Genomic DNA, 57671 nt, shown 5'->3' on the forward strand with positions numbered 1-57671 from the left:
GAAGTAAAAAATGCCTTACTGATCTCTGCAAAAGCAATTGCGTTTCAGCCGGATTCTACCTTAGGAAAGCAATTTAAAATTAGAAAATTGTCCTTGGGCAATCATAAACGCGATCACAATGGCGGCAAGGGCAAATATGCAAGTAATACCCAATCGAATACTAAAACCCCGGATAGTACAGATCGTAAAAAAGCGATTATATGGAAACGGGTAGGCGATTCGATCATTCCAAAACACATAAGAATCGGACTAGATGATGATATCAATGTGCAGGTACTAAAAGGAATAACAGCACAAGATGAAATTATTACCGGTGTTAATGCATTAAAACAAGCTAAAGGAGCCAAAGCAGCAGATGCAAGTCCGTTTATGCCAAAACGTGGCGGAGGCGGAGGAGGAAAAAGGTAAAACAATGATGCACAACATAATAAAACCGTTTGAGAACAGAAAATAAATTGTAATGGGAAAAAAGATTCTTGAAATACAAGACCTCAAAAGAGAATTTACTATGGGATCTGAAACCGTTAGAGCACTAAAAGGCATTTCTTTTGATGTTATCGAAGGCGAATTTCTAACCATAATGGGAAGCAGTGGTTCCGGAAAAACGACCTTACTTAATATTCTGGGCTGTCTGGACAAACCATCTGATGGGAATTATTTACTGGATGGCGTAAATGTCAAATCACTATCCAAGAATGAATTGGCAGCCTTGCGAAATACGAAGATTGGTTTTATTTTTCAATCGTATAACCTTTTGGCACGTACATCTGCAATCGAAAACGTAGAACTTCCTTTATTGTACAATTCCAAAATTTCGACAAAAGAAAGACGAGAAAGAGCCATTCATGCGTTAGAAGCCGTAAAACTAGCCGATCGTCTCGATCATTTTCCCAATCAGCTTTCAGGCGGGCAACAACAGCGTGTTGCCATTGCAAGAGCTTTGGTAAACGATCCCGTGATGATTCTTGCCGATGAAGCAACAGGAAATCTCGACACCAGGACTTCGTACGAAATCATGGCTTTGATACAGGAACTAAATACACAGGGAAAAACAATAATTTTTGTAACCCACGAACCCGATATCGCTGCATTTAGCAACAGGACCGTTACCCTTAGAGACGGCAGGATTATGAAAGATTTTAATAACCAAAACATAAAATCGGCGAAGCAAATGCTGGCAGATTTTCATGTAGATGAAGATTATAAATATGAAAATAGCTAATCTTTTTCTAATCGCCTTAAAGGCTTTACGGCGCAATAAATTACGGGCATTATTGACCATGCTGGGTATTATTATTGGCGTAGCTTCTGTAATTGCAATGGTTGCAATAGGACAGGGGTCTAAAAAAAGTATTCAGGATCAATTGTCAAGTATGGGATCAAATATGATTACCATTCGTCCCAACAGCAATGTTACCGCTGGTGCACGTCTGGATATTTCGAGTGTACAAACGCTCACACTTACAGATGTCGAAGCCCTGAAAAAAGAATCAAAATACCTAAATGCTATTTCTCCGGCAGTATCCAGCAAAGGGCAGGCGATCAATGGTGCGCTAAACTGGCCCACAAGCATGCAGGGCGTAAGCGTCGATTACCTGAAAATTAGAGATTGGCCGCTAAAAGAAGGAATCGCTTTTCGGGAATCAGATGTGCATACCGCAAATAAAGTGTGTTTAATTGGTCAGACTGTCGTCGATAATATATTTCCGTATGGTGTAAACCCGATAGGGCAAATTATCAGGTTTAATAAGATTCCTTTCAGGATTATTGGAGTTTTAGAATCAAAAGGCGAAAATGCGTTTGGGCAAGATCAGGATGATATTATTATTGCGCCCTACAGCACCGTACAAAAAAGGATAACCAACTCCATTTACCTTCAAAATATTTATGCCTCAACAGTAGACGAAAGCAAAACACAACTTGCAACAGATGAAATTGAGCAAATTATGCGCTCGGCACACCGATTGAAAGTCAAAGACGAAGACGATTTCTCGGTCAGAACACAAGCCGAGTTAATCAATACCTTTAGTTCTACCAGTCAGTTATTGACCGTATTGCTGACCGCAATTTCGGGAATTTCGTTATTGATTGGCGGAATCGGAATCATGAATATTATGTACGTTTCGGTTACAGAGCGCACCAAAGAAATAGGATTGCGTATGTCTATTGGGGCAAACGGAAGAGATATTTTATTGCAATTTTTGGTCGAAGCGATATTAATAAGCCTTACAGGCGGACTAATTGGAATTGTTTTGGGGATAGTTGCTTCAGAGCTGATTCAGTTCTTTTTGCATTGGCCTACTTTAATCTCTGAATCTTCGGTTATACTTTCTTTTTTGGTTTGTGCGATTACCGGAATTTTCTTTGGTTATTATCCCGCCTTAAAAGCATCCAAATTAGACCCGATCGAAGCGTTACATTTTGAGTAATATTGAAAATTGTTTATATTTAAACCTGTCTTATAAGCTCATGAAACTTAAAAAGTATTTAACAACCAGAAACATAAGTCTTTCTGGTTTAAACCAAGATTAAATAAGCAAATATTTGACTCCTCTGGCGTATGTGATATTATTTTAGTGAAACGCCCCTTTATCCGGTTCTAAAACCTATGTTTCTAGGTGTTAAAATAATCGTTATCAGTGGTTTAAAGTTTTTGAGTTGTTAACAAAAAAAGAAAGAGTAAGAATATTTTTAACCCTATAAAATCATAATTTTGAGTACAACAGAATTTTTTACCCGACTTGTAATTGCTTTATTGGCAGGTTTAATTATAGGTTTCGAGAGACAATGGCATCATAAAGAAACAGGTCTAAAAACCAATATGCTTGTTGCAACGGGAGCAGCCACATTTGTATTGTTATCGATAAAAGTCGCTGCAAATTCTCCCAATATAGATGTTACACGTATTACGGCTCAGGTAGTTATGGGCGTTGGTTTTTTGGGTGCAGGAGTTATTTTTAGAGAAGGCCCCAATGTACACGGCTTAAATTCTGCCGCTACGATATGGTGCAGCGCTGCTATTGGTTGTATTGCTGCCTCAGGTTATTTTATCGAAGCCCTGATTTGTACTTTTTTGGTCACGATCGTAAATACAGTGCTTGAACCCGTAGAAAAATGGATGAGAAATAGAAAATAAAAATCCGTTATAAGCATTATTTTTAGGAGTCTAAACAAGCATTTTTGGCCCAAATAAATACATTTCGGTTGCAGAACTATTTTTTAAGATAATTAAAAAAAACGACCTTTTTTGGACTGATTTCAGGCTAAAGTGTTAATAATCCTGTTATTTTTTGTTGGATCCGGGACGATCAATTTTATTTTTTGTACCTTAAAATTCTAACAAATAAAAACGGAATGATGACAAAATTACGAATTTCATTAATCAATATTCACGGACTCTTAAAAGGTTCCGGTTTAGAGATTGGTAGAGATGCTGATAATGGCGGACAGACTAAATATGTATATGAGCTTGCAGAGTTTTTATCACAACACGAAGATGTAGAACATGTTCATGTGTTTACAAGGTTAATTGATGATCCAAATCTGTCTCCTGAATATGCAGTTCCTATCGAAATCATTAATGAAAAGCTAGACATTAGGCGAATCCCTTTTCTGGGGAAAAAATACAAGCCCAAAGAACAATTATGGGAAGGTTTAGACACCTTTGTAAACGGAATTGTTCAACACATTAAACTTCATGATATATTTCCCAACTGGATCCATTCGCATTACGGAGATGCAGGATATGTTGCCAGTGAATTATCTACCATTTTAAACATTCCTTTTGCACATACCGGACATTCACTGGGTTTTCATAAAAAAGAAAAATTACTGCAAAGTGGTCTAAGCGAAGAAGAAATAGAAAAGAAATTTAAGTTTAAACAAAGAATCGCGGCAGAGGAAAAAACATTAGAATTATCAGAATTTATTGTAACCTCTACAGAGCAGGAAATTGAAACTTATAAACCCTATAAAAATTTTGAATTAGGAAAATACCACGCCATTTCTCCCGGAATTGATACCAGCAAATTTGTTCCTTATTACCATCGCGAACAGGATTCTGATAAACAAATGGAGGAGGAGCAAAGAAAATATTGGGTGGCAGAAACGATTTCAAAGTTTTTAATAAATCCTCACAAGCCTTTTATTCTGGCGCTTTCGCGACCAGATCGCCATAAAAATCTTCATACATTGATTGAGGTTTACGGCAAGGACAAAGAACTGCAAAGTATTGCCAATCTGGTTATTTTTGCCGGAATCAGAAAAGATATTTCAAAAATGCCCGAGTCTGAAAAAGAGGTTCTGACAGATCTCTTGCTCCTGATGGACAAATATGATTTGTATGGAAAAATGGCAATCCCCAAAAAACACGATGTCGAAAACGAAGTCTCGATTATCTATCGTTATGCCGCAGAAAAAAGAGGCGTTTTTGTGAATCTTGCCTTGCATGAAAACTTTGGATTAACCGTTATTGAATCAGCAAGTTCAGGTTTGCCCGTTGTTGTCACTAAAAATGGCGGACCGTCAGAAATTATTCCAACCTGCCAGAACGGAGAATTAGTAAATCCGTTAGACGAAGACGAGATCAAAAAAGCACTACGTAACATTTTGACCAATGAAAATCAATGGAAATATTACTCGAATAATGGCGCAATTAATATTCAAAAACACTACAGCTGGTTAAGTCATGTCAATCAATATGTCGATTTGATTAACGAAAACTTATCAGCATCATCCGGTTCCGGCATTAAAAAGCAACAATATCCCAATATTAATATTGACCGGTTAAAAAGAAAAGTAGGGCATTTGTTTGTCTCGGATATCGATGGTACACTTATAGAACCTAAACTGAATAATCCGGGGCTAAAAGAGTTAAAAGAACATTTGGTTAATCGTACGGATAAGATGGCTTTTGCGCTTGCTACAGGAAGAAATTTAGCACTCGTAAAAAAAGTAATCGAAGAAGAGCAATTTCCTTTACCGGATTTTATTATTTGCGCTGTAGGAACAGAGATTTATTATACCAACGGAACAGCGTATATTTTAGACAAAGGCTGGGCTAGATTTTTGGCAGGTCGCTGGAAAAGAGACGATATCGTAAAGCGTCTTAAAGAGATTAAGTGGCTGCGAATGCAGGAAGAAGAAGCTCAAAATCCTTATAAAATCTCGTACTATTATGATAAAGAAAAATACGATTACGACCAATTAATTGCTGTTTTGGGTGTAGGATGGTACAAAGTAAATATTATTCCGAGTCATGGCGAGTTTATTGATTTTATACCCAAAAGAGCCTCAAAAGGAAATGCCATTAAATTTTTGTGCCGTAAATGGTCTATTCCGTTATCCAATGTTATTGCGGCAGGCGATTCAGGAAACGATATTGATATGTTCAGAGGATCTGTAAAAGGAATTATTGTAGGTAACAGAAGCGTAGAATTGGCCAATTATGAAACTACAAAAAACATTTATGTGGCAAAAAGCCCTGCATCGTCAGGGATTTTAGAAGGATTAAAACATTATAAAATAATTAAATAACCCGTTGGCTGTAATTATTTTAGCACAGAGAAATATAGAATTTGCATGCTGCAAAAAAAGGAGTTTCACCTCATTAGAAAGGATACCCCATAAGAGTGTTAAATATATTTTATGAATTACAGCCAGCACGTTAAATAAAATGAAGTAATATGTATTCAGGTTCAGGATTTAGTAGTTGGGAAATAGGCGATGTTGATGTTTTTATAGATGAAAACGGAGTGCATCATTTATTTCATTTAATAATTCCAAATCACGATTATATTGCACACGCAATATCAAAAGACGGGCTTTCCTGGAAACGGGTAAAAAATGCCGTGTGGGTTGGAGATCCCGGAGAATGGGATGATGATATGTTGTGGACCATGCACGTGAGTAAAAATGCTGACGGAGCAGGTTACGAAATGTATTATACAGGACTTAAACGTCAGGATAAAGGGATTATGCAAAAAGTAGGACGAGCAGTTTCGCAAGATTTAATTCATTGGACAAAAGAAAATCTATATGGTTTACCCTTAAAAAGTGATGCCCCTTATTATGAAAGTTTCGATAACAATCCGCGTGAATGGCTTAGTTTTCGAGATCCTTATAAATACCGGTTTGAGAACGAAGACTATTTGCTTATTTGCGCCCGTAGTGCAGTAGGACCAACCTATAGGCGAGGCTGTATTGGTGTAGCAAAAAGAAGCGAAAAAGGCTTTGTACTGCAAAAACCGTTGCATATTGCCTATGTTTATGATGATATCGAATGTCCTTGTGTTGTCGAAATAAAAGGAATGCACTATTTGTTAGGCTCGATCAGAGAAGATATAAAAGTTAGATATTGGTTTTCGCCCGATTTTAAGGGAGAATATCATGCTTTTCATAATAATGTATTGCTGCCGCAGGGTAATTATGCCGCCAGAATTGTAAAAGAAGGGGAGTATTACCTGATTTACAATTTTTATTTTGTTGGAGGAAACGTCAATACACATCGGGTAATTCCGCCACCAAAACAATTGGATGTAGATACAAATGGCAGACTTTTATTAAAAACGTACCACCATTGGAGAACACTTTATCAAAGAACAATTGTTCAAAAAAACTTAGCACTTCCCATTCCTATTTTAGGAAATCCAGCCGCAAATTTTGAGTTAGAAAACGAAAACAAATGGCGGTTTGGCTGTCGAAGCGGCTACGAAGTTTTTTGTTTCGAGAAACCCTCCAGTAATTTTGTCTGGGAAGGAACACTGGCTGTTGAAGGAATGGGGAAAACAGGTTTTGTAATCGAATGCGACGAGGAGGGAACCGCTTATTATATCTCGATTGATTTTGTAAACGGTTACGTTCAGTTCAGAGCCTGGGGATTTAATGAAAAAGACGTGAAGAATAACTTTGTTTTCGAAAATATTCAAACCAATCAGTTTGAGATCGTCGAGAATAAGCAAATTTATTTTAAGATCATCCGATACGGAAATTACTATGAACTTTCGATCAATGACATTGTCAAATTGACTTTATTGGATTTCAAATACAGCGAAGGCAAGATTGGTGTATATGTTTGCTCAGCGATTGTATCTCTGAGCGATTCAAAAATTCACGTAATCCCGGAACCAGAGAACGAATATGCCACATCTGACCCCAACAAATCATTTGAAGAATACAATAAAATCACGCAAATTAATAAAGAGTAAAAGATGCAAAACGCCCTAAATGCCATCAGGAAATAATCGTCTTTAAGGCAGACTTGCAATAATTAAAAGAAGTAACCAAAAAAAAATCCTCTCGCCAGCAATCAAATCTGCCGGACGAGAGGATTTTTATAATCGATTCTCCAATCTATAATTCAAGATCTCTCCTCTATTCTCTTTCCTCTATTCTCTATTCTCTAAAATCTAAAATCTAAAATCTAAAATCTAAAATCTCTACTCCTTATACAAAATAATAGTAGCTTTATATCCCGTACCCACATTCCATTGACTGGCCTGAATAACGGCGCCTTTGTCATCATGAACTTCAAATTCGGCAGTGTTAGGAGATGCAGAGCCCTCGTTTAAAGCTTCAAAATCAATTTTGTTTATTCCGGGAACCAATGTTATTTTAAATCCCTGAAAATCGCCATTTAAACTTACTTCAGGTTCAATTACTTTATCGTTCAGATAAACCCTGATTTTATCGCCATCTACAAAAGCAGCATCACGATACCGAACTGTAGAAACAGACGTATTGGTCACAAAACCTCCCAAATACTCATTTCTTCTGTAAAAAATACCTTCAACATTTGCTTCCGGTTTATACAAACTATTGTTTTTATAGAGATCTTCCGGATTAATTTTTAAAACTGTTGGCTCTTTTGGAAGCGGCGGTTCTTCTTTTGGCGGAGTTTCTGTGGGTGGCAAAACTTCTTTGGTCTCTGCGTTTTTGGCCGGAATGGGTTTGTATTTTCCCTTTAATTCTTTTTGCGAGTATCCTTGTATCGAAATACTAATTATAATAACTAAAAATAATATCCTGTTCATAAATCTTATAATATTAATAAATAAATAGAAAGTAACCCTTAAAACAAAAGGCATTAATCTCTCCTTATTAAAACAGGTAATAAAAGCATTTATTGCCTTTATACCAATTTTTTTATCGAAAAACGGGAGAGTAGCCAGTTCAGAATAAACACAATTCTTTCGGTTTTCTTTACACAAAAAAGCAGTAATTGATGGGGTAATTTTTTTGAGATAATTGTGCGAAGAAGTTTAAAGTTACTAAAAAAGAAGTTCATATCCTTGTTTTGTGTAGGATGGAGGCAAAGTAAAGCCCTTCGTTAAGAAAATATCTACTAAAAAACAGGTAAAAAAAAGATTTTTAGAATAACTTTTATTAGAAGTTTAAAACGCTATTCTTTTGATTTAGGTACTGTTTTATAGGTTATTAACCATATTTTTTTCTATTCAATACACACCACACAAGTGATATTCAGTGCTTATTTTTTTTAAATATTCAGAAAATAAATTTAAACTCTACTAATTACATAGAATTTATATGTATATTTGCAGCAGCAGAATATTTCTGCATGACTTATCCAGAAAGACTGAGGGATTAGGCCCTGTGATGTCTTAGCAACCTGTTGCCAAATAAGGTGCTAAATCCTTCCGCTGTAGCGGACAGATAAGAAAGATTTCCTTGGTAAATCTGAATAAGGTCAAATTGTTAAAACCTTTTTTGAAATTAAAATGAAAACTGAACTATTATTTTTACACGCCTGTTCTGCGCAATTAAATTTGCCTTTTAGAGAAAATGAAACTTTAGTTTTCCGAATGCGAATACCTTAAAATTTTCCAATCAATTTTTATTGTTTCTACAGTGTTTATGTATGGCCATTATGTAATAGGCCTGCGGATACTCATGTTCAATTTTCTAAAAACACCTTTCGGAATCAATTTAAATTACCGTCTGGACATAAATATTATAAATCAATTTTGAACACGAATTCCACTAATTTGCACAAATTTTAATAAGTTAACCTTGTTTGTGAAATTAATTTCACAAACGAATTAGTGCAATTCGTGTTACTTTTTTACTTGTGTCCACACGGTAGGAGACTATCGGGACTATGTGTTAAAATTAATAAGTTTCAAGAGCAAATAAATCAACTTTAAATTATATACAAATGAAAAAAATACTATTATTTCTGGCACTGTCTTTAAGCGCGGCAGGAGTTCAGGCACAAGATGCAAATGTGCAATTAAAAGGAACCGTTACGGATACGGTAGCTAAATATGTGTACTTGCAAAAGTTTCATAACAAGATGTTTACCACAATAGATTCGGTAAAAGTAACAAACGGCAATTTTGCTTTTAAAACAAAAGTCAAACTTCCGGAATTGTACGGATTAAGTGTTAATACGGCAAATACGCCCTTGTATATTTTTCTTGAAAATACACCAATTACAGTAAAATTGAGCCCGGTTAAATATTACAGCACATCGGTAGTAGAAGGATCTGCATCGCAGGATTTGTTTGATGCTTATCGCAAAAGTCAAGATTTGGAGATTAGTAAATTTATAACAGAACATCCTAAATCCCTGGTGTCTGCCTATGTATTGTATCGAAACTGGTCGTATCGCTTAACTCCGGATCAGATCACACAAAACATTGCACTTTTGGACAAAAGTTTGCACAGCAGCACGTATGTAAAAGAACTTCAGGATCTGGTAAAGGTGCTGAATGGATTGCAGGTTGGTAAAAAAGCACCGGATTTTACCGCCAAAGATCCTGAAGGAAAATTGGTGCGTTTTTCAGAAAATCTAAAAGGCTATACTTTAGTTGATTTCTGGGCTTCATGGTGTGGACCTTGCCGAAAAGAAAATCCAAATATCGTAGCCGCTTACAAAGAATATCACGACAAAGGATTTAACGTGTTTGGTGTTTCATTAGACAAAAAGAAAGAAAACTGGGTAAAAGGAATTAAAGACGACAACCTGAACTGGTTGCAAGTTTCAGAATTAATCTTCTGGAATAGCGAAATCGCCAAATTATATGGTGTAAGAGCAATTCCTGCCAATTATCTGGTAGATTCTAAAGGTATTATCGTAGCGAGAAATCTTCGTGGCGAAGAATTGCAGGCTACACTTAAGTCACTTTTGAATACTAGTAATTAATACAAGACACGGTAAGTTACTAAAGGCTAGGATTTAACCTAAACGCAACATGATTGCAAAACATTGAAATACTATCATTGAACCACTACCATTGAAGTTTGCAGCTTGAGTTATGGTATATATATGTTAACGCAACTTTGTGTCAATTTGTAACTTTAGCTTAGTAAATCCTTTGTTTGTCCTCTAAAATCAGTCAATGTATTGGTTTTTATTAAAATGGTTATGTAAGCTTACTGCGGTGGTAATCAAAGTTTAAAAAAGATGTTAATTTAAAAATGATATGGAAATGAATGTAATGGATAAAAAAACGAAACCAAGTTTGTTAGAACACTATTTTTCTAAATTTAGAGGTAATACAATTGGCATAAATCATACATTCGAATCGGCTTATGGCAAACAAAAGTTACTTTATGCAGATTGGGTTGCCAGCGGCAGGTTGTATGTACCAATTGAAGATATCATGCTCAATAAAATAGGACCAATGATTGCCAATACACATTCGTTTTCGAGCGAAACAGGCAAGGCTTCGACCTACGCGTATAATCATGCCAGAGACGTTATAAAAAAGCATGTTAACGCCCATGAATCGGATGTTTTAGTGACCACCGGAACCGGCATGACAGCTGCTTTGTCAAAATTGCAGCGTATTATTGGTTTACGTCAGGGTACAGTTGTAAACAGTAACGACAAACCGGTCGTTTTTATAACACACATGGAGCATCATTCGAATCAGGTTTCGTGGTACGAAACCAATGCAGATGTGGTAGTTTTACCTCCTGATGAAAATAATTTGGTAGATCCGGAGAAACTTTCTCAGGCACTTAAAAAATATGCAGACAGAACCTTAAAGATTGGTTCTTTTACCGGAGGTTCTAATGTTACGGGTATTATCACGCCTTATCATGAATTGGCTAAAATCCTGCATCAGAACAACGGATTTTGTTTTGTCGATTTTGCAGCTTCGGCACCTTACATTCAAATCGATATGCATCCTGAAGATCCGGAACAGCAATTGGACGCTATTTTCTTCTCGCCACATAAATTTCTGGGAGGTCCCGGAACCTCCGGTGTTTTGGTTTTTAATGAGAAATTATACAAATCAAATTTTCCTGATAATCCTGGTGGCGGAAACGTAAAAAGTACCAATCCGTGGGGAGAATATCATTATAGCGACAATATCGAAGTACGGGAAGATGGCGGAACTCCCGGTTTTTTGCAAGTGATAAGAACTGCTTTGGCACTAAAACTAAAAGACCAGATGGGAGTAGAAAACATCAAAAGCAGAGAAAAAGAATTGTTGGAGCTTTGTTATGCTGAGTTTCAAAAGATACCGGGTTTGTCTCTTTTGGGAGATCTAAAAACAGATCGAATTGGTTGTGTTTCTTTTATAATCGAAGATCTTCATTATAATTTAATTGTAAGATTGTTAAACGATCGTTTTGGGATTCAGGTTCGTGGTGGCTGGTCGTGTGCCAGTACCTATGCGCACTATTTATTTGATATTAATGAAAAAAAATCCAAAGAAATAACCCATGAACTACTGCAGAAAAATCAGACCAATAAACCGGGCTGGGTACGTTTGTCACTGCATCCGATAACAACAAATGCCGAAGTTTTATTTATTAGTGATGCCCTGCAACAAGTAGTTTTAAACCATAAAGAATGGCAAAAAGATTACCAGCATAATATTGCCACAAATGAGTTTGAAAGTGTTGTAAAAGAGGAAACTATAGAAACTGATGTAAAGGAATGGTTTTGGTTAGAATGATATGGTTTTTCTGTTGGACATGATTAAAGGCTGCGATTTTTACCAAAGCTCCATAAGGGCGATATATCTTTATGTGTTCAAAATAAATCTTTTAGTAAGTACTTCAAAACTGTATTAGACGATACATTTACATCAAAAAATAATCAGAATGAATAATAATATAACAGGCTTTCATCATTTTGCGATTAAAGCACAGGATTTTGAAAAAACAGTCGCATTTTACAGCACCCTTAATTTTGAGGTGGTACACGATTGGAGTCTTCCCGAGTTCAATTTAGAAAAATGTATAATGCTAAAAAACAAAGGATTTGATTGTTATATCGAAATATGCGATAACAATGCTGATTTTCCTACTCAGGGACGCAAAAGAAAACTAGGAGATCCGTATGTCGAAAATGCGCTTTTGCACATTTGTTTTACTGTTGTTGATGCTAAAAAAGCGTATGAAGAAGCAATCGAAAATGGTGCAAAACCATTATCTGCAAAAGAAACGCTGGAACTTAGAAGTTCTGGAAAAAGTGTAACGGTGAGTAATAGTCTGGTCTATAGCCCCAACGGAGAAGTAATTGAGTTTCTGGAATCGGTCAGTTTTTAGATTCCGGACTCTTTTAAAATGATAAAAAATAAGTAGAAGGGAAATTTCTTAAAGATGAAATTTTCCTGATATTGTAACCTCGTCCCTGATCAGGCCGAGGTTTTTTTGTAATAACTTTGATCGCCACCGTACGATTATAGCTTTTCTGCACCATTAACAACAAAACCAAACACCTTCATTAAAGGGATAAAGAAAAAAATTAACAGTTATTGTGCGGATATTTTAGAAATTTCATCGCAAAAATAGGGTTTGCGAGGTTGTTTTGTTAATAAGCGGCAAATCAGAATTTTAGGATAGGTTTAAGGGTTTGACTATTGTCTTTTCCAAATTTCTACCGTTATTTTGTAATCTGTTTTTATGTGACAAAAAAACAGCAAAAGAAAGGAATCAAAATAACAAAAACAAAAAAAAATGAAGGCAACAATTACAGCTATAGGTGGCTTTGTACCAAGTTCTATACTTAGTAATGAGATGATTTCAAAAATTGTTGATACTACTGGAGAGTGGATAGAAAAAAGAACAGGTATAAAAGAACGAAGAATAGCCAAGGATGAAAATCAGGCGACCTCTGACCTTGCTTGTGCTGCAATCGAAAATTTATTAGAAACTTATGATATAGATCGTTTAGAAATTGATGGTTTGGTACTGGCAACTGCCACACCGGATCATCTGTTAACGCCTACAGCTAGTAAAGTATGTCAATTAAGCGGATTTACCAATGCATTTGGATTTGACCTGAATGCAGCTTGCAGTGGCTTTTTGTATGCTCTCGAAATGGCAACTACGATGATCGAAAGCGGACGATATGAAAAAATTATTGTGGTTGGAGCAGATAAAATGAGCTCGATAGTAGATTATGAAGACCGTAATACTTGTATTCTTTTTGGCGATGGTGCAGGAGCAGTGCTTTTAGAGAAAACAACATTAGATTATGGTGTGATGAAAAGTATTTTGCGAACAGATGGTAGTGGTACATCTGCTTTGATGGTACCTGCCGGAGGTTCTAAAATTCCTGCAAGCATGCAGAGTATTGTACACAAACAACATTTTATAAATCAGGAAGGAGCATTTGTGTTCAAACGAGCAGTCGAATCGATGACAAATGTTTCTAAAGAGGCTCTTGCCGGAAATAACCTGAATGTCGAAGATATTGACTGGGTGGTGCCACATCAGGCTAATCTTAGAATTATTAATGCCGTAAGCGAAAGCCTGAATATTCCAACTGAAAAGGTAAAAGTAAATATCGAACGATACGGTAATACCACATCTGCAACGATCCCGTTATGTCTTTGGGATTTTGCAGCTGATTTTAAAGAAGGTCAAAATATATTGATTACGACTTTTGGAGCTGGTTTTTCATGGGGTGCTACTTGTGTAAAATGGGGCGTGATGAGAAAACACAGAGATTCTCATTCCAGAAAAAAAGATAAAGAACTTGAGCACGATTTGATGTATTAATACAGGAATTAATCGAAGCTCTGGTTATTGATTATTTCGCTTAATTTATAAAGCAAAATTTAAAAATAACCTAAAATTCAAAAAGTCCCATTCGCAGCTGCGAATGGGACTTTTTTGCTTTAAAATCCTAATGAATACTTACAAAATTAAGCCTTAGATTTCTTAAGGGCTTTGTTTTAGCCTGCTCGGGTATTTTTTTAATAAATATGCAATATGTTTTAAATCAGGTATTTATACGCTGATGTATTTCGTTTAGTTTAACGATTTTTGTGTGTTTAAAATAAAATCTTACAAAATAACACTACTTTGTAAGTAAATAAAACGCTTTGTTGCTATTCAGTCTACTCTTACAATAATTCTGCCTATTTTCTAATCCTTTAAAACCCTAAAATTATGAAAACAAGAAGTCCCCCAATTTTTTACAAAGATTTTGAATATGAAAAAATGATTAACCCCTTAAATCAAATCTTATGAAAAATTTATACAAAATTGCCCTCTTTTGTGTCTGCGGAATTGGTTATTCGCAAACGCAAAATGATATTGAAATTATTAAATCGAATACCAATCTTTCAGAGCTCGAATCTTTGAGTGTCAGGTTCAAATCAGAATCGGATAAAAACAAAGAAAGAGCCGTTAGTCTGGCGAGAACCAATGGCTGGAGTATCACTTATATTAATAAAGATGGTACACAAAGCGAATTGATAGATGTTACTGCCGACGGGAAATTTCCGGTTTATTTTACTCCTGAAAATGTTAACGCTGCAAAATCTACACGAGCCAATTATTTGAATTCCGGTGGTGGTTTAGGACTTAATCTAAACGGACAATCGATGACGGCTTATGTCTGGGACGGGGGCGCTACGCTACCTACTCATAATGAGTTTGGCGGCAGGGTTTCTATTCTTGACGGAGTTACTGCTATTAATCCGTCGAGTAACAATAGCCAGCATGCCAATCATGTTACGGGTACTATTGTGGCAGCAGGATCTGTGGCAGCAGCAAAAGGGATGGCCAATCAGGCAAATGCTAAAACAAATGACTGGAATAGTGATCTCGCCGAAGCAACAACAGCTGCTGCAAACGGAATGTTACTCTCGAATCATTCGTATGGCTGGGCTACCAGAAATAGTGCAGGAGCAGTTTTAATAGCACCATGGCAATTTGGAGCCTATCAGACTATTGCAAGAGATTGGGATAATGTGATGTTCAATGCGCCGTATTATCTGATGGTCAAAGCTGCCGGAAATGACGGAGGTGATAATACCGCCAATACAAGTCCGTTAGGGGGTTTTACTGCTTATGATAAGCTAACAGGATTTGGTACCTGCAAAAACAATCTTGTTATTGCCAACGCCAATGATGCCGTTATTAGTGCTACAGGAGCATTGACAAGTGTTACAATTAATGGATCCAGTAGTCAGGGACCTACAGATGATTTAAGAATCAAGCCCGATCTTACCGGAAACGGAACTTCTGTATATTCGACAGCGACACTTACTTCGCCTACGATTACACCGCTAATAAATACCAGTTATGGTAATGCAACCGGAACTTCTATGGCATCGCCAAACGTGACCGGAACATTGCTTTTGTTGCAACAGCATTATAAAAATCTAACCGGAAATTTTATGCGTGCAGCAACCTTAAAAGGATTGGCTTTGCACACTGCAGACGATGCGGGAGCTGTAGGTCCTGATGCTATATTTGGATGGGGTTTGCTAAATGCAAAATTTGCGGCAGAGACTATTACAAAAAACGGAACATCGGCAATTATTCAGGAAAGTACCCTGGCTAACGGAGGAACTTACACACTATCTGTAACATCAGATGGTGTAAATCCGCTGATAGCTTCAATTTCCTGGACAGATCCTGCCGGAGTAGCTTATTCTGGAAGTACAGCTAATATTGGCACTGCAAAATTGATCAACGATTTAGACATTCGTGTAACCAACTCGGCAGGAACGAATTTTCCGTACAGATTATTAACAGCAACTACAAATGGTTTAGGCGATAACACCAAGGATCCTTTTGAACGCATTAGTATTGTTGGGGCTGCGGGCAATTATACCGTAACAGTAACCCACAAAGGGACTTTGGTAAACAGCAGTCAGAAATTTTCGGTTATTGTAACAGGAATTGCTGTACCGGATTTGTACATAAAAGACAGACCTTATGATATTGGATTACAGCCAAATCCGGATTCAGGACCTATGTGGATTAGTGAGGACATCTGGGTAAGACAAAATATTGATGGTGGTGTGGTACACGAAAATCCGGAATATAAAGTGAGTTCACCAAACGGAGTTTACATAAAAGTATACAACAAAGGAACTGTTGCAAGTACTGCAGGAAAAGTAAAACTTTATTTTGCAAAAGCTTCTTCAGGCTTGACATGGCCTACAAATTTTGTCAATTTTGTTGTGGGTACGGTAGTTCACGGCGATGAAATAGGAGAGGTAAATATTCCGTCTATCGCAGCCGGTGGTAATGCTACTGTAGTTATCCCTTGGTACCCGCCAAATCCTGCTGATTTTACGTATGATCAACATCATTTTTGTTTAGCCGCAAGAATAGAATCTCAGGGAGATCCTATGTTTAATGAGCAAACAAATGTAAGCATCGCTGCAAATGCAAAAAACAATAATAACATTGCCTGGAAAAATCTAAGTGTTTACAACTTAAATACAACAGATTTTGTAGCTCCTACAGCAGTATTTATTAGAGGTATTAAATCTAAAACTGTAAATATAAGATTTGCAGATAAAGGATTTAACGAAGAATTTAAAAATAATTTCTTTGATCTGGGAGGTACTATCGAAGCAACACTGGATCCAAAATTATTTGAAAGAGCAGAAGCAAACGGAAGTTTGAAAGGAGTAAGAATTCTGGATAAAAATAAAATTCTTATTGCTTCAAGAGAAGCATACATAGCAAATTTACCAATTGAGATTAATGAAACTTTTGGAATCACGTTTGACTTTAGGGTAGCAAAAGATTTCCCGGCAGATCAACAAATTGCATTAGACCTTGTTCAGGAAGATGCGAGAAGTCGCGAACTGGAAGGCGGTGAACGTTTTGCACTTGTAAAAGCAGGGAAACCTAATACGAAAGGAAATGAAATTGCCCTTACAGAAGCAGCAGAATCTCGCTTGGTTACCATTTATCCTAATCCTACAGATGGAATTCTTAAAATAAGTATAAACAATGAGGAGCAGGGAACTTTAAAAATAACCAGTATTTATAACAAAGTTGTTTTTGAAGGAAAAACGAATAAAGAACGAGAGTTTAATGTAAACATTGCAAAACAACTTCCGGGTATTTATATCGTTCAGTTTACTGCTGATAACGGAACAGTAACAACAAAAAAAATTATTAAAAACTAATTTTTTTCGTTAAGTATGAAAAATTCCATTCGCCGTTTGGCGAATGGAATTTTGTTTTTTTAAATATAGCGTAATTTCTCTTCTTCGATATCCAGATAATGCATTTGTCGTCTGATAACAGATTCGTCTAATGTTTTATCGTCTCTGTTTTTATTGATTAGCCATTGCCTTTGCTGATTTAATAAATCAAGATAAATTTCTTTTAGATCTTTACTTATTGAGTCATCATCGATTTCATTACTCAGCTGTTCCCATTTTTGAATCAATTGTTGCAATGAGGTGTTATTTTCGATATGATCGTTGTAATTTGTCTTGAGATACTCTAAAGCATATTCGGCCAATTCTTTTCGTAAAAGATTGTAGGCTTCATCACGCGGTAAAGGACTATCGTAGACATCCGTAAGTTTAATTTTTCGGATAAAGTAGGGCAGTGTTAATCCCTGAATTACCAATGTTAAAAGGATAACAATAAAAGTAATAAACAAAATCAGGTTTCGTTGCGGGAACCCATTACCATTGTTCAGGTATACGGGTATCGATAATGCAGCTGCCAGGGATACAACACCTCTCATTCCGGTCCATCCCAATATAAAAGGAGTTTTGTAACCCGGATTTCTTCTGTCGGCAACCGTGATAAAATTACGGGCGATGAGTGTAACAATTACAGCACCATACGAAGACAATATTCGGCTCACTATCAAAACAAAAGTAATCAGGACACCGTACCCAATTGCGGTTGTGATACTAACGGCTTCAAGTCCTTTTGTTATTTCGGGTAAATCTAAACCAATTAGCATAAAAACGAATCCGTTTAGGATAAAACAAAAGCTTTCCCATACATTTATGCCTTGCAAACGAGATTTACTACTTAAAAAACGGTGTCGGTTATTAGACAAAAGCAATCCGCCGCTTACTACTGCCAATACTCCGGAACTATGAACTTCTTCGGCAGCGAGATAAATAATATAAGGCGTAATAAGGGATAAAACAATATCGACATTGGCATCTGTAGGCAAATATTTATGTGCTTTCATAAAAAGCCAACCAATAAATAACCCAATTGCCACACCGCCAAAAATCATCCAGCTAAAGCTTACTGCGGCTTTATAAAATATAAATTGCTCAGTTGCTACGGCAATCATTGCAAATCTGAAAATGATTAGGGAAGAGGCGTCGTTTAGTAAACTTTCGCCTTCTAAAATTGACGAAATAGTTTTGGGCACTTTAACAAATTTCAAGATCGCACCGGCACTTACCGCATCCGGAGGTGATACGATTCCGCCCAAAACAAAACCTAAAGCCAATGAAAAACCCGGGATAAAATAATTGGCGACTAAGGCTACAGAAAGTGCGGATACAAAAACGACTACAAAAGCAAAACTCGTAATAATACGTCGCCAGCGCCACATTTCTTTCCAGGAAACTGTCCATGCCGCTTCATACAATAATGGCGGCAGGAATATAAAGAAGATAAGTTCAGGTTCGATTTTTATTGCGGGTACACCGGGAATAAAACTAATAGCCAATCCTGCCAGTACGAGTAATATAGGGTAAGCTACTTTTATTTTATTAGCCAACATAATGAGCAATAAAATAACAATTAATATACCCAGATAAAAAGGAAAATTATCAAGCATTCTTTATAATTTATAAAATTTTAGTTTAGACTTCGATATTCAATTGGCGTATAACCGGTATTCTTTTTGAACATTCGATTAAAATGCTGCGGGTATTTAAAACCCAGTTCAAACGCAATCTGACTTACAGATTTATCCGTATCAAAAATGCGTTCTTTGGCTAAGTTAATTAATTTTAGCTGAATGTGTTCCTGAGCAGATTTTCCGGTTTCTTTTTTGATTAAATCTCCAAAATAATTAGCCGAAAGATGCAAAAGCCCCGCAAAATAACTTACAGAAGGCAAACCCATATCCTGAGCCGTTTGAGACAGGAAATATTCATTTAATATGTTTTCGAATTTTGATAAGATATCAGTGTTGATATTCTCCCGCGTGATAAACTGCCTGTCGTAAAAGCGAACACAATAGTTTAATAAAAGCTCTATATTATTGGTGATAATGCTTTTGCTGTGTTTATCAATAGACTGGCTTAATTCATATTCTAATTTGCCGTACAAATCTTTTATAATTTGTTGTTCTTTTAAAGACAAATGCAGCGCCTCGTGCGAATCATAAGAAAAGAAAGAATACTGATTGATGTTTTTTGCCAGCGTAGTGCCTTTTATGAGGTCAGGATGAAATAAAAGGACCAATCCTGTAGGCAGATAATCATCCGGATTATTTATCTCAATGACTTGTCCCGGAGCAAGAAACACCATCGTACCATCATCATAGTCATAGTTATTGCGTCCGTACTTTAATTCGCCGCAATTTCCTGCTTTCAAAAATATAGCATAAAAACTAAAATGCATGCGGGTATGATTGGGTAGTGCTTTGCTGGTCGAATTATCAAATACACTTATAAGAGGATGTTGCGTTTCAACACCTTTTAATTGATTGTATTGCACAATTTTTTCAAGTTTTATAATAGGATCCATTTTGGTATTCTTTAAATTTATAGTACAAATATAGTGTACAGATTATTAGTACGTTAACCGTAGTATTCAAATCAGTAAAAATGGTAAGAATAGCAGTAATATGTATAAAAGAAAGCTTTTAATATTAAAGGAACTTTGTAGGGTCAAAATGATAGACAAATTAGTCAAAAAAATAATAATAATATAAAGAATTTAAATTATGGAAAAAAGAATATTGGGAACACAAGGATTAGAAGTATCGGCTCTTGGATTGGGCTGCATGGGGTTAAGTTTTGCTTATGGTACTGCAATAGACAAACAATACGCAATAAAAATAATCAGAGAAGCTTACGAACAAGGGATAACCTTTTTTGATACGGCAGAAGCTTACGGTATTGCCAATGAAGAGTTGGTAGGAGAGGCATTGAACCCGTTTAGGAAAGAAGTTGTTATTGCTACTAAATTTGGTTTTAAAGGCGGAAACGCGCTTAACGGACAAGATAGTCGCCCGGAAAATATCAGAGCCGTTGCCGAAGAGTCTTTAAGACGCTTAAAAACAGATGTTATTGATTTGTTTTACCAACACAGAGTAGATCAAAACGTGCCAATAGAAGATGTTGCAGGAACTGTAAAAGATCTTATACAAGAAGGAAAAGTAAAACACTTTGGACTTTCGGAAGCTGGCGTGTCATCGATACGAAAAGCCCATGCAGTACAGCCTGTAACAGCTTTGCAAAGCGAATATTCGATTTGGTGGAGAGAACCGGAATTGGAAATTTTGCCTGTACTCGAAGAATTAGGAATTGGTTTTGTACCATTTAGCCCTTTAGGAAGAGGTTTTTTGACAGGTGCAATCAATGCGAATACCAGTTTTGAAAGTACTGATTTTAGAAATTCGCTACCTCGTTTTAGCGAAGAGAACAGAAAAGCAAATCAAAAATTGATTGATCTTTTAGCCGGAATTGCTACTCAAAAAGGGGCAACGCCTGCTCAAATTGCATTGGGTTGGCTCTTAGCGCAAAAACCATGGATAGCCCCAATTCCGGGTACAACAAAATCAAACCGATTGACTGAAAACATTGGCGGAGCAGCTGTTAATCTTTCTGTAGACGATGTTAAAAAAATTGATGATGCTTTTGCTCAGACTACGATTCAAGGTGATCGATATCCTGCACATTTGCAAAAAGCAGTAGAGAAATAAAAAATAAGCTCCCAAAAGAACTTATTTAGTGTATTTTATATACAACAAACCCGTTGGGTGTAGTTACTTCATCTGTTCGCTTCGCTTGGGTAAAAAAAAAATTAACACATAGAAACATAGATTTTTTTTTAGCTAAAAAGAAGGCAAAAAGAAATACATTTCTATCACATAGCTTAGTTATGTGTATTTAAATAAGTAAAATGCCTTTTTTTGAAGGTACAAAAGCTATGTTTCGATGTGTTAAAATTTATTTCATCCAACATTTTATTATTTACTTTTCTTTAGAGCGTCGAGTAGTTCTACCAGATCTACAATTGCATAAGTCGACGAATAGTCTGATACGGCATACGGTAATATCAGGCTATTGTTATGTATAATAGCACCGCAGGAATAGACCACATTAGGAACGTAACCTTCCCGCTCGTCTTCTAATGGTGAAAGGAGCGGTTCTTTTAGTCTTCCAATTTCTTTAGACGGGTCATCGAGATCAAATAACGAAGCACCAATACAATAACGTCTCATGGTACCAACACCATGTGTTATAACGAGCCAGCCTTCGGTAGTCCATAAAGGAGATCCACAATTTCCTATTTGTGTAAACTCCCATGTATAACGGGGTTCTTGCAGGAGTATAGGAGAGTTCCATTGTGTTACTCTGTCAGAATACATAATATAATTGTTTACGCCATCGATCCGGGCGAGCATTGCATATTTGCCTTTTATTTTTCTGGGAAACAATGCCAGATTTTTATTTTGAGCACCAACACCATGGAGCGGCATTACTCTAAAGGTATAAAAATCTTCGGTCGAAATAAGTTTAGGCAATATAGCATGACCATTATAAGCTGTATAAGTTGCCATAACGCGTACAGAATCATCATCATCGACAAAACGCACAAAACGTGCATCCTCGATACCACGGCTTTCAGAATCGGATATTGGAAAAATAACCCGTTCTGTAATATCTGAATCATGCTTGAATTGTAAATCATAAAATGAATTCGCCAGCCAGATTATTTCTTCAAGTGCAGTTCTTCGTTCCTGACGAATCAAGGGATCACTTAAAGCTGTACTGACCATACTTTTTAAAACGGCGAACTCAAATTCATCCGGCAAGTCCTGCATAATCTGAGCAATGTATTTATCCTGAGTATGCATTTCGGATAACTTCAATAAAAATCGCTCTTTATTGAATAAACTTTTATGCTCAATCTCGGCTTTATCAATATTATGCCCAATTTTCATAACCTGAAGGTTGTTGTCTCTATCGAGAATTCCTCGTCTGAAAACAATAGAAGAAATATGACCTTCGCCTGTTGCCCGAAAAGAAATTATAACGCGTTTTTCGCCTGCTTCGAGACCGGACTGGTCAAAATCCTCGACAATAGAGGGGTTAAAAATTGCGGCAGATTCTATTGCATATTCCATAGTGCAATAAGAACCTATGAGCATTTTTCGATCAAGAGAGATCGCTTCATAATCAATTTGCATGGCTTCAATTAAACCTCTGATTTTTTCGCAATGTTTAAAAAATATTGCAGAAATATTTCGATGGCGTCTCGCAAATTCCCGTAACGTTTGTTCCAGGGTTTCTAATACCTGCTTTTCGTCAAGCATCATTATACGAGTCACCATTTGTTGGGTTCGTTCATCACCATTCATAAAATATCGGGCAACAACTCTTTTAGAATCAGGGGTAAATAATATATTCTTGCGTATGACGGATACTCGCATAATAAGTCTGTTTTTTTAAGTGTTATAAAAATTACTTCAGGCAGGTTACATTAAATTTGGCTTTGAAAAATGTAAGTATACCTGTTTGAGTTTACAAAATCTATCTTTATATAGGTTAAAATAATTAGGCCCAATAGGGTATTATTATTTTTAATTCTAAACAAGTTAGTGATTTTGCTAACGAAAAAAAACTTTTTTTTTAAACTTTTACGAATCCTTAACTTCTTAAGACCTGCATTATATTACAAATAGAAATTGAAAATAATGTTGTTCTTTTCTGTACTATTTATACAATAGGCCGGAGGATAAGGCAAGTTCCGGATTGCAAAAAAAAATAACCATTAGCTATTAATGATTATTTTTTGGTGTAGTAGTTTTTTTTATTTCAGTAGTAGTCTTTTCATTATTTCTGGACGATGTCGACTTTACTTCTACTTTTTTATCTGATGTCCTTGCGCTCGAAATATTGTTTTTGTGATTTGAAGTTGTCATAATATTTTTTTTAAATCCGTAATACAAACAAATTTAGTACATACAAAAACAAGACTCTTATAGAATTTATGTTGCACAATTGTATTATTATCAGATGGTTACAAAGGTAAACTATTTATGTATTCAAAGTTGTAGTTTATTAATAAGCCCATACAGCATGAAAAGGTTTTTTCGTCGCGAACTAGCCAATTGAAGGCCAATAACTAAGCCTTATCCTAACATTTTTAAAACTTTTAAGAGTATCCCTTCATTTTTTTCATTTTTAAATTACGGTTATACAAAACCATAAGCTCTCTAAAAATGAAAAAACTTTACCAAAACCTATTCTTCCTTATCGTTCTGATTTGGAGTTTAAACACGTATGCCCAACTTTATCCCGTTCAGTTAACCCCTATTTTTAATAGTCCGTACAGTTCAAAATTATCAGACTATGCTACCAGCATGGATACCAAATTTAGACTGCTAGTTAACCCAACTGATATTATGCTGTCGTACCGACAAGTACGCTTAAAATTAATCATACAAGGCAGCAGATTCAACATACAAAGTAATGATTTTATAGTAGGACAACGCCCTGTTTTTATCACTGGAGGTTCATTTGTAACCCTGACCAATGCCGATATTGGAGCCTTGTTTCGATTAGAAAACCTGCAAGGCATCACCGCAGCCCAATATGCCAATGGTTTACCTGAAGGAATGTACAATTTTTGTTTTGAGCTGTATGATTTTGTTACCAATCAAAAAATAGCTCAAAAAAGCTGTGCCGGATTGTATTTGATGCTCAATGATCCTCCGCTTTTAAACACCCCACAAAAAAACGAACAAATCGCCGCAAGCGATTTCCCGAACATTATGTTTACCTGGACCCCGCGCCAGATGAACGCTACCAATGTTTCGTACAAGTTCGAACTCAAACAGATTTTGGATCCCACACTCGACCCGCAGTTTGCGTTTCAGATGTCGCCGTTATTGTATGAGCAAACCTTGTTTAGTACCGCATTGATGTACAATTTAAGCATGCCAATACTAATCCCCGGAATGCGTTATGCCTGGAGAGTAAAAGCAATTTCGACCACAGGACTTTCAGAAAATGCAGTTTTCAAAAATAACGGCTATAGCAAAATCTATTCGTTTAAATACGCCACCAATTGTGCGCCACCCACATTTGTATTAAGCCAGTCACAAAGCCCAACCAGTGTCAAAATTACTTGGCAGGGATTGCCGGATCATAAAAAATACCATTTGCAGTACAAAAAGCAAGATGTTCGCAATGCACAATGGTTTTCTACCTATACCGTAAATACCCAAAGTCTAATCACCAACTTAGAACCCGGAGTAACCTACCAGTTTAGAGTAGGAGCAACCTGCGATCCTGTACGCGAAGAAGATCAATCGTACACCTATTCTACTATAAATACCTTTACCACCACAACAGACAACAAAGGAATAGCTGCCTATAATTGCGGTATCATACCTAAAATAGACCTAAAAAACCAAACACCACTTAGCAACCTAATACAAAGCGAAACCTTTACCGCAGGCGATTTCCCGGTAACGATTCTGGAATTGCAAGGAAAAGGTTCCTATTCCGGACGAGGATACATCATTGTGCCTTATCTGGCAGATACCAAAATTGCAGTAGAGTTTAAGAATATCACCATCAATACTGATTATCAATTGATAAGTGGTGTTGTCCAGACCAGTTATAATCCGGATTGGGGCAATGTTGTGGATGTAGATGATATTGTAAATGATTTTAAAGACTTAGTTAATGAGATCGCTGATTTGTTTGATAAAGCGAATGATCTGATAAAACAAAAAGAAGCAGGAACAATATCTCAATCTGATTTTGATAAAGAATGGGGAGAAAAAGTCATAACCAATTTGTTTGAGACCCAAGAAAAATATAAAGAATTAGTAAAAGGAGAGGGTTATTCTGAGGAAATTAAGAAAGAAATAGAAAACTTAAAAGTACCCTTAGATGATTTAGCATCAACGAATTATACAACTATAGGTGCTCAGACTCAAAAAGATCTTGATAAAGTTAAAACTTCTTATGATAAAGTCAATAAGCTTATAAGTGATAAATGCGAAAAAGACTTAACAAATGTTTTAGCTTTTCTGGCTATAGAAAAAGTTAATTATCTAAAATTATCTTTTAGTGAAGTATCTAATAATAAAGCAACAGCCCAAGGCAGTAAAGAATATCAAACCTCTGTTTATGATGAAGAAAATGGCACTTTGAAAATAACTCATTATAAAGATTGGAATAATGGTAGTAACCCAAAACAAAATTTGTTTTTGATAGAAACAAAAGATGCTGAGTTAAACAAACAAGACATAAAGTTTTTCTGGTTGAGTTATGCTCCTAATTCTGTTGATGGTCTTAAACCTGCAATTGACGCTACAATTTACATTAAAGATACTGAGCCAAAAGAAAGTGAACCTGGTTTTTGTACGAAAGACATAGCGATACCAAAAGGAGTTTCTACACAAGCCCAGTTTGCAGATGTCATGGAACAAATGGTGTTTTATAGTGCATTAGGAATGGGTTCCGTAGAAGCATTGGGAGGAATAAAAGCAACCGAATGTGTCACCGGATTTACCCTTGATGCAGGTTTTCAAATGGGGATTAATGCCATTGTAAAAAGGTACTTAAACGAAAGTTTTACAACCAAACAATTAATGCAGGAAGTTTCGATCCCTGGTGCTGCGACAAGTTGTGCAACAGCAGCATTAGTAAACCAATGCGGAACGGCTTGTGCCGGAGCCAGTGGTTTTGTAGTAGGTTTTGGTGATGATGTTTTGAACCAATTAAAAAGTGGAAAAAACCTGTCTGAAGTCGAAATAAGCCAAAGCACCTTAAACGGAATAAAACAAGGAATTTTAAATATCGTAGTTCAAAAAGTTGTTACTTTTGGGATTAGTAAGTTTTCTGCCTGGAGAGGTAAATATACCGCTAAACAGGTCGAAGAGGCGCTAGAGGATTTACAGGTAAATCCTGAGAAATATGGTTTAAGTGAATATGAATTAGCCAATTTAGTAAATAGAAGTACTAAAAAATTTGGAGAAATAGAATACGAAATACTCGTCTATAATGATAGAATAATTTGGAAATCTTTAAATAATAAAGAATTGGCTACTTGGGAAAATAGTGCAAGATTATATGGAGGTGAATTAGAATTTGATTTTAATACTGCAGGAGCGAAAGGTATTGGTCAAAAATGGACTGATGAAGCATTTGAAACTTTTGGAGATAGGGTTAAAAGTATAAAAGTAGAATGGAAAACAGACTCTCGTTACCCTAATGGAGAATCTTTAGGATATAAACAATTTAATGAAGCTTTCGATGAAACTGGAGATGAAATTCTAGCTATTAAAAGAACTCTTTTTTATCAGACTATGGAAAAAAGAGGGTATGGGATAATTCAAGATTATAGCCTATTAGGAAAAAGTGTTGTTGTAAAATTAAAAAAGAAATAGATGAAAATATTACGAATATTTAACACTTTAAATGAAATAGTTATTAGTGCAAATTTAGAGAATAATTTCAATATTTATTCTAAATTAAAGATCGACCCTAAATTAAAAGAAGTAATAAAACAGAGAATTTATTCAGAAAAAAAATTTGAAATAGATGTTGAAATATTACAAATTTTGATACCTGCATTAAATAAAAGAATTGAAGAATTATTAAAACACTCTGATTTTAATCCTTTTAAAGAAGAATTAAGAGAAAGATTTCCAGAACAATATGCAAATGAACCCTTTGTTTACGAAGGAATAACTTATTATTTGTATAATAAGGGAAGTGAGTTTTATATTGATAGCTTAATACATAGCACTTCATTTTTTAAAGAATTGTTAGAGCAACATGTGAAAATTAATAAACCTCTAAAATATTTTTACAAGGAAATTTAAAACAATTCTTTTAGTTTTTATAAATTCCCTCGCCACTCTTCGAAATTCCCGCTACTGGCTCGAGTATCTTGCTCGTGAACACACAGATGTTACATAAATTAAAGAATATAGATTCATTGAAATAAAAAGTAAACGGTATTTTGAAGCTTTATAAATTGATAATGACAGAGATAAAAATAGGTTTTCATTATTATTGGAAAGGGTACGAAGTCGGGAGACTTCGCCTTTACTTTGGGTTAGATAAAAAACTGTAACATACTATTTTATAAGCTTTGCCGCTGTTCGTTGGCTGGCTGTAAAAAATAAATAGTATACCTTTGTTATTCTTGCTGTTTCATCAATTAAAAAACTAAAATGTACGATATAATTTTCAAACATATTGAAGAAAAAGTCCAATTGACACAATCTGAAAAGGAGCTGATTAAGACTTTTTTTAAGCCTAAAAAACTAAAGAAAAAACAATTTTTGGTTGTTGAAGGACATGTTTGTAACTATTTATCATTTGTTTCAAAAGGACTTTTAAAAGCTTATAATATCGATGATAAAGGCAATGAGCATATCAATCAGTTTTCGCCTGAAGGCTGGTGGACATCAGATATGAGCAGTTTTTTTAGCGGCGGAATTTCTTTTTACAGTATTGACGCAATAGAAGATTCAGATGTTCTGGTAATTACCAGTGAGGATTTCGAAAATCTAACCTTAAAAGTCCCTGCAATGGACAGGTATTTCAGGAAACTTTTTCAGAATAGCCTGATTACAAAAGAGAGGAGATTGATAAGCTCGCATACGCATACTGCAGAAGAAAAATACAGGCATATTTTAGAAAACAATCCTGATTTGATCAAGCGAATACCACAAAATTTATGGGCTTCTTATCTTGGTCTTTCGCCTGAAACCCTAAGCAGGCTTAAAAAGAATATAATTTTTGGGCAGAAATAATTGATTTAGATCAATCGAATTTCTTGTTTCAGGTCATCTTTCTGAACTGTATTTTGGTAGTAATTTTGAAAAAAAATAAACATCTTATGGATTTTCAAAAATTATCGATACAAGAAAAAGCCAAAAATGTTGCCTTAGTAGTAGGAGCAACCGGTATTGCAGGAAGTAATCTTGCTGCAAAACTTTTGGAAAACGGATGGACTGTCTTTGGGCTTTCCCGAAACCCTAAAAGGGATAATAAAGGTTTGCAACCAATTGCTGCCAATTTACTTGATATAGAATCACTTACAAATGCGTTAATTGACGTTGTACCTACACATGTTTTTTTTACAACATGGATGCGTAAGGATACTGAAGAAGAAAATATTAAGGTAAATAGCGCTATGATTCGAAATTTATTGAACGTATTATCACCTAAAAAATCTGTAAAGCATGTTTCGCTGGTTACAGGTTTAAAGCATTATTTAGGACCTTTTGACGCTTATGCCACGGCAGGAACATTGCCGGAAACCCCATTACGAGAAGAGCAGCCACGATTAGAAATCAAGAATTTTTATTACGCGCAGGAAGACGAAGTTTATGAAGCTGCTGCCAGAGATGGCTTTACCTGGAATATACACAGACCTCATACTCTAATTGGTAAAACTATTGGTAATGCCATGAATATGGGAACGACATTGGCTGTTTATGCCAGTATTTGCAAACATGAAGGAATTCCGTTTATATGGCCGGGTTCTAAGGAACAATGGAATGGTATATCTGATGTTACGGATGCAAAAGTTCTGGCAGATCAAATTATCTGGGCAGCAACTACTCCAGAAGCATATAATCAGGCTTTTAATAGTACAAACGGAGATGTTTTTCGTTGGAAATGGCTTTGGCCAAAAATAGCACAATGGTTTGAAATTGAATGTAAAGAATATGATGAAACTATAAAACCACTTGAAATAGTTTTAGATAAAAAGAATTTGATCTGGAAAACAATAACAAAAGAACATCATTTGATCGAAGAAGATTTAAACCAGTTAGCATCTGCCTGGCATACTGATCTTGACTTAGGGCGTCCTCTAGAAGTTATGACTGATATGTCACGAAGCCGAAAACTTGGTTTTACAGTTTATAAAGACACCAGAGATTCGTTTTTTGAGTTGTTTACACAGTTAAGAAGTGATAAAATAATACCTTGATTAGCATATTAATTAAGCAATTAGTTATTTAAAAAATATGATAATTTTTTAAATGCAAAATGGGACAAAGAAAAATTCTTTGTCCCATTTTTATATTTATACAGGATATTTTAATTATCGCAGAAAGAACCTATTTGTTGCAAATGTCTCTCGGTTTGGTATTTATTAAAGTTATCCCATTGAGGCGGAGAACTTGTTTTTTGTCCGTACATGGCATCCAGACAAACATTATTGTCTTTGTACTTATCATGTAAAACAGCCAGAATCTTGAAGAAAAATTCATCTAACAAAACAATAGCTTCAAATTCTGATTTTAGGGTGTCGTAATTAGAATCTGATACGTTTAATAATTGCAATAAATCCAGGACTTCTTTCTTTTCAGCTTCACTAATTTCAGTTAAATACCCCATTTTTAAGGATTTAAAAACCAGATTGTTCCAGGCTGCGCTATCATGTCCCCACTGTACATCAGGCAGGTTTAAAGAATGCTCGCAAATTAAGATAATCGAAAAAAGAACATCGTTTAAGTATTCTGCCGGAAACTCATCAAAGCTTCTGAATTCAAAACCACTTTGGTACATTTTTTCCTGATTAAAATCAAGACCTACTTCAGACAGCATTTCATATTCCATGTCTGCTTCGATCTGATCGCGCCACCAGATATTTTCTTCTTTTTCAAATTTTAGCAGTTTTCTAAAATCATCTACTTTATAGGTTAAGATTTTGCCCTTTGGCATTGCTTTATTATAAGTTCCTACACCTATATAGCGAGACATAGCGTTTCGCATAGAGCCCAAAGTAAACTTTTTATCTAAACTGTATTTGTCGCTTATCACGCCCATAATATCCGGACTGCCCAGAGTTGCTATAAAAAACGGTTCAAACCATTGCAATAAATAGATGGCATTGGCATGTGTTTTTTCAAAATCGTTGTAGTCTACAATTCTGCTATCCTCTGTTAGAGATGGTAATGTAATATGAAAATGGTAGGTTCCGTTATTAAACAAAACAAGATTTTCCTGATTGGTCATAAACATGTTAAGACCATTGTTGTAATCCGGAAAGTTCAATTTTCCGTTTAACACAGATGATTCATTGATTTTGTCCAGGAATAATTTTTTGGTAGCTTTTAGTTCTTTGCAAGACTCGGCTATTGTTCTGTTTTCAAAATATTTAGTTACAAATTCGATAGAATCACCATCAAAATGTACAGAACCCATCGTTTTGTTTCTTTGGGTAATCATACTTTGAATATTGTAGGGTTGATCTTCAAGGAAAAGTTCCATGATAGATTTTCCGAGATAATCAGGATTTTCAAGGGGTTGCGCGCTTACCTCACCAGTTTCTGTATCGATTAATGGTTTTATTGGCGCGATTGTTTTGTGCTGATAATTGATATCCAGTTTTTCAAGCGAATGACTATTCATCATTCTGCTCACTTTATAGTTTTCGTTCAAACCAAAAGCTTTTTTCAAAATTGGAGCTAAGCTTTCCGGTTTATAACATTTTCTATAATCAATACTGTATTTTTCAAAACCAATTTTTTCTTGTATAAATTCACCAGAGACTATAAGGGATTCTTCAAATTGCATATAGGTTTCGTTTTCTAATCCTATTCCCCAATAATATTTTTTTGTCTGATTGTCTTTCATTTATACTTACTTTCTTTTTTTAAGGTTATTTTGAACTTTTAAAGCTTTTTTTATTCAGAAACTAATACTCTAATTGGTTAGAATTAGAGACAGGAAACCTATAACGGATTAAGCATAATAGTTTGCTTCCATTAAAAAAGTTTTATCTTACTTTTAAATTATAGGAATTTTTATTAGAAATTTTGCACTTGAATCGGCTCAGAGATTGATAAAAAAGTAAAATTTTATAAGAAGGTTATAAAATTGCCATTGTTAGTAATTACTTTTATATCAATAATTTAAGCGGATGAATAGCCTAATTGCAAATTTTGCTATCCTTGTTTTTTCTAAGTTGCAAAAGTAGTTTTTTATTATGTTATTTGCAAGTAGTTAATGCGCTGAAAATCAATATTTTTTTTACAGCTTTTTACAATAGGGTTACTTCTTTTATTTAATCGTGGTAATAAAACACGTAGGACGAATATAACGCGTCATTCCACCAGTCTTTTCGAACTTCTGAAAAATAATTATAATTTAATTTCCCTGCCTGAGATTGTAGCGGATATACTACTTTTCCGTTTTCGCGATATGCTTTATGCAAACTATTTTCAGGAACAACAGGAACGATATGTCCGGATAATCCTTTTTCTTTTCGTTTGGCACAAATGATTCCAATTCCACCATTTGTATTAACTGCGTTTTGAATTTCATCAGTCGTAAACATTCTTTTCCAGCCAAAACTAGCGCCCCATTCTAAAAACCAATCGTGTATGGCGCTAGAATAAATACGATCGACAGTTTGCTCAAAAACAGCTTCGACTTCTTGCCCTTTCAATATTTTTTTGAGAGCTTCATCTGTCCACCACACCGTTGGCAGGTACACTTTACTAAAATAGCAGTAGTCATAAGAGTACACATTGCAATAGGTATCTTCTACTGTTCTTTGATATCGAATGTTTGTTTCGACATCCAGTTTATCAATAAGCTGTGCAATGCTTTGTTTTTTAGTCTCAACATTTGTCAAATTTCTATACGGAATACTGGAATCCAGAAGCGGTTTTTCCTTCATTTCTATAGAATCTAACTGAGATTCAGGATCAGGTAATAAATCGGCTTTCTTTATTTGACTATTCGGTATTGGATTATCACTCAAAAGTAATGATGCCACTGATACGGTATATTCTTCCATCTTGACTGCTTAAAATTAATTGGCTAAACGCTTCAGGAATTGATTATTCATGCAGCGTAATTTGTCAGCCAAAAAGTAAATGTAAGGAATTTAAATTTTACAGAGCCTTCATGAAAAAGGAGAAATTTTAGAAAAATAAAGGTCAAGTCCGGTTAACCTTAAAAATTTTATAATGACTGACTTTTGCTTTAGTTGCTTAAATTATTCAAAATCAGGTGTATTTACTTATATATGACTGTGTTTTTTTGCATAAACTTGTTCTGTGTTAATGATGCAATTATCTGATTACTAGTTGTTTTGTGTTGATTGTAGTTGCTCTTAATAAAATAAGGGACTTGTATTTGATACGGGATTAAATATTGAAGAATTGGATATGATAACCATTCTAAGATGTTAAGATATGGCATTTTGAAAAAAATGGATTCGGCCAAAAAGACTAAATAAACCAATTAAAACCCAGAAATTATGAAATCAAAAATTACACTAACCCTTGCATTTCTTTTTATTATTTTAAAAGCTGAGGCTCAGACGCCCTCTATAAACGAAGCAAAAAGTGCAGTATTTACCAATAGCTTATCGTATCAAAAGGATTGGAAGAGCTTTATTGACGGACGTATTAAAATAATCGAAGAAGAGAAAAAGTCACTTGCAACGTCACTTCCTTCTAAAAAAACGGAAACTGAAAAACTAGATGTTTCACTAAAAATAATGGAAAAGGACCAGAAAATTGATTCCTTACGAAATAGCCTCGAAAATTTGCGCAGGGATGATGCATATCAAGTTTATGATGATTATTATTCAGAAGTAATAGAGCGAAAGAATGACAGTATCAATATGTACTTTACGGTCATAAAAAATCAAAAAGGTAAATTGAATCTTAAAGCTTTAGACTCCATTAATGGGCTGATTAATAAAAAGAAAGCAGAACGTGAGAAGGAGCTTCAGGAGAGAAATGAAAGACTGGCATCTCTGGACAAATTTGATTGGGTATTGCCAACATTGGCTCGATCTAACAGAAAAAAGTTTTTTCATGATATGTACAGTAATAATGTAGATAAGCCTATTTTACTAAACTCGTTTGCATTAAATAGCAATAGTGATGCTACTTCTGTTCAAAATGAAATTGTTACGGATAATATGTGGGCAGTAAGAGTAACTTTTGGAAGTGTTCTTTCGATATCTTCCGGAGCAAAGAATACCGCAGAGACACCTCAGGAGGTAGCAGCCAAGGACAAATACAAAGCAGAACAAGAGGCGCTAAGCAGGTTGGTAAACGGAGGTGGAAATTTTTATCTGGAATTACTACTCCCGCTTTTTTCAACAAACCAAAGTAATGGAGACCAGATTACCTCTTATAGCTATGCCAATGTAAAAGGAGCAATGGATTTGAAAGATCTTAGTAGTAACGTTGATACATCAACAGCCAATGGAAGTGTAGGAGTAAATTCTTATTTGGGAATTTCTTCAGATAATAAAAGGTTCAATTTCTTTCTTCAGGGCAATATGAATTATACTTTGGGCAACAATGGGTTTTATCAGAATCTGGGGTTAAGTCATGAGAAAGCTTTTTTGAACGGCAAGGTGATAACAGGCGTTACTATTTTAAATAAATTTCGTCTTTCGGCAATTATAACTGCATTTGGTAGTGATGAAAAAATTAGAAGTAATAAAGTAACTGTCGGCGTTCAAATATTACCCTGATTATAGGGATTAGCTGCTATCAGAATGATAAGATTTTATCATTTTGATAAGGATATGAATGTAAAATAATATCGTTTTATTGCTATAAAGCCTGTATTTGTAGGTAGTAGGGTTTTTGTTTTAATCGTGGTATGTGATTTGGATCTTGCATTTTGTATTTCTAAATCGATTAGGTACTTAGCATTATTAACAAAGAGGAAATATGTTCCATAAAATATGAAAACCCTACAACTTACTTCAGATTCTTCTGGCAAAGATTTTCCTTTGCCGTACTTATTACAAGACCAAACACCTTTAATACATAATGATCACGAACCGGAAGGGCTCCATAATTTTACGATTGAAGTCGCCAGCGAAGCACACCTTTTTTGGGTAAAGGAAATCTGCGAAGTGACTTTATCTTCTGCATTAGCCCGCGGTACAGGAATCTCGGGACGCTCTCCTGAATCTCTTGCGCTAAAAATGAAAAAGGGAGAAGCTGTTATTGCTTTTGCGCCAGATGGTGCATGGGCAGGTTTTTCGTTTATATCTTGCTGGGATAATGGTCGATATGTGTCGAATTCCGGATTAATAGTGGCACCTCAATTTAGACATACAGGGCTTGCAAAGAAAATTAAAAGTAAAATTTTTGAACTAAGTCGTCAAAAATATCCTGAGGCACGTATCTTTAGTCTGACTACGGGTCTTGCGGTAATGAAAATGAACCACGAACTGGGTTTTGAACCTGTTACTTATGCTGAATTAACCACAGATGAGACTTTTTGGGAGAGTTGTAAATCCTGTATCAACTGCCCGATATTAATGAACAAAGAGAGAAAAAATTGTTTGTGTACCGCTATGCTTTATGATCCCAAACATAACCTAACGGAGTAAGGAATGAAGAGTTTCTTTTGCAATAAGAAAAGTAAAAATAACAGTTGAATTTGTATCAAATAAAAAGAGGCTGTCCGAAAAATTACTTTTCTAACAGCCTCTTTAGGATATTAATCTCTTGAGAGACATTTACCTTTTGGGAGTACTTATTTTTAACACATAGAAACATCGTTTTTGTTTGCTTAAAGAAGGCTTTTCACTTCGTTAAAATGTACATAAGTTGTTATGTGAAAGAAATATATTTTTTTTTTGCATTTCTTTATTATCTGTAAAACCTATGTTTCTATGTGCTAGATTTTTTTGTGCCCCATGTAAAGCGAAAAAAACAAGAAATTACCCCCAACAGATTATAATTAATTAATTTTTACCAAATGTTTTTCGATACTGGCTCTGTCAGATTCGTATTGTGCAGGCAGTTTTAGATTTTTTCCTAATTCTTCTAAGCTTTCATCTACTGTAAATCCAGGATTTTCGGTAGCAATTTCAAATAAAACTCCGCCTGGTTCTCTAAAATAAAGAGAGTGGAAGTAGTTTCTATCAATTTGCGGTGTAATAGACAACCCAAATTCTTCGATTTTTTCACGAAAGTGCATTAAAATTTCATCATTTTGCACTCTGAACGCTACGTGGTGAACAGATCCGTTGGCTACATGGCCGCGTTTTTCTTCGGCTAGCTCTACCAGGTCAACAATTGCAGCATTTTCTACAGCATCAGTTGCATAGCGGTAACGGTTTACGTCTTGTTCGATTAATTTGTAACCAAAAATTTCGGTTAAGATCGCAGCAGTTGCTTTTATACTGTTTAAAGTAAGTGTAATGTTATGAAAACCTCTCGTTGCCACATCAGCTTTTACTTCATCAGTTTCCCATGGTTTTCTGTTATCCCCGGTTTTAGATTCGATTAATTCTAATTTTAAACCATCAGGATCTAAGAAAGTCAGGTATTTTTCGCCAAATTTTTCAGCAGGTTTGTTGTAGATCACATTGTATTTTTCAAAGCGTTTCTGCCAGAAATCAAGACTTCCTTCAGGAACTGAATATCCAATTTCGGTTGCCATTCCGGAACCTTTTCGTCCTTGTTGAATTCCTTCTCCCCAAGGGAAAAAAGTTAAGATTGTTCCCGCACTTCCAACTTCATCACCAAAGTAAAAATGATAGGTTCCCGGATCATCAAAATTTACTGTTTTTTTTATAAAACGTAAACCTAATATTTTTGAGTAAAAGTCGAAGTTGCGTTTAGCATCACCTGCAATTGCAGTAATGTGGTGTAAGCCTAAAATTTTATTTTCCATGGTATTTTTATATTAAATTGTTATTGATTTTGTTTTACAAATTTACGTCCGTTATGGCTGTGCATCGATTAACCTAGATTAAGAAATAAAAAGCGATTCAATTTTCTATTTGTGTTCTAATAGCCAAATAGTATTCCGTTTGTGGTAAGTATTTGTATATTAATGTTTTAATTATTTTTTATGTTTTTGAATTACACGATATATCGTAATTTTATGAGTCAAAAAGTATTTATTTAGAAAACCGATAGTATTTTAACTAGGGCTATTACTTAAATTTACCAGTATAACCATACCAATTATCCTTTATGGAAAAGCCAACAGATCAAACTGCTATTATAATGAACCGATTGCAGGAAAGGGAACGGGAGCAAACCTTGATTTTTTCTATTTGCAATGCATTGTCTCAGGCTTTAACAAAAGATGAATTTAATACTGTTGTAAACGATGTATTAAAAGAACAGTTGCATTTTGATGATTTTATTTTGGCTTCGTCGAATGATACAGAAACGGACTATCATATTTTCTATCAATTTTTACAGAAAGATTCAGCACTTAAAAGTTATATGACAAATGATGGTTTTTTTGATGTTTGTACAGATTCTGCTGATGCGGTTGTCTTTGATCTGAAAACATTAGACGCAAAAAAAAATAATGTTCCGGATTACATTACTATTGCAAATAACAAGGGTTTCCGGAACGGCATTGGGGTTTGTCTCCCTTATAGTAAAGGAGGGCGAAATGTGCTTTTTTTGTTTTTTAGAAATGCGGTTGCTTTTAGCAGGGAATCGAACCGGATCATTAGAGGATTTGCGGTGCAACTTTGCATCACCATGCGCAATATTGTTCTGGCTCAGCAATATGAAAACCAGCTTAGTGAGTTGAATTTTTTAAAAAGCAATTCGGCCCCGGAAAAAGAACAAGCGGTAGCGATAAACCGTATAGGTTTTCAGGGAATTATAGGAAACAGTGCCGCAATGCAAAACGTTTATGAATTGATTGCACAAGTAGCATTATCTCCGTCTACAGTTTTAATTTCCGGAGAAACAGGCACCGGAAAGGAACTTGTAGCCAGTGCTATTCATAGTTTGTCATTGGTTGGGAATAAAAAAATGATCAAATTAAACTGTGCTTCAATTCCGGCAAATCTTATCGAAAGTGAATTGTTCGGACATGAGAAAGGAGCTTTTACGGGGGCAACGGAACTACGAATTGGCAAATTTGAACAGGCCGAAAACAGTACTATTTTTCTGGATGAAATAGGGGAGTTACCTTTAGAACTACAAGGGAAATTGCTTCGTGTTTTACAGGAAAAGGAAATAGAAAGAATTGGCGGAAAAAACACCATCAAAATAAATGCAAGGGTTATTGCGGCTACAAACAAATCGCTGGCCAATGAGGTTGCTCAGGAGCGCTTTAGAAGTGATCTTTATTATCGTCTAAATGTGTTTCCAATTCCGTTGCCGGCTTTGCGGGAACGTAAAGAAGATATTACCGTTTTGGGAAATTTTTTCCTGGAAAGGCATTCTAAAAAAACAGGAAAAAAAATTAAAGGTTTTTCAAAAAAAGTACTTAACAGTATGCTGGCAAATGCCTGGCCGGGAAATGTGCGTGAATTAGAAAATATGATCGAAAGAAGTATTTTGTTTGCAAAAGAGGAAACGATAAAAGAAATGTCTTTTCCTGAATTTCCGGTCACAGCCCCCAATACTGCCCAAACTGATTTTTATACCAAAACCTTGCAGGAAGTAGAGAAGGAGCACATCCTAAAAGTGGTAAAAAAATGCAACGGAAGAATTTCGGGACCTCAGGGTGCAGCAGTTTTATTAGACTTACCCGCAACAACGCTGATTTCTAAAATGCAAAAACTGGGTATTAAAAAAGAACATTTCTTTAGTTGATTTTACTCCTGAATCATCTTTATTTTTCCGGAAGAAACTGCCCAATAAAGGAGCAAAAGCATGCTTATTGCCAAAGCAACTTTTGGAAATTGAAATGAAATTGCAAAAGCAATTAAATAGGTTGGAAATCCGTACAGGTAATTGTTTCTGATTTTTTTTATGGCCAGATTGGTAATTTCAGGACGTAAAAGTTTCCTGTCCCTACTCGCTATAAACCACAAAAGGTTGTACGAGATATTGATAAGAACAAAGATTCCGGTATAAATTGCTACGGCAATACCGGAAGCCTGCCCATCAAAAAAACGGGCTAATAATGCTGTAGGATATGATACTGCTGTAACCAGAAAAAGTATTAATCCGTTAGTGAACATTATGGCAGTATTGCGGCTGTAAATTTGTTTGAAAATTTTGTGATGATTGACCCACATGATAAAAATACTGAAAAAAGAAAGCGTAAAAGCAAGGTAGGATGTCCATTCGCCTTTTAGATAAACTAAAAGATCAGTACCATTTTTTACAACATTTGTATCCGGAACATGAAGATCTAAGACCAAAAGTGTAATCGCAATCGCAAAAACAGCATCGCTGAAATTCTCAATTCTTACAGTTTCTTTTTCCATTTTTTTTCTGATTTTTTGGTTGCTTATTTCTGAGGTTTTTTCACGCAGATTTAGCAGATTTTTTTTTAATCTGTGGCTGTTTTTTCACGCAGATTTGGCAGATTTTTTATTCTGGTTAATTTTAAAACACATTTAACATGAAAAAATCTGAGACCATCTGCTTAAATCATTTTAAATCTGCGTGAAATAAAATCATTATAATCCTTTAATCGGTGACTGATATTTTTTATAATTTTTTCTTTGCTTATTTCTGAGGTTTTTTCACTCAGAGTTAGCAGAATTTTTTAATCTGTGGCTGTTTTTTTCTCGCAGATTTGGCAGATTTAGGAGATTTTTTATTTTGGTTAATTTTAAAACACATTTAAAGATTAAAAAATTTGCGACTATCTGCTTAGATCATTTTAAATCTGCGTGAAATAAAAATTATTATAATCCTTTAATCCGTTACTGATATTTTTTTGATTTTTTGTTTGCTTATTTCTGAGGCTTTTTCACTCAGAGTTAGCAGATTTTTTTAATCTGTGGCTGTTTTTTTCTCGCAGATTTGGCAGATTTAGGAGATTTTTTATTCTGGTTAATTTTAAAACACATTTAACATGAAAAAATCTGAGACCATCTGCTTAAATCATTTTAAATCTGCGTGAAATAAAAATTATTATAATCCTTTAATCCGTGATTGATGTTTTTTTGATTTTTTCTTTGCTTATTTCTGAGGTTTTTTCACTCTGAGTTAGCAGATTTTTTTTAATCTGTGACTGTTTTTTTCTCGCAGATTTGGCAGATTTAGGAGATTTTTTATTCTGGTTAATTTTAAAACACATTGAAACATTAAAAAATTTGAGACTATCTGCTTAGATCATTTTAAATCTGCGTGAAACAAAAATTATTATAATCCTTTAATCGGTGACTGATATTTTAAAATTTTATAAAGATTAATTTTCGCCATTTGCATCGCTGTAAACACGGGTAATTTGTATCATTATTTTTTAGTAAAAACAAGTGCGTTGGCAAAATCTACTTCGTCCTGACTTATGGTATGTCCCATATTGTCATAGATTTTTTTAGTAACTATTGCTCCCATTTTTTCTAAAAGTGCGGCTGTTTCATTTACCCTTTCTACCGGAACATGAAAATCAGGATCGCTTGTACCAATAAAAACTGGGGTGTTTTCAAAGTTTCCGGCATAATGATCTTCATATACTTTATCCCCAATAAGTCCGCCTGTAAAAGCGACAACACCACCGTATTTTGCAGCATTTCTGGCTGTAAATTCTAAGGCAAGACAAGCTCCTTGTGAGAATCCCAGAAAATAAATATTCTCCTTTTCGATTCCGTTTTGCTGAATGGCTACAACAACCTGATGAATAGCCTCTAATGATTTCGAAAACGAAGGTTCGTTTTCTTCAATTGGTACCAGAAACGAATAGGGATACCAGGTTCTGTTTTCGGCCTGAGGAGCAACCAATGCGAAATCAGTAACATTAAGATGTTTTGCAATGGAGAGAATATCATGAGCGCCCGCACCTCGGCCGTGAATCATAATTAAAGCCTTTTTGGCTTCATTTAGAGGGATACCGTTTGTTATAATTTCTAAACTCATATTGTTTTGTTTTTTTAATTAATTGTGTCTAATTATTTTTCACGCAGATTTGGCAGATTTGGCAGATTTTTTAATCTATCTAATCCTTTATCCCGATAACTATCGGGAGTGACAAAAGTGGTTACACAATCTTGTCATTTCGACGCAGGAGAAATCTTCGTAAGTAACTCCGCAACGAGAATCCAATCTTTGTCGAGCTTCTCGTGGAGATTTACTTCGTCTTTTCGCTATCGGCTCGGGTTAGTACATTTTTTTTAATCTATTTAATCCTTTAATCTGTGGCCATAATTATTTTTTCCAGATGTCCTGATATTCGTCCGGATGTCTCTTGAATTGTGCGTGCACATACGGGCAAAGTGGTAAAACCATCAAATTATTGGCGCGTACATAGGATGTCATTTCATCCAGTAGTTTTTTGGCATATCCTTTTCCTTCGGCTTCAGGCTCAACTCCGGTATGGTAAACCGTTAGTAAATCGTCTTTGATGCTTACGGTCATTTCGCCTAGTTTTTTATCCTCGACATACAGATTAAAAGCACCATGTTTTTTCTCGTCTAATTCTAGTTTTATTGTTTCCATATTTTTTAGTTATATCCTTGTTTTATTCCTAATTTTTTCATTTTCGAGTACAAAGTCTGCGCTTGTATTTTGAGTAATTCTGCGGCACCTCCGGGACCGGAAACCTTGCCATCACAAATCTGAAGGGCATTCATGATATGTTCTTTTTCCATTTCTTCCATCGACAGCATTTTTCCGCTGCTTTTTTCGAAAGGGGCTGAATTATTTGAAGGAAGATCAAAATTTTCAATCTCATTTGTTTTCGCAAGCAGTACATTTCTTTCTATCAAATGCTCTAATTCCCTAATGTTTCCCGGCCAGTCGTATTGCATTAATTGTGCTAAAGCTATTACACTTATACTGTTAACGTTTTTTCGGGAGCTTGCAGCATATTTTTTAAGGAAATAATTGGCCAGTGCTTCAATATCTTCTTTGCGTTCTTTTAAGGTGGGCAATTGTATCGGAAACACATTGAGCCTGTAATACAAATCAAGTCTAAAACGTCCTTCTGCAACTTCTTTTTCGAGCGATCTGTTGGTTGCGGCGACAATACGAACATTGATTTTAATGGTTTTATTACCTCCAAGCCTCTGGATTTCTTTTTCCTGCAAAACACGTAATAATTTTACCTGAGAATCCAGCGGCAATTCGCCTATTTCATCTAGAAAAATAGTACCGTTATTGGCTTGTTCAAACTTCCCGATACGCAGAGTATTTGCTCCTGTAAAAGCCCCTTTTTCATGCCCAAAAAGTTCAGATTCTATTAAAGAATGGGGCAAAGCAGCGCAATTGACCACCACAATAGGATTTGATTTATTTGCCGAAAGATCGTGTATCGAGTGTGCTACTCTTTCTTTTCCGGTACCGCTTTCGCCCAGAATCAGTACCGAAGTTTCGGCAGGAGCTACAATTTGAATTTTTTCAATAACATCTTTCAGGAGATTACTGGTGCCTATGATTCCTTCAATTTCCTGTTTTTGGGTATCTATTACAGCATTTGTCAAAGAGCCGTTTTCCTGATCAAATCTATATTTGGCAATGTCAAGCATTACAATAAGATCTCTTTCGCGAAAAGGTTTTACCATAAAACCGTACGGATGCGTTGCTTTTACGGCTTCAAGGGTAGTCTGGTTGGTATTGGCAGAAATGTATAGAAAAGGCAACTGCATTTCCCGCAATTCCCACGCAAGGTCAATTCCTGTCAAAGTACCTTTAAGCATGATATCGAGTAGCACCCAATCCGGTTTTTTATCCTCGATTAATTTGCGCGCCTGAACTACAGATGATGCTATGCCGGTTATTTGATATCCCGCTTTGGTCAACATGATCTTTAGGTCATTGGCTACTATAAATTCGTCTTCGACAATTAGAATTTTCTCCTTCATTACGTTATTTATGTGTTTTCAGCATTTTCGGCATTTCCTTCAAATTCTGTGTTTCTTGTAAATGTAATTGTGATTTTTAATCCGTTATCATTTTTCATATCAAATGTTCCGTCAATCTGATCACTTAGGCCCATCATTAAATTCATGCCAAGAGAGTTTCTTTCGGTATCTTCAAAATTCTCAGGAAGACCAACACCGTTATCTGCAATGAGTAGTTTATAATTGTTTTTGCCTGTATTTTTGAGTGCTATCAACACGTCTCCTTTTCGCTCTTGAGGAAAAGCATATTTAATCGCATTATTGATGGCTTCATTTATAATTAATCCCATAGGAACGGCTTGAGCAACATCAAGATAGGTTTTTTCTACATCGAGCTTAAAATTTATTTTTGTATCAGTATCAAAACATTCTTTCATGTAGTTGATTAACTCATAAATATACCAGGACATGTCTATATTTGCCAGATTATCAGATTGATATAATTTTTGGTGTATCAATGACATGGCGTGCATTCTGTGCTGGCTGTTTTGTATGGCCATTAAAGCATCTTCATTGTCCAGATAAGCCGATTGTGTGTTTAATAAACTAATCACAATCTGGAGATTATTTTTTACACGATGGTGAATTTCCTTTAAAAGCCATTCTTTTTCAATCAGCATTTTTTTGCTCAGTTCGTTCTGTTCATTAATCTGTTGTCGCTGAATTTCTAGCTCTTCGTTCTTTTTCTTTTTTGTCCTGAAACTATTGTATAAAAAGGCTAAGAAAAGCACTAAAACCAAAACGCTGCCTATAAATACATAACGGATAATCTGATCGTTATGAATTTTTATTTCCTGCAATTTTCCCTGTTGTGTAAGCAGTTTAATGTTTTTGTCTTTTTTCTCTGTTTCAAATTGAAGCTGTAATGCTGCAGATTGTTTCAGTTTTTCGACATTAAAGATAGAATCTCTAAAAAGCTGATGACGCTGTAAATGTTTTATGGCAGACTCGTACTTTTTGCTGGCATGATCCGACTGAAAAGACAAAAGTTCGATCTGCGAATACAGAATAAGCTTCTTCGATTTTTTGGCAAATTCTTTAAATTTCTCAATATAAGCGTATGTTTTTTCTACCTGTCCGGATTGTTGCAGATAAATTATGATTCCGGTTAGTTTATAAGCAAGACCGGCATCAGATTCTTTGTAATCTTTTAATATTTGCTCATAATAAGGTTTTGCATTATCAAGTTGTTTAAGCATAGAATAACAAACTACAAATATAAACCGCTGTCTTATTTTGGTAACTTCATCTTGTGGCGGATAATCTCTGGCAGTTCGTTTTAGTGTGCGCAATGCTTCGCGATAATTTTTTTGCTGGCAATATAATGATGCAAGATTATAGCTAATGGTATTGATGTCGCCTACATTTTTATTATCCAATGCAATATTTAATGCTTTTTCGAAATTAGAAAATGCAAGATCATACTTGAGCAAATCATAATAAGCAAGCCCCAGATGGTTATAAATGGTACAAAGCTGATAGCTGGTATCATGAACTTCTTCGGCTGTTTTTTCGGCCATTAATGCATATTGCAACGACAATTGTGTATTTTGTAATATCCCATAATTATCAGACATTAAGGTATAAACACCCTGAAGTGATTTGAAACCGATAGCTTTATAAATTGCAACTGCGTTTTCTAAAAGCTGTAATGCTTTTTGATTTTCTTCTATGCTTCCGTAATAATCAGCAAGATCTTTTAAGGCATCTGCCTGTTTTTTGTATGCTTTGCTTTTTTTGTAAAGCACAATTGCTTTTTCGAGATATTTTATCTTGGCTTCTACATCTTCTTGTTCATAGCCTTTATAAGCACAAAGTTCCTTGTAAGCATCTGCTGTAAGAACCGGTAAATTGTTTTTTAGAGCATACGCCAAAGCATTATTGGTACTGATTAATGCTTTTTTAGAATCACCTCTTTCTCTGCAAATCTGGGCAGACAATAGAATTGCTTTTCCTTTTCCGGGTTTATATCCTAAGCTGTTGCTTAATTTTTGAGCTTCAAAATTTAAATTATCCGCACTGTCAAGATCTGCCTTAAATTCACCGGGTTTGGTCAGATAATAACTGCTCAATGCGAGCAGTAATTCGACCTTTTGATTGTCACTTTCGGCTATAGCAATTTTCTTTTTTAATTGATCAGGATCTTCTTTTACCTGTGCAATTGCAGGGGTACCTGCAAGTAAAAATAGTGACACGGTACATAAGATGCTTATGTGTTTTTTGGCAGAAATAAAAGGGATAAAATTCATTTTTTAAAGATAATATATTATCAGAAATCCGCAACTCTATGACTGGTTTTGTTTGATTTTAGCGGTGGTAGCGGTAGCATATTATCATTGCCGCTCCGGGTACGATCAAAGTGCCTAACCCAAAAAACTTTCCTGCAACTGCTCCTAAAAAACAACCTATTAGAAACCCGATTATGGTAACCAATTGTTTCTTAAAACTTAGCAACACGTCGACATCTTTAAGTCCGTTTTTTAATAAGTTTCCTAAATCAAGAGAAGCTTGTGTTACATTTCCCGTCATCATGGTTGTTGGTCCGTGTGTTTCTTTGGCATACAATTTTCCAAAAGCGTTCTGTAGTCCCATTGCAAACACTGTTGCCATTGCTACGGTATACATTGTCCATTCTGAAAATATTTCCAGATAGCCAAAAGCATAAGAGGCGATACCGCTTAAAACCAGAATAATCCCTTCATAAAATAAGATCGTATAGCGATTGGTACTTTTTAAGGCAATTTGCCCTCCGGTAATTACAGCCATTATAAACACAGGAAAAGTAAGCAGTTTTATCCAGGCATGCACATCAGAACCTTTAATGATCTGATAAGCAAAAACAATAAAGTTGCCTGTTACGTGTGCCGAAAATATAGAATCTGCCGCCACAAACGTTACCGTATCACAATACCCTGCTATCATGGTGAGCAGCAGGGTTACGTACCAAATATTTTTTTGTATTTCCATAATTTATTTATTTTAAGTGTGAACGAAGCATCCACGCCATTTTTTCATGATTTTCTAAAAGTCCTGTTATATAATCGCTGGTTCCTGCATCCTGCAATTCTGCTGTAAAATTATTGATGTTTTCACGCAGGTGAATCAGAATGCTTTCATGGTCCAAAAGCAATTCTTTGATATAACCCGTACTGTCGTTTTTTTCTCTTGATTGTTCTGTAAGATGGGTTAGTGCCAGATATTCTTTTAGTGTTCCCGGTGCATAATGTCCCAGAGTTCTGATTCTTTCTGCAACTGCATCTACGATTTCGTCTAAGGTTTCGTATTGCTGCTCAAAGAAAAGGTGTTTGTTATAAAAATCCGGACCTTCAACATTCCAATGTGCTTTTTTTGTTTTGGTATAAAGTACAAATTCGTCTGCCAAAACTTTTGATAAAACGTCTACTACTTTTGTGATACTTTCTTGTTTGATTCCGATGTTTGCTTTCATTTTAAATTAGATTTAATAATTAATTATTTTAAATTTATGTATTGGATATTTTTTCACGCAGATTTAAAAAGATTAAAGCTGATAAGCACAGATTACTTTAACCCGTTGTGTTTAATTATTTTTAACACATAGAAACATAGATTTTTTTTTGATTATGAAAAAAGAATTATGAAAGAAACTAGTTTCTCACACATAGCTATGTTTGTTTAAATAAAGTGAAACGCCTTTTTTATGCGTCCCAATAAGCTATGTTTCTATGTGTTTAAATTAATTGTTTAGATATGTTAATAAATAAGAATCAAGTGAATATTTTCCTGCTCCAAGAGCAAGAATTAATAATAAGGACAGGGTATACATATAAGGAACATCTCGTACTTCGAGTGAATCTTTTCTGTGTACGACAAAATATCCTACGGCTGTTACCCCAATTGTTGGCAACACTGCAAGTCGGGTTCCTATGCCTAAAATAATAAGAAACGGAACGACAGTATCAGAAAAAGTAGCGACTAATGCGTTTAGTTTTTCCGGTAAGTGCAACGGATTTGGGACTTGTTCTCTTTGTCCGTTTTCGACTCTGAATTTTTTCATGCCGTGTACTCTAAAAAGTTCGACAGCCAATAAAATTCTAAAAACTAAAAGTGACCCGTTATTGAGTGCTGTTCCTAAATCTGAATAAAGGATTTGTTTTATAATTTCGATCATTTTTTTTAAAATTTAAAAAGCAAAGCAGGAACAGCCCAATGCGCCCCAGAATGCAGTATAGTTATTTATCGGTACATTGCTCATTCTGGCAACATCATGACTGTGAGCATGAACATCGCAGCTGCCGCTACAACTGTGTATCTGAGAAGTAAGAGCTGGTTTTGCACCGGCTTTTGAGTTTTTCTCGATAGCATTCTGCAAGCTGCTTCTTACCGGATATCCGTTGTATATATTGGTTGGCGACCAGTCTGGTAATATCGGGATATGCGGTGGCGAGAAAGAAGAGAAATCTCCGTTTGCATACACAATTTTTCCGTCGACAATGGTCAAATCCGATTCTATTTTTTTGATATCTTCATCCTCAATAGTAAAATAATCACGATCCAACACGACCAGATCAGCAAACATTCCGGTTCTGATATCTCCTTTTTTTGCTTGTTCTTGCGAGAACCAGGCACTTCCTCTGGTGTATAACTCTAAGGCAGTTTCCCTGCTTAATCTGCTTTCGTTGTACAATTGCAAACCTCCAACAGTTTTACCCACGGTCATCCAGTACATCGAAACCCACGGATTGTAGCTGCTTACTCTGGTGGCATCAGAACCGCCTCCAACAGGCACTTCCATTTCGAGCATTTTTTTAATGGGTGGTGTATTTTCAGCTGCTTTTGCTCCGTATCGATCTGTAAAATATTCGCCTTGGTAGGCCATTCTGCTTTGTACGGCAATACCGCCGCCCAAATTTTTGACACGTTCGATATTACGTTCATCGATTGTTTCGGCATGGTCAAATATCCATGGTAATCCATTGAACGGAATTTCCTGATTGATCTTTTCAAAAACGTTCAGGAATCTCGTAATACTTTCGTTATAAGTAGCATGAAGTCTAAACGGCCAACGGTTTACAACCAATAATCGAACTACTTTTTCCAGTTCGGCTTCCATATTTTCAGGAAGATCAGGTCTTGGTTGCAGGAAATCTTCAAAATCGGCAGCCGAGAAAACCAGCATTTCGCCCGCACCATTATGACGGTACATATCATCTCCCTGATATAATTTTACGGTATCGATCCAATCTTCAAAATCTTCGAATTCGTGTTTTGGTTTTTGTGTAAAAAGATTATAGGCAATTCTTACGGTAAGTTGTTTTTTTTCATTCAGTTCATTCACGACTTTATAATCGTCTGGAAAATTCTGAAAACCACCTCCGGCATCGATCACACTTGTAATCCCAAAACGGTTCAATTCTTTCATAAAATGGCGCGTAGAATTAATCTGATGCTCGTAAGAAAGTGTTGGGCCTTTTGCTAGTGTCGAGTACAAAATCATGGCGTTTGGTGTTGCAATAATAAGTCCGGTTGGTTCCCCGTTCGAATCACGCTCAATTTGTCCTCCGGGAGGTGCAGGTGTGTTTTTAGTATACCCAACGGCTTTTAGTGCCGCTCTGTTCATGATTGCCCTGTCGTACAAATGCAGGATAAAAACAGGAGTTTCGGGAGCAATTGCATTAATTTCCTGCAAAGTTGGCATTCGGCGTTCTGCAAACTGAAACTCAGACCAGCCACCCACTACACGAACCCATTGTGGGTTTGGCGTGCGGTCTACTTGCTCTTTTAGCATTCTAAGTGCATCTGCAAGAGAGGGAACACCATCCCAGCGCAATTCTAAATTATAATTTAAACCGCCACGGATAAGGTGAATGTGCGAATCGTTGATTCCCGGAACCACTCTTTTATGCTTAAGATCGATTATTTTAGTGTCTTCAGATGCCAGTTCCATAACGCTGCTGTCGTTTCCTACTGCAATAAACTTTCCGTCTTTGATGGCTACAGCGGTAACATTTGGCGTTTCGGCATTGAAACTATGTATTTTACCGTTGTATAAAATTAAGTCTGCTTTCATGGTTTGGTTATTTAGCGTTAAGTTTTGCAATTGCTTCTTTGATTCCTTCGCCGGCAACGTTATAAAATGCTGGTCCGGCAAGTAATATAATTTTAGTCAGAGGTTTGTAATCGGATAGTTTTTTATCTTTTAAAAACGTCTGTGTTCTATAGGCTTCAAAAGCACCTAAAACTACATTTGAGGCGACCAATGCTGTAGGAGAATCAATTCCTGCATCTTTGATATCGCTTGCAAAAGAATAATTAGTAACTCCTAAACGTAAAGCTTCGCGCATGGCAGTACTTCCTACACTTATCATTAAATCGGGTGTAAATTTATTGCGGTCACCAAGGCCAATAAGCAATAATTGTTTGGCTGCCAATGTACCTTTTGGAGGGGTAATCAATAAAGTTTCAAGAGAATGCCCTGTAAATTTTCCGCTTTTGCGCAGTTCTGTAATAATACCTTTCAAGGCATCGTCCAGATGTACCATTCCGTTTAGGTTTGCCGGCAGGGCAGGAGGGTTAAAAATATCACCTTCTGTGTATTCAAAAACGCAGGCTACTTGTAATTCTGCTTCGGCAGCAGATGGTCCCTGAACCAATCCGTTTATAGCAACTCCGTCTACTTTTCCCCAAGTAACAGTAGAACCAAGTGTAGCTGTTTGCGCGAAGGCAGTATTAGTCAGTGAGCCTGCAAATAAGATTGTTATAAAAAGAATTAGAGAGGAGTATCTAAGTCTGTATGTCGATAAAATTGCTGTATTTTTCATTGTTATAAGTTTATTTAATAGGTTAAGTTTAATTTGTTAAAAAAATATTTAACGCATAGAGAGATAGATTTATATTTTGAAACTAATAAAAAAGAGTGTCAAAAGAAACTGGTTTCTCACACATAGCTATACGCATTGATGCAAGTGAAACGCCTTTTTTTACATTCCCAAAAGCTATGTTTCTATTTGTTTAAATTAATTGTGTTGAATAAAAAGTATTAAAATTTAAATCCGAGTCGGGCATTAAAGAAAACACCGTCTTTAGAGTTTGGAATAATGTCGTCTATAAAAGCACCGGTTTTAAAATATTGAATTCCGCTTACTACTGATATGTATTTGTTTACGCTATAAGAAAAATTGGCAAGATACGCCGTCCCGATATAACGTTCTGTTGAGGCACTTCCGGGAAGATTCAATGTACCACTTGGTCTGTAAACACCGTCCTGCAAGGAATATCTCCAGTTAAAAACCACATCGACCTGCATCTTAAGCTGTGGCAATAAATCCATTGTGGCATAAGGATGTATATCGATAAGGTTTACGGGACCTACCTGCGGACTAAAACCAAAATAACCTCCTTTGGGATATAGCGGATTAAAGGTTTGCAAACTTCCGTCGCCTTTGTTTTTATCTCCTGAAATATAATCATTTCTCAGGTTTATTGTGGGTTTAAATTTTATGTTTTCGAAGGAGTAACCAATATCTACAGATCCTGTCCAGGCATTGATGCGACCTGATCCAAAGGTTCCAAATTGATAAGCTGCTTCGAGATTATAAATAAAACCGCCGCCGTATTTCCAATATCTTGTGCCTACGGTATGTCGTTTTTCGGGAGCAATACCTTCTTCAAATAGTGACTCATCTCTTCGGATTCCCAGATAATAAAGATCCAGATTTCCTCCTTTTGGAACGATTATTTTCGAATAAGCTCCCCAAAGATTAAGTTGTTTAGACATTTTATTGTCCATAACCCCTTTATAGATGGTATCTGCCATCATCGCAAATCCGTCTATGGAAAATCTTGAAGATGCATACATTATTTTGGCTCCTGTAAAGTAAAGTCTGGCATTTGGGCCTTCTCTTACAGAGATTAACCTTCCTGAGCCATAATCCAATTCTTGTCTTCCGGCACGAACAATTAGTTTTTTATCTTCTTTTTGATATAAATTGACGTCTACAAAAAGATTCTGAACATTGAGCTGATCTTCATCAATACCTCTCGGGCCATTTATTCTGCCGTCCTGCAATGCGCTTCGAAGTTGTGCAAATACCCTGAAGGTTTTTCCTAAATGAATATCGGCATGAAGATCATAACGTTGCAGGAAAAAATTGTTATGACCAATATTTAGTCTTCCCCAGTCTTCATTGTCAAAATCAACGTATTCATATCGGGCTTCACCTCCAAAAGACATATAAACATCTTTTTGTTTGTTTAACGGTACGAATTTTAAATTTTGATAAAAATTTTTGCTCGAATCTTTTAGAAATTCATAGTTTTCGTCATAGCGCAAAAGCTTAAAATTTTGTGCCGATGCGATGCATCCTGCTAAAAGAAAATACATAACAATTAACCGGATGTTTTTGTGTTGTGGCAATATGTATTTTGATGATTTCAACATAATGAAGCGTAAGAGGTTTGTGTTTATTTTGTGTTAGGTTTCAAGTTTCAGGTTGAAATCAATTAGTGTTTCAACATATTATGTGCATAATGAATGCCTAAACCATAAGAGCCACCGTGTTTTTTCATCAGGTTAGTTACCGGAACATACGTTTCTTCGCGTGCCCAGTCTCTTTGTAGTTCTAGTAAATACTGGATAGAAGTTATAGGTTGTGCACCTGCTTGTATCATTCTTTGTATGGCACGTTCATGTGCTTCTTTGCTTACATCGCCACAGGCATCTGTAATAACATATACTTCATAACCTTCGTCTATGGCAGATAATGCAGGACCTACGATGCAAACACCTGTCCATAATCCTGCAAGAACTATTTTTTGTTTTTTTGTACCTGTAATAGCTTTATACGCTTTTTCGTCTTCCCAGGTATTCATTGTTGTACGATCGATATATCCTGAAGTTGCCATTGGGTAAAATTCTTCAACTTCCGGAAATACAGGACCAGAAAAGCTTTCTTCGGCAACGGTTGTAACGATTGTAGGTACATTAAAGATTTTTGATGCACCACTAATGATGGCCACATTATTACGCAATTCGCTTAGCGGAATGCTTGTGGTAGCAAATGCCATTTGTCCTTCAAAATCAATTAATACTAAGGCGTGATTATCCGGAGATAATAAGTTTACTGATGGTTTCATAGAATATTTGTTTAATGTTAGGTTTATTATGAATGTGTCGAAAGTTTGCGGATCATTTCTGTTGAGATCGAATCGGCGTAGATACCAAATGCGCTTGTCAAAACGCCTTTTATAGCATAAACATCAGATACAATTCCGTAAACAATGTCTTCATCTCCGGGATCTGTATCGCCTTCAAAACGAAACAGATATTCGATTTTAAATTCTTCCGGTGCCATGGTTTGTGTGTTGTTATTGTATCGAATACAGTTTTCGTCAAGATTAAAGTTTTCTGTAAAACCTTGCTGTGTCAACCATTGCAAAGCCTCGGTAACGGTATCGAATGAGGGTTGTTGAGAGGATTTCATAATTTGTCTGGGTTAAACTGCCTGTAAAAGTGAACTGTTGCAGGCAGTTTTGATTAATTGGAAAGAATGCCTGCTTATGCTTTGATAAAATCAAGAATATCTTTGTTGATAGTTTCTGCTTCTGTCGTTGGCATACCATGAGGAAATCCCGGGTAAGAAATCAATTTTCCGTTTTTTAATAGTTTAGCAGCTCTTGGTGCCTGATTAAAAGGAACGATCTGATCGTCTTCGCCATGTAATACGAGAACTGGAATATCTAAACTTTTAAGATCTTCTGTAAAATCGGATTCAGAGAAAGCTTTTATTCCGTCATAATGAGCCAAAACAGATCCCATCATTCCCTGACGCCACCAATTGTGTTTGATACCTTCCTGAACTACTTTTCCTTCGCGGTTCCATCCGTAAAACGGTATTGGGAAATCATAAAAATATTGTGCTCTGTTGAATCCTGTACCTTGTCTGATTTCATCAAAAATAGCGAGTGGCACACCTTCAGGATTTGATTCGTTTTGGATCATAATAGGCGTTACGGCACTAATAATGATTGCTTTTGCAATACGTCCTTTTCCATATTTTGCTGCATAACGTATTACTTCGCCACCTCCGGTTGAGTGCCCTACGTGTATGGCATCTTTTAGATCCAGCGCAGCTGTCAACTCTGCTACGTCTGCAGCATAAGTTTCCATGTTATTTCCTTGCGCACTTTGACCAGAGCGACCGTGTCCGCGGCGATCATGAGCAATAACTCTGTATCCTTGTTTAAGGAAAAACATCATTTGTGCATCCCAGTCATCACTTGACAACGGCCATCCGTGATGAAAAACGATAGGTTGTCCTGTTCCCCAATCTTTGTAAAAAATTTCTGTTCCGTCTTGTACTTTAATTGTGCTCATTTTGTTATGGTTTTTAGATTATTAAATTTTTGAGATAAATGTTAAAATTGTTATGCTTATTACTTCTTTAATTGGATTGTTGATCTGTTGTTTATTTCTTTTACAAACTTACTGCAGACCTGAAAATTGATTGGTTAACCTAGATTAAGAAAAAAATAGTTTTGTATTTTGTTTGCTTATTATTCATATTAATTGTTTGTTATGGATTAAATAAATTCATTGTGCCAAAGAATAAACAATTAATACACCAAGATACTTAATATATTGATAAGTAATGATTTAAGTGTTTTTGAGTAGTTTTTAAATTTACGATATTTAGTAAATTTATTAATTCTGTTCTGTGATTTTACTGTATTTAATAAAAGTAAAAGCATTATAAGGTTGTTCTTTTTTGAAAAAGGAACATTTGAAGTCTTATTTGTACCTGAAAACCATCTTTATTCTCTACCAGACAAATCTTTTTATATTCGAAACCCCTTTTTAGCATTAAAAACGAACCCCATAAACAGGTATTTATACTCATATTATGGTTGTTTTTTCTTTATACTTTTCGACCCATATTCCGGTTAGACAGAATGCCTTAAAGTCAGTACTATTCTAATTTTCTGACTTGATAAATTCATTTGATAAAACGATTATAGTCAATTGTTTTTTTAGCATAACCGGACTTATGTCCCCTTAAAATTATTAACTAAAAAAATTGAAATCATGGCATTAAACATTAAAAAAATTGAAAATCTGTCTTTAAAAGCAGAATTAAAGTCTGTTGACATCAGCAAGTTTAGTCACCAAACAGAATATTCGGAAACAATTTCTATAGCTCTTGCAGTTACTGAAGCCTGGGACCCTCAGGATAATATTGGAGTGATCTGGGAAGAAGATGGAAAAGAAGTGATTCGTGCAGTTGGAGGTACATTAGAAAAAAAGGGTAAAGAAGCAACAATTAGCGGCCTGGAAAGTGTTTCTAAATATAGTTTTGATGTAAACGGACAATTATCAATAGGTCCAAAAGATAAGCCGGATGCTGTTTCTCTAAGTGTGAGAGTGGGGAACATACGATCTGCTAAAAATCCAAAGGCTGACACGATAATTAATTTTAGTGATACTGAAGACGGAGCTACGGAATCCAGCATTAAACTGAATGATCTGGTAGACTGGATTAAGGATAAATCAGGAGATACTGAAGTGGTCAAATTTCCTGAAAAAGATAATGTAGATGCTGCCAAACAGCCTAAGAATTTTGAAATTGTGTTTAAAAAATTCTATTACAATATTACCCAAAAGACTTTTGATATTAATGTACAGTCAAAAGAGGACAATGAAATAAAGTTTGGTGCCTTTACGATTACAAAAGTAGGTTTTAGAGTTACGAATACTCCGGTAACTTTTAAAGAAGAGAAAAAATTAAAAGTTGTGCCAACCGCTGATGAACTAAGCGCTTAATACATAAAGTAATCAGATCTATTAACTATACTAATAACCGCAAACAGTGTGTTGTTATTGCTTAAACAAGGCAACATACTGTTTATTGTAGACTTTTTTTATAAGTATCCTTTGTTATGTCAGACCAAAAACCTTTTTTAGTAGAAATTACAGGCGAAACCCAATTTGATCTGGGCAATCCTCAGGCTGCAATTGCTGTAGATATTGCCATTGGTTACAGATCCAGAATTACAAAAGAAGATATAAAAGAACGTTATTTGTATGCTTCCCTGCAAGCTGCAAACGACGATGGCATTACGATCAAGGATCTTATTAAGTCGTGTACAACCAAGGAAACAGCAATTCCTGAATTTCTGGATAGTGTTGCTTTCAGTCGTTTCTCCGTAACGTATGGTACGGGAGGTATAAAGGCTTCTGAATTTATTATAGAATTTGATTGCAAAATTACGATTAATAAAAAGGAGCTTGAGGCAAAAATTGCCATTAATTATAAAAAAACAAATGAGGACGTTTCCTTTTCTTTTGGAGGAATTCTCCGGACTGGCGAGCATTCTTTTGGTCTGGAATTTTCTAAAATCAATAGTGTTCCTTATTTATATGCGAGGTATTTAAATTCTGGAGAAACCACCATTGATTTAAGAAAAATTGCCGAAAAATTCTTTGAGAAGGAAACGGTTGCCCAGATGCCGGATCTTTCTTTTACACTCAAAGAATTTAAAGCTTTTTTATTGTACAAAAAAGAAGCTAACAAATCAGTACTTTTCTTTGGTATGGGTGCCGGATTTGATATTGATTTAAAAAAACTGCCTATGGCCGGGCCTATTATATCTCAGGATAATGCTTTTGCTTTTAAGGAAGTTCTGGCGATTTATGCCAACGGCTCTTTTTCTAAAACCGAATTTAAGAATTTTATTGGTTTGCCTTCTGTCGATATTGAACAGGGACTTAATATTTCGACGCAACTGCAAGTTAATGGTGTCAATGAATATTATGTTTTAAATGATAATAAAGGTCCCCAACTTAAAGACACAACAAAAAAAGAGAAAGAAACAGAAAAAGGAAGTGCTGTCGAAGTTGCTCCTATGGGCGGCGGTATCCTGGCAAAGGCAAAGTGGAAAAAATTAGATAAAAAAATTGGTCCTGTAAGTCTTCAGCGACTGGGTTTTGTTTATGAAGACAGTAAGGTTGTTTTACTGCTCGATGCCGCTATAGAAATGGCAGGCATGGGGCTCCAGCTTATGGGGTTTGGTCTTGGGTTTAAGCTTAAATGGAAACCAGATATGCCTGATTTTTATCTGGAAGGAATTGGCTTGTCGTACAAAGCACCACCAATCGAGATTTCCGGAGCATTCCTGCATAGTAAAGCACTGTCTGATGGTAAAATGATTGATGTTTATAGTGGAGGTGCAATTATAAAAATAAGCCGTTTTACGATTTCGGCTATTGGGTCTTATGCAGATGTAAAGGGCGAGGCTTCTTTGTTTATTTATGGCGTATTTGATGGGCCAATAGGCGGTCCGGCTTTCTTTTTTGTAACCGGTATTGCAGCAGGTTTTGGGTATAATCGCAAAGTAAATGTACCTTCTATTGATGAGGTTGCTCTTTTTCCGCTGGTAGCATTAGCCATGAAACCGGAAAAAAATAGCGGATTAATTTCTATTTTGAATTCGCTAGAAGTCCCAATGCGCAACAAAAAAACACCTATAGAAATCTCGATTGGGGATTATTGGTTTGCTGTAGGGATCAAATTTACGTCGTTTAAACTTATCGAATCGTTTGTTTTGCTCACCGTTAATTTTGGTACACAGCTTGAATTTGCGATTCTGGGACTTTCTCGATTAAGCTGGCCGGAGAAATCACTGGCTCCTGAGCCCATTGTATATATAGAATTGGCAGTTCTGGCGCATTTTGGCCCGGGCAGTGACGTTATCTCTGTCGAAGCAGTGATTACGCCCAATTCTTATATTCTTTCAAAAGATTGTAAGTTATCCGGTGGCTTTGCTTTTTATTCCTGGGTAAAAGGTCCGCATGAGGGCGATTTTGTAATTACCCTTGGCGGTTATCATCCTAAATTTATAAAACCCGCCCATTATCCATCGGTGCCCCGATTGGCATTAAACTGGAAAGTAAGCAATTCATTGTCTATACGGGGAGAGATGTATTATGCCCTGACGTCATCTGCAATTATGGCGGGAGGAAAGTGGGAAGTACTTTTTACGAGTTCGATCATAAAAGCATCGATCCTGATCTGGGCAGATATGCTTATTTCGTGGGCTCCTTATCAATATTATATCGATCTTGGAATTTGTGTTAAAATCGAAGCAACAATCAAAATTCTGTTTATCCGCATTCATTTTAGTCTCGAAATGGGAGCACAACTGCACATTTGGGGACCTCCATTTGCAGGAGAAGCTTATGTAGACTGGGCGATATTCTCGTTTACGATTCCGTTTGGAGATCACTCCGGCAAAACTCCGGCAAAACTCAGCTGGAAAGAGTTTTCGTTGGGCTTTGTTCCTCAGAAAAAGGAGAATGCCAGTCCCGTTAAAGGAATTTCGGCACAAGCAAAAGCCAATCCGGTTTCAGATCCTGAACCAACGAATATAACCATTAGCAACGGACTGATTGAGGTAAAAGAAGAAGGAAAAGACAAGTTTCCGGTAATAAACCCCTGTCAACTGGCCATTACAATAGATTCTTTTATTCCGGTAACGCTATTAACGATTAACAAAAAAGAAATTGACGGTACGACTTTACTAAAATCAGAAACGGGTAATATAACTTACAACAGCAGAGAAAAAAATATAGGTATCAGACCTTGCGGTTTTACTACAGGCAGTGTCTCATTTGAAATGAATGTTGATGTTTTACTCAATGGTTCCCAGATAAAAATGTCAGTAACGGGTCTGGCAAAAGGTGTTGCCGAAGCTTTATGGAGCGGTAGCGAATCTAAAAGCAGTAATACAAATCCGGGTACAGCAAAAGTAATTACAAATGTATTGAGTGGCTTGTTGTTGCAACCGCCTGTTTTACCAAATCTTTCGCAAATCAGGACATTTGATTTCTCGAAATTAACAGACGAGTATTTAATCGATTTTAAATGGTTTTTTGAATTGGCACAATCCGCAGAATCGTATCATGCGACTGAAGTTTTAAGTTATTATGACGAAAAAAATAAAGTTTGGATCAAGGGTACTCTCGAAAAAACATATAACAAGGTAAAAAACAAACGTGACGAAATATTCAGGTTACTTAAAGCCGACTTCGATGAGAGTTTCGAGGACATTGACGAAATCGAAATTAGTAAAAACATGGCAAATGAAGGGCACTATTTTAAGGGGATTCCTGTAATATGCCCAATAGGTATGATACCACAATATAGTACAGATGTACAGTAACTCTTAGCAAGCAACTAAAATGAGTGAGAACACTAAAATAATTCAATGCTTTTTGCCTGCAATGGCTGCGGGTCGCTATACTGTAGCAGTAAACCAGCAGTTGATAAAAGATAAATTAAAAAAAGGGAAGACAACTCTTCAGGACATTACCAAAATAAAAGATAAATTAGAAAAAAAGGAGACAACTCTTCAGGTCATTACCAAAAAATTTGATTTTGGTGTCGATGCTGCGAGATTTAGTCTTGGTGCCAGTGCTATTTATTCTGTATTTCCTCCTGCAAATAAATCAGGAAATTATTCAGAAGCATTGCCACATA

44 protein-coding genes and 1 riboswitch (2 of these 45 cut by a window edge) are annotated in these 57671 nt (G+C 35.7%); of the genes, 22 read left to right on the top strand and 22 right to left on the bottom strand.

From position 1 onward, the window contains the following. The 6 genes from B0A64_RS15920 to B0A64_RS15945 all read left to right on the top strand — a co-directional run. Positions 1-408: the end of an efflux RND transporter periplasmic adaptor subunit gene (locus B0A64_RS15920; RefSeq protein WP_089480547.1), read on the top strand. It extends 858 nt beyond the left edge of the window; only the last 408 of its 1266 coding nucleotides appear in the window; its start codon lies beyond the left edge, outside the window; it ends in the stop codon at positions 406-408. Positions 409-460: 52 nt separating this feature from the next. After that, complete coding sequence (locus B0A64_RS15925; protein WP_089480491.1) at positions 461-1222, top strand: ABC transporter ATP-binding protein; 762 nt, start codon at positions 461-463, stop codon at positions 1220-1222. Next, a complete protein-coding gene (locus B0A64_RS15930; protein WP_089480492.1) occupies positions 1209-2429 on the top strand; it encodes an ABC transporter permease in 1221 nt (406 codons plus the stop codon). The genes B0A64_RS15925 and B0A64_RS15930 overlap by 14 nt, the downstream gene beginning before the upstream one ends. Before the next feature lie 284 nt (positions 2430-2713). Beyond that, positions 2714-3136: an MgtC/SapB family protein gene (locus tag B0A64_RS15935; RefSeq protein WP_089480493.1), complete on the top strand. Its 423-nt coding sequence runs from the start codon at positions 2714-2716 to the stop codon at positions 3134-3136. 218 nt (positions 3137-3354) lie between these two features. Beyond that, positions 3355-5535 carry an HAD-IIB family hydrolase gene (locus tag B0A64_RS15940; protein ID WP_089480494.1) on the top strand — a complete coding sequence of 727 codons (2181 nt, stop codon included), beginning with the start codon at positions 3355-3357 and terminating at the stop codon, positions 5533-5535. A 149-nt stretch (positions 5536-5684) separates the two neighbouring features. Continuing rightward, positions 5685-7205: a glycoside hydrolase family protein gene (locus B0A64_RS15945; protein WP_089480495.1), complete on the top strand. Its 1521-nt coding sequence runs from the start codon at positions 5685-5687 to the stop codon at positions 7203-7205. A 231-nt stretch (positions 7206-7436) separates the two neighbouring features. Here the strand turns inward: B0A64_RS15945 and B0A64_RS15950 are convergent, their stop codons facing one another. After that, the gene (locus B0A64_RS15950) at positions 7437-8030 is read right to left on the bottom strand and encodes a hypothetical protein (protein WP_089480548.1); all 594 of its coding nucleotides are present in this window, start codon (positions 8028-8030) and stop codon (positions 7437-7439) included. Between the two features lie 547 nt (positions 8031-8577). Then, positions 8578-8677, top strand: a riboswitch (SAM riboswitch). Positions 8678-9172: 495 nt separating this feature from the next. Here B0A64_RS15950 and B0A64_RS15955 point away from each other — a divergent pair. The 5 genes from B0A64_RS15955 to B0A64_RS15975 all read left to right on the top strand — a co-directional run bounded on the left by B0A64_RS15955 (position 9173) and on the right by B0A64_RS15975 (position 17366). Beyond that, entirely contained in the window at positions 9173-10162 is a 990-nt protein-coding gene (locus tag B0A64_RS15955) for a TlpA disulfide reductase family protein (protein ID WP_089480496.1), read from the top strand. Between the two features lie 286 nt (positions 10163-10448). Further along, on the top strand, positions 10449-11930 hold the full coding sequence (locus B0A64_RS15960) for an aminotransferase class V-fold PLP-dependent enzyme (RefSeq protein WP_089480549.1): 1482 nt from the start codon (positions 10449-10451) through the stop codon (positions 11928-11930). Between the two features lie 148 nt (positions 11931-12078). Next, entirely contained in the window at positions 12079-12525 is a 447-nt protein-coding gene (locus B0A64_RS15965) for a VOC family protein (protein WP_244285430.1), read from the top strand. Positions 12526-12936: 411 nt separating this feature from the next. After that, a complete protein-coding gene (locus tag B0A64_RS15970; protein ID WP_089480498.1) occupies positions 12937-13983 on the top strand; it encodes a beta-ketoacyl-ACP synthase III in 1047 nt (348 codons plus the stop codon). 470 nt (positions 13984-14453) lie between these two features. Then, positions 14454-17366, top strand: a complete 2913-nt coding sequence (locus tag B0A64_RS15975) for a S8 family serine peptidase (RefSeq protein WP_089480499.1) — start codon at positions 14454-14456, stop codon at positions 17364-17366. A gap of 59 nt (positions 17367-17425) precedes the next feature. Here the strand turns inward: B0A64_RS15975 and B0A64_RS15980 are convergent, their stop codons facing one another. After that, the gene (locus B0A64_RS15980) at positions 17426-19003 is read right to left on the bottom strand and encodes a Na+/H+ antiporter (RefSeq protein ID WP_089480500.1); all 1578 of its coding nucleotides are present in this window, start codon (positions 19001-19003) and stop codon (positions 17426-17428) included. A gap of 20 nt (positions 19004-19023) precedes the next feature. Continuing rightward, complete coding sequence (locus tag B0A64_RS15985; protein WP_089480501.1) at positions 19024-19920, bottom strand: helix-turn-helix domain-containing protein; 897 nt, start codon at positions 19918-19920, stop codon at positions 19024-19026. Between the two features lie 199 nt (positions 19921-20119). Between B0A64_RS15985 and B0A64_RS15990 the strand changes: the two genes are divergently transcribed. Beyond that, positions 20120-21100: an aldo/keto reductase gene (locus B0A64_RS15990; protein ID WP_089480502.1), complete on the top strand. Its 981-nt coding sequence runs from the start codon at positions 20120-20122 to the stop codon at positions 21098-21100. A 267-nt stretch (positions 21101-21367) separates the two neighbouring features. Here B0A64_RS15990 and B0A64_RS15995 read toward each other — a convergent pair whose 3' ends face one another. Both B0A64_RS15995 and B0A64_RS25220 read right to left on the bottom strand, forming a co-directional pair. After that, positions 21368-22834 carry a glycoside hydrolase family 130 protein gene (locus B0A64_RS15995; protein WP_089480503.1) on the bottom strand — a complete coding sequence of 489 codons (1467 nt, stop codon included), beginning with the start codon at positions 22832-22834 and terminating at the stop codon, positions 21368-21370. 348 nt (positions 22835-23182) lie between these two features. Beyond that, positions 23183-23326 carry a hypothetical protein gene (locus B0A64_RS25220; protein WP_165769831.1) on the bottom strand — a complete coding sequence of 48 codons (144 nt, stop codon included), beginning with the start codon at positions 23324-23326 and terminating at the stop codon, positions 23183-23185. 300 nt (positions 23327-23626) lie between these two features. Between B0A64_RS25220 and B0A64_RS16000 the strand changes: the two genes are divergently transcribed. From B0A64_RS16000 to B0A64_RS16015, 4 genes are all read left to right on the top strand, one after another. Next, a complete protein-coding gene (locus tag B0A64_RS16000; RefSeq protein WP_089480504.1) occupies positions 23627-26809 on the top strand; it encodes a fibronectin type III domain-containing protein in 3183 nt (1060 codons plus the stop codon). Then, positions 26810-27247: a hypothetical protein gene (locus tag B0A64_RS16005; RefSeq protein ID WP_089480505.1), complete on the top strand. Its 438-nt coding sequence runs from the start codon at positions 26810-26812 to the stop codon at positions 27245-27247. A gap of 354 nt (positions 27248-27601) precedes the next feature. Continuing rightward, positions 27602-28186 carry a Crp/Fnr family transcriptional regulator gene (locus B0A64_RS16010; RefSeq protein ID WP_089480506.1) on the top strand — a complete coding sequence of 195 codons (585 nt, stop codon included), beginning with the start codon at positions 27602-27604 and terminating at the stop codon, positions 28184-28186. An 86-nt stretch (positions 28187-28272) separates the two neighbouring features. After that, a complete protein-coding gene (locus B0A64_RS16015; protein ID WP_089480507.1) occupies positions 28273-29373 on the top strand; it encodes an SDR family oxidoreductase in 1101 nt (366 codons plus the stop codon). A 110-nt stretch (positions 29374-29483) separates the two neighbouring features. On the opposite strand, the gene B0A64_RS16020 is transcribed toward B0A64_RS16015, so the two are convergent. Together B0A64_RS16020 and B0A64_RS16025 are read right to left on the bottom strand one after the other, a co-directional pair. Next, positions 29484-31025: a hypothetical protein gene (locus B0A64_RS16020; RefSeq protein WP_089480508.1), complete on the bottom strand. Its 1542-nt coding sequence runs from the start codon at positions 31023-31025 to the stop codon at positions 29484-29486. Positions 31026-31455: 430 nt separating this feature from the next. Continuing rightward, entirely contained in the window at positions 31456-32193 is a 738-nt protein-coding gene (locus B0A64_RS16025) for a hypothetical protein (protein WP_089480509.1), read from the bottom strand. A 465-nt stretch (positions 32194-32658) separates the two neighbouring features. On the opposite strand from B0A64_RS16025, the gene B0A64_RS16030 reads away from it, so the two are divergent. Both B0A64_RS16030 and B0A64_RS16035 read left to right on the top strand, forming a co-directional pair. Continuing rightward, a complete protein-coding gene (locus tag B0A64_RS16030) occupies positions 32659-33894 on the top strand; it encodes a hypothetical protein (protein WP_089480510.1) in 1236 nt (411 codons plus the stop codon). Positions 33895-34110: 216 nt separating this feature from the next. Next, entirely contained in the window at positions 34111-34767 is a 657-nt protein-coding gene (locus B0A64_RS16035) for a GNAT family N-acetyltransferase (protein ID WP_394338350.1), read from the top strand. A gap of 353 nt (positions 34768-35120) precedes the next feature. Here the strand turns inward: B0A64_RS16035 and B0A64_RS16040 are convergent, their stop codons facing one another. After that, the gene (locus B0A64_RS16040) at positions 35121-36059 is read right to left on the bottom strand and encodes a ring-cleaving dioxygenase (RefSeq protein ID WP_089480511.1); all 939 of its coding nucleotides are present in this window, start codon (positions 36057-36059) and stop codon (positions 35121-35123) included. 305 nt (positions 36060-36364) lie between these two features. On the opposite strand from B0A64_RS16040, the gene B0A64_RS16045 reads away from it, so the two are divergent. Then, positions 36365-37957, top strand: coding sequence for a sigma-54 interaction domain-containing protein (locus B0A64_RS16045; RefSeq protein WP_089480512.1), 1593 nt, complete (start codon positions 36365-36367; stop codon positions 37955-37957). Positions 37958-37959: 2 nt separating this feature from the next. On the opposite strand, the gene B0A64_RS16050 is transcribed toward B0A64_RS16045, so the two are convergent. The 14 genes from B0A64_RS16050 to B0A64_RS16115 form a co-directional block, all read right to left on the bottom strand. Continuing rightward, positions 37960-38577, bottom strand: coding sequence for a TMEM175 family protein (locus B0A64_RS16050; RefSeq protein WP_089480513.1), 618 nt, complete (start codon positions 38575-38577; stop codon positions 37960-37962). Positions 38578-39556: 979 nt separating this feature from the next. Beyond that, positions 39557-40177 carry an alpha/beta hydrolase gene (locus B0A64_RS16055; RefSeq protein WP_089480514.1) on the bottom strand — a complete coding sequence of 207 codons (621 nt, stop codon included), beginning with the start codon at positions 40175-40177 and terminating at the stop codon, positions 39557-39559. Positions 40178-40465: 288 nt separating this feature from the next. Further along, on the bottom strand, positions 40466-40756 hold the full coding sequence (locus tag B0A64_RS16060) for a GNAT family N-acetyltransferase (RefSeq protein ID WP_089480515.1): 291 nt from the start codon (positions 40754-40756) through the stop codon (positions 40466-40468). Between the two features lie 5 nt (positions 40757-40761). Beyond that, positions 40762-42120 (bottom strand): sigma-54-dependent transcriptional regulator, encoded by a 1359-nt coding sequence (locus tag B0A64_RS16065; protein ID WP_089480516.1) that lies wholly within the window; start codon positions 42118-42120, stop codon positions 40762-40764. A gap of 8 nt (positions 42121-42128) precedes the next feature. After that, positions 42129-44408, bottom strand: coding sequence for a tetratricopeptide repeat-containing sensor histidine kinase (locus B0A64_RS16070; RefSeq protein WP_089480517.1), 2280 nt, complete (start codon positions 44406-44408; stop codon positions 42129-42131). Positions 44409-44466: 58 nt separating this feature from the next. Next, the gene (locus tag B0A64_RS16075) at positions 44467-45126 is read right to left on the bottom strand and encodes a YoaK family protein (RefSeq protein WP_089480518.1); all 660 of its coding nucleotides are present in this window, start codon (positions 45124-45126) and stop codon (positions 44467-44469) included. A 7-nt stretch (positions 45127-45133) separates the two neighbouring features. Continuing rightward, on the bottom strand, positions 45134-45607 hold the full coding sequence (locus B0A64_RS16080; RefSeq protein ID WP_089480519.1) for a Dps family protein: 474 nt from the start codon (positions 45605-45607) through the stop codon (positions 45134-45136). Between the two features lie 267 nt (positions 45608-45874). After that, on the bottom strand, positions 45875-46309 hold the full coding sequence (locus B0A64_RS16085; protein WP_089480520.1) for a DoxX family protein: 435 nt from the start codon (positions 46307-46309) through the stop codon (positions 45875-45877). 12 nt (positions 46310-46321) lie between these two features. Beyond that, on the bottom strand, positions 46322-48208 hold the full coding sequence (locus B0A64_RS16090; RefSeq protein WP_089480521.1) for an amidohydrolase: 1887 nt from the start codon (positions 48206-48208) through the stop codon (positions 46322-46324). Positions 48209-48215: 7 nt separating this feature from the next. Further along, on the bottom strand, positions 48216-48959 hold the full coding sequence (locus B0A64_RS16095) for a M17 family peptidase N-terminal domain-containing protein (RefSeq protein WP_089480522.1): 744 nt from the start codon (positions 48957-48959) through the stop codon (positions 48216-48218). A 218-nt stretch (positions 48960-49177) separates the two neighbouring features. Continuing rightward, positions 49178-50578 (bottom strand): alginate export family protein, encoded by a 1401-nt coding sequence (locus B0A64_RS16100; protein WP_089480523.1) that lies wholly within the window; start codon positions 50576-50578, stop codon positions 49178-49180. A gap of 62 nt (positions 50579-50640) precedes the next feature. Continuing rightward, entirely contained in the window at positions 50641-51273 is a 633-nt protein-coding gene (locus tag B0A64_RS16105) for a hydrolase (RefSeq protein ID WP_089480524.1), read from the bottom strand. 26 nt (positions 51274-51299) lie between these two features. Next, entirely contained in the window at positions 51300-51620 is a 321-nt protein-coding gene (locus tag B0A64_RS16110) for a phosphoribosylpyrophosphate synthetase (protein ID WP_089480525.1), read from the bottom strand. A gap of 74 nt (positions 51621-51694) precedes the next feature. Next, complete coding sequence (locus B0A64_RS16115) at positions 51695-52513, bottom strand: alpha/beta fold hydrolase (RefSeq protein WP_089480526.1); 819 nt, start codon at positions 52511-52513, stop codon at positions 51695-51697. Between the two features lie 708 nt (positions 52514-53221). On the opposite strand from B0A64_RS16115, the gene B0A64_RS16120 reads away from it, so the two are divergent. The 3 genes from B0A64_RS16120 to B0A64_RS16130 all read left to right on the top strand — a co-directional run. Next, complete coding sequence (locus tag B0A64_RS16120) at positions 53222-53956, top strand: hypothetical protein (protein WP_089480527.1); 735 nt, start codon at positions 53222-53224, stop codon at positions 53954-53956. Between the two features lie 116 nt (positions 53957-54072). Continuing rightward, on the top strand, positions 54073-57354 hold the full coding sequence (locus B0A64_RS16125; RefSeq protein ID WP_089480528.1) for a DUF6603 domain-containing protein: 3282 nt from the start codon (positions 54073-54075) through the stop codon (positions 57352-57354). A 19-nt stretch (positions 57355-57373) separates the two neighbouring features. Next, positions 57374-57671, top strand: partial view of a hypothetical protein gene (locus B0A64_RS16130; protein WP_123875928.1) — the start only. It continues 1985 nt past the right edge of the window; 298 of the gene's 2283 nt are visible here — the first part of the coding sequence; it begins with the start codon at positions 57374-57376; its stop codon lies off the right edge, out of view.

It is taken from the genome of Flavobacterium araucananum, from assembly GCF_002222055.1.
Taxonomy (GTDB): Bacteria; Bacteroidota; Bacteroidia; order Flavobacteriales; family Flavobacteriaceae; genus Flavobacterium; species Flavobacterium araucananum.

Bases quoted from the DNA above. Each gene is read 5' to 3' on its own strand.
- B0A64_RS15925 (WP_089480491.1), top strand. From the start codon at position 461: ATGGGAAAAAAGATTCTTGAAATACAAGACCTCAAAAGAGAATTTACT.
- B0A64_RS15930 (WP_089480492.1), top strand. From the start codon at position 1,209: ATGAAAATAGCTAATCTTTTTCTAATCGCCTTAAAGGCTTTACGGCGC.
- B0A64_RS15940 (WP_089480494.1), top strand. From the start codon at position 3,355: ATGATGACAAAATTACGAATTTCATTAATCAATATTCACGGACTCTTA.
- B0A64_RS15945 (WP_089480495.1), top strand. From the start codon at position 5,685: ATGTATTCAGGTTCAGGATTTAGTAGTTGGGAAATAGGCGATGTTGAT.
- B0A64_RS15950 (WP_089480548.1), bottom strand. From the start codon at position 8,030: ATGAACAGGATATTATTTTTAGTTATTATAATTAGTATTTCGATACAA.
- B0A64_RS15955 (WP_089480496.1), top strand. From the start codon at position 9,173: ATGAAAAAAATACTATTATTTCTGGCACTGTCTTTAAGCGCGGCAGGA.
- B0A64_RS15960 (WP_089480549.1), top strand. From the start codon at position 10,449: ATGAATGTAATGGATAAAAAAACGAAACCAAGTTTGTTAGAACACTAT.
- B0A64_RS15965 (WP_244285430.1), top strand. From the start codon at position 12,079: ATGAATAATAATATAACAGGCTTTCATCATTTTGCGATTAAAGCACAG.
- B0A64_RS15970 (WP_089480498.1), top strand. From the start codon at position 12,937: ATGAAGGCAACAATTACAGCTATAGGTGGCTTTGTACCAAGTTCTATA.
- B0A64_RS15975 (WP_089480499.1), top strand. From the start codon at position 14,454: ATGAAAAATTTATACAAAATTGCCCTCTTTTGTGTCTGCGGAATTGGT.
- B0A64_RS15980 (WP_089480500.1), bottom strand. From the start codon at position 19,003: ATGCTTGATAATTTTCCTTTTTATCTGGGTATATTAATTGTTATTTTA.
- B0A64_RS15985 (WP_089480501.1), bottom strand. From the start codon at position 19,920: ATGGATCCTATTATAAAACTTGAAAAAATTGTGCAATACAATCAATTA.
- B0A64_RS15990 (WP_089480502.1), top strand. From the start codon at position 20,120: ATGGAAAAAAGAATATTGGGAACACAAGGATTAGAAGTATCGGCTCTT.
- B0A64_RS15995 (WP_089480503.1), bottom strand. From the start codon at position 22,834: ATGCGAGTATCCGTCATACGCAAGAATATATTATTTACCCCTGATTCT.
- B0A64_RS25220 (WP_165769831.1), bottom strand. From the start codon at position 23,326: ATGACAACTTCAAATCACAAAAACAATATTTCGAGCGCAAGGACATCA.
- B0A64_RS16000 (WP_089480504.1), top strand. From the start codon at position 23,627: ATGAAAAAACTTTACCAAAACCTATTCTTCCTTATCGTTCTGATTTGG.
- B0A64_RS16005 (WP_089480505.1), top strand. From the start codon at position 26,810: ATGAAAATATTACGAATATTTAACACTTTAAATGAAATAGTTATTAGT.
- B0A64_RS16010 (WP_089480506.1), top strand. From the start codon at position 27,602: ATGTACGATATAATTTTCAAACATATTGAAGAAAAAGTCCAATTGACA.
- B0A64_RS16015 (WP_089480507.1), top strand. From the start codon at position 28,273: ATGGATTTTCAAAAATTATCGATACAAGAAAAAGCCAAAAATGTTGCC.
- B0A64_RS16020 (WP_089480508.1), bottom strand. From the start codon at position 31,025: ATGAAAGACAATCAGACAAAAAAATATTATTGGGGAATAGGATTAGAA.
- B0A64_RS16025 (WP_089480509.1), bottom strand. From the start codon at position 32,193: ATGGAAGAATATACCGTATCAGTGGCATCATTACTTTTGAGTGATAAT.
- B0A64_RS16030 (WP_089480510.1), top strand. From the start codon at position 32,659: ATGAAATCAAAAATTACACTAACCCTTGCATTTCTTTTTATTATTTTA.
- B0A64_RS16035 (WP_394338350.1), top strand. From the start codon at position 34,111: ATGAAAACCCTACAACTTACTTCAGATTCTTCTGGCAAAGATTTTCCT.
- B0A64_RS16040 (WP_089480511.1), bottom strand. From the start codon at position 36,059: ATGGAAAATAAAATTTTAGGCTTACACCACATTACTGCAATTGCAGGT.
- B0A64_RS16045 (WP_089480512.1), top strand. From the start codon at position 36,365: ATGGAAAAGCCAACAGATCAAACTGCTATTATAATGAACCGATTGCAG.
- B0A64_RS16050 (WP_089480513.1), bottom strand. From the start codon at position 38,577: ATGGAAAAAGAAACTGTAAGAATTGAGAATTTCAGCGATGCTGTTTTT.
- B0A64_RS16055 (WP_089480514.1), bottom strand. From the start codon at position 40,177: ATGAGTTTAGAAATTATAACAAACGGTATCCCTCTAAATGAAGCCAAA.
- B0A64_RS16060 (WP_089480515.1), bottom strand. From the start codon at position 40,756: ATGGAAACAATAAAACTAGAATTAGACGAGAAAAAACATGGTGCTTTT.
- B0A64_RS16065 (WP_089480516.1), bottom strand. From the start codon at position 42,120: ATGAAGGAGAAAATTCTAATTGTCGAAGACGAATTTATAGTAGCCAAT.
- B0A64_RS16070 (WP_089480517.1), bottom strand. From the start codon at position 44,408: ATGAATTTTATCCCTTTTATTTCTGCCAAAAAACACATAAGCATCTTA.
- B0A64_RS16075 (WP_089480518.1), bottom strand. From the start codon at position 45,126: ATGGAAATACAAAAAAATATTTGGTACGTAACCCTGCTGCTCACCATG.
- B0A64_RS16080 (WP_089480519.1), bottom strand. From the start codon at position 45,607: ATGAAAGCAAACATCGGAATCAAACAAGAAAGTATCACAAAAGTAGTA.
- B0A64_RS16085 (WP_089480520.1), bottom strand. From the start codon at position 46,309: ATGATCGAAATTATAAAACAAATCCTTTATTCAGATTTAGGAACAGCA.
- B0A64_RS16090 (WP_089480521.1), bottom strand. From the start codon at position 48,208: ATGAAAGCAGACTTAATTTTATACAACGGTAAAATACATAGTTTCAAT.
- B0A64_RS16095 (WP_089480522.1), bottom strand. From the start codon at position 48,959: ATGAAAAATACAGCAATTTTATCGACATACAGACTTAGATACTCCTCT.
- B0A64_RS16100 (WP_089480523.1), bottom strand. From the start codon at position 50,578: ATGTTGAAATCATCAAAATACATATTGCCACAACACAAAAACATCCGG.
- B0A64_RS16105 (WP_089480524.1), bottom strand. From the start codon at position 51,273: ATGAAACCATCAGTAAACTTATTATCTCCGGATAATCACGCCTTAGTA.
- B0A64_RS16110 (WP_089480525.1), bottom strand. From the start codon at position 51,620: ATGAAATCCTCTCAACAACCCTCATTCGATACCGTTACCGAGGCTTTG.
- B0A64_RS16115 (WP_089480526.1), bottom strand. From the start codon at position 52,513: ATGAGCACAATTAAAGTACAAGACGGAACAGAAATTTTTTACAAAGAT.
- B0A64_RS16120 (WP_089480527.1), top strand. From the start codon at position 53,222: ATGGCATTAAACATTAAAAAAATTGAAAATCTGTCTTTAAAAGCAGAA.
- B0A64_RS16125 (WP_089480528.1), top strand. From the start codon at position 54,073: ATGTCAGACCAAAAACCTTTTTTAGTAGAAATTACAGGCGAAACCCAA.